This window comes from Bradyrhizobium jicamae (genome assembly GCF_018130215.1).
GTDB lineage: Bacteria > Pseudomonadota > Alphaproteobacteria > Rhizobiales > Xanthobacteraceae > Bradyrhizobium > Bradyrhizobium jicamae_A.
Window position 1 is genome coordinate 114,424 of record NZ_JAFCKQ010000006.1, and the last position, 57,671, is coordinate 172,094.

A 57,671-nucleotide genomic window follows, 5' to 3' on the forward strand; every position below is an offset into this window, starting at 1 on the left:
CGCGAAATCGTTCCAGCCCTACGCGCCGAAGGCGGCAAGCCTCGCCGACCTCGAGGCGATGGCGCGCTACCACACTCATCACCATCACCCCACCGGCGAGGTGCTCAAGCGCGAGCTGAAGGCCTATGCCGACGACCTCAAGACGGTCGCGGTGTTCAAGCAGAGTACCGATACAACGAAATTCGCGGAGCGGATCTATGTCGACGTATTCAGTGTCTGACTCGACGGCGGCCGCGCCACGCGCCGCGGTGGCGTTCGCAAATCCCTCGGGCAGCTATGGCGTCGGCCTCGCGGCAAGCCTCGCCTGGCTTGCCTTCGGGCTGTCATGCCTCGCTTGGCCCGATGTCGGTGATTGGTCGCGGACGGACTCGCTCGGTATCGGAGCCATCGTCATCGCCGCCTGCGTGCTGTTCGGCACCTTCGGCGCCGACTATCTCGGCGGCGCGGGCGAAGGTCTGCGCAAGCGTGCGCCCTGGCTCGTCGCGCTCGGAGCGCTCTTCACGTTGTGGGAAGTCGCGACCGCAAAGTTCGCCTGGCTGCCGCTGCCGTTCTTCCCGCCGCCGCAGGCGATCCTCGAGGTCTACACCGACGATTTGCCGAAGCTGCTCGACAGCGTGTTCGCATCGATCAAGCTACAGCTCGGCGGCTACCTGATCGGGGCCGCCGTCGGCTTCCTGACCGGCGTTTCGATCGGCTGGTCGCAGAAGGTAGGTTACTGGGTGCACCCGGTGCTGCGCTTCATCGGACCGCTGCCGGCGACCGCCTGGCTGCCGATCGCCTTCTTCACCTTCCCGTCGAGCTGGAGCGCATCGACTTTCCTGATCGCGCTCGCCACCGGCTTTCCGGTGACGGTTCTGACCTGGTCGGGCGTTGCAAGCGTGAGCAGCGCCTATTACGACGTCGCGCGCACGCTGGGGGCAAAACCCTCGTTCCTGGTTCTGAAGGTCGCGATTCCGGCGGCGTTGCCGCATGTGTTCGTCGGCCTGTTCATGGGGCTCGGCTCATCCTTTGCCGTGCTCGTCGTTGCAGAGATGATCGGCGTCAAGGCGGGGCTCGGCTGGTATCTGCAATGGGCGCAGGGCTGGGCGGCCTATGCCAACATGTATGCCGCGCTGATCGTGATGTCGCTGCTCTGCTCGGGCGCGATTACGCTGCTGTTCCGCACCCGCGACCGTCTCCTGGTCTGGCAGAAGGGCGTCGTCAAATGGTAACGCAGGCAACGACCGAGGCGATCGTCTATCCTGCCGTCGGCGCCGAGCTCGATATCGAGGGCGTCAGCCATGCCTTCGACATCGACGGCGCCACGCTTCCGGTGCTCGACAATGTGAATCTCGCGATCGCGCCGGGCGAGTTCGTCGCGCTGCTCGGTCCATCCGGCTGCGGCAAGTCGACCTTGCTGCGGCTTGTCGCCGGGCTGGAGAAGCCGCGCGGCGGTACGTTGCGCGAGGATGAGATCCGCATCACGGGTCCGCATCCGTCGCGCGTCGTCGTGTTCCAGGATCCGACGCTGTTTCCGTGGCGCACGGTATGGGACAATGTTGCGCTCGGGCTGGAGGCTCAGGGCATTCTCAAGACGCAGCGGCATCGGGTCGATGCGGTGATCGATCTGGTCGGGCTGACGTCGTTCCGCAACGCCTATCCGCATCAACTCTCCGGCGGCATGGCGCAACGCGTGGCGCTGGCGCGAGCGCTGGTGAACGATCCGAAGATCCTGGTGCTCGACGAGCCGCTCGGCAAACTCGACTCGCTGACCCGGATCGCGATGCAGTCGGAGCTGACAGCCCTATGGCAGCGCAAGGGCTTCAGCACGCTGCTCGTCACCCACGACGTCGAGGAGGCGCTGGTGCTCGCCAATCGCGTCATTGTGCTCTCCGACCGCCCGGCCAGGATCAAGGCCGACATTGCTGTCGCACGGCCCTATCCGCGGCACCGTGGCGATCCCTATCTTGCGGAGCTCCGCAAGCAGATCCTCGGCCTGCTCGGACTGGAGGCGACATGGTGACGACGGCAATCAAGGAGCGGCCGCAGGTGAGCGAGCCTGCTTATATCGCGCGCGCCTTGCAGCTCGCCGATGTGTTTGTCGCGCGTGCGCCCGCGCACGACCGCGACGCCAGCTTCCCGTTCGAGAATTTCGCCGACCTGTCGCGCGAAGGCCTGCTGGCGCTGACCGTGCCGGCGGCGCTCGGCGGGTTGGGGACGGGGGCGCGCGATGCCGCGCGGGTGCTCGGCATCATCGGCAAGGCCGACCCGTCGACCGCGCTGGTGCTGTCGATGCATTACATCCAGCATCTGGTGATGGCGCGAAGTGCGCGCTGGCCCGGGCGTCTGGCGCGCAAGCTCGCAAGGGAGACGGTCGAGGGCGTGGCGCTGGTCAACGCGCTCCGCGTCGAGCCCGAGCTCGGCTCGCCCGCGCGCGGCGGCCTGCCTGCCACGATCGCGCGGCGAACCGAAACCGGCTGGCGGCTCACCGGCCGCAAGATCTATTCGACCGGCGCGCCGATCCTGAAATGGTACGCGGTCTGGGCCAGGACGGATGAGGCCGAGACCCGCGTCGGGTTGTTTCTGGTCCCGGCCGGGCTGCCGGGCACTGCGATCATCGAGACCTGGGATCATCTCGGCCTGCGTGCCAGCGGCAGCCATACCGTGGTGTTTGAGGACGTGGTGTTTCCGCTGGACTACGAGATCGATGTTCGCAAGCCGGACGACTGGAAGGTTCCGGATTTCACCCAGGGAACCGTGCATGCGATCTTTGTCGCCGCGATCTATGACGGCATCGCCCGCGCGGCGCGCGACTGGCTGGTTACATTCCTGAAGCAGCGGGTACCAGCCAACCTCGGCGCGCCGCTGGCGACATTGCCGCGTGTCCAGGAGGTGGTCGGCCACATTGAGGCGCGGCTCGCCGTCAATGCCCGGCTGATCGACAGCTTCGCGTCCGATTTCGACGACGGCTTCCAGCTGACCGCGATCGAGTCTAACATCATCAAGCTGACGGTGACAAACAATGCCGTCAAAGCGGTGGAGGATGCCTTGTCGCTGGCCAGCAATCACGGTCTGTCGCGAACCAATCCGCTGGAACGGCACTATCGCGATGTGCTGTGCGGCCGGGTTCACACCCCCCAGGACGATGCCACCCGTATCTCCGCCGGACGTCTCGCGCTGGGCGTCTGAAAACAACAGCCAACGAAAATCGGAGTTCTCATCATGCCGGTCGAGTTCATCGGCTTCATCACCAACAACAATGCCTCCGAGACCATCGTCAGGTCAGGCCCGGTGCTCGATCCGCCTTACATCGAGACGGTTGCCAAGGCGCATGAGCTTGCTGGCTTTGACCGCGCGCTGCTGGCGTTCCACTCCACCACGCCCGATGCGCTGCAGGTCGCCCAGCATGTGCTGACCATCACCAAGACGCTGAAGGTGATGATCGCGCAGCGCCCGGGTTTCACCGCGCCGACGCTTCTGGCGCGCCAGCTTGCGACGCTCGACCAGTTCTATGGCGGGCGCGTCTCGCTCCACGTCATCACCGGCGGCAATGCCATCGAGCTGCGCCAGGACGGCAACACGCTCGACGACAAGGATGAGCGCTACGCCCGCACCAACGAATTCCTCGATGTGGTGAAGCTGGAATGGACCAGCGAGAAGCCGTTCAACTACAGCGGCAAGTACTACAATGTCGAGAACGGCTTCTCCCAGGTGAAGCCGCTGCAGAAGGGTGGGATCTACACATTCGTCGGCGGCGGCTCGGATGCCGCGATCGAGGTCGCGGGCAAGCACGCCGACACCTTCGCGCTGTGGGGCGAATCCTATGCGCAGGTGCGCGATGTCACCACGCGCGTGCGTGCGGCCGCCGCCAGATGCGGCCGGCCGACGCCGCGTTTCAGCCTCTCGGTTCGTCCGATCCTCGCCGAAACCGAGGAGAAGGCGTGGAAGAAGGCCGATGCGATCCTGGAGCGCGCCACCGCGCTGCAGGACCAGACCGGTTACCGCCGGCCCAATCACGCGACCGACGGTGCCAAGCGGCTGCTGGCCCTTGCCGACCAGGGCGCACGCATCGACAAGCGGCTGTGGACCGAGGTCGCCAAGCTCACCGGCGCAAACAGCAACACCACCGCGCTGGTCGGGACGCCCGAGCAGGTCGCCGAGGTGTTCGGCGACTATTACGATCTCGGTGTCAGCCACTTCCTGATCCGCGGCTTCGATCCGCTGGTCGACGCCATCGACTATGGCCGCGCGCTGATTCCGCTGACGCGCAACCTGATCGCTGCACGCGACGAGCAGCGGGGCATTGCCGCGGAGTGATCCGTCTCGTCGTCGCACCGGCGCTGGCGCTAGCCGGTATCGATATCGCAGCCGTGCAGACGGTCCTGCGCGTCGGGCTGTAAGCTGAGTAGGTCACCGCATAGGCGTTCGCTCCCTCTCCCGCTTGCGGGGGGGGGGGAAGCAGGCTCGCGGTTGGATTGTTCGAGGCAGCCGCTAACGAAACCGTGATCCCGAAGATATTCGTTCGTTGCGCGATCCCCACCCGGCAAGGATTTTCCCCAACTAGTGCCTGCGGGAACCACAACGTTGCTATTTTCGCCAAGCCCTTGCCGGCTCTTCCCGCGCCGCCAAGATCAAAACAACGAACAATCGAGTCCGGGAGATCACCGTGGGCCTTCAACAAACTCGTATCGAGTCGCTGCCGTTCGTTACCGCTGAACTCAACTATCTCGCGCCGACGCCGGGCAAGCCCCGGACCTATGCCTTCGATCCGCCGCCCGGCGAACCGAAATCAACCGCGCTGCCTGAGCCGCACAACGTTCCGATCTTCGACGGCCGCCTGATCGCGGACCACTTCTCGCTCGATCGCGAGGGCTTTGCGCTGGTCAGGCATCCGACCGTGATGAAGGACTTCTACGACGACAAGGAACTGCGCAGCGTGTACTACCCGGCCGTCGAAGCCTTCCTGAAAGCAACGCTGAAGGCCGACCGTGTCGTCATCTTCGATCACACCGTGCGCAAGCGCGTCGACGGTGCCGCCGATGTCAGAGGTGCCGGGCCGCGTCAGCCTGCCACTCGTGTCCATGTCGACCAGACCGACGTCTCCGGCCGCAACCGCGTGTTCGAGCATCTGCCCGACGAGGCCGAGGAGCTTGTGAAGGGCCGCGTCCAAGTGATCAATCTGTGGCGCCCGATCCGCGGTCCGCTGCGCGATTCACCGCTTGCGATGGCCGACGGAACCACAGTGGCATCAGAGGACCTGATTGCCTCCGACCTGATCTATCCGAACCGCAGCGGCGAGACCTATTCGGTGAAGTACAACCCGAACCACCGCTGGTTCTATATTCCGGAGATGACGCCGGACGAGGCGATCCTGCTGAAATGCTACGACTCAGCGACCGACGGCCGCACCCGCTTCGGGCCGCACACCGCCTTCGTCGATCCGACCACGCCCGCGGATGCTGCCCCGCGGGAAAGCATTGAGCTCCGCACGTTGGTGTTTCACAAACAGTAAAGTGGTCTCGCCCCGCTTGCGGGGGGAACTCGGATCACATCGCAAGATGCGATCCGGGTGAGGGGGGTAGGTCTCACCATGCCCGTAACTCGCGGAAGCTGCCCCTCGCCCGCCCCTTTCCCCTTGAAGAACGGGCAGTGGGCGTAACTGGTTGGCACTAACTCCCCAATAATGTTACGCCGTCCGAAAAGCGCTCGGGAAAGAGGCGATTCGTGGACGGCGTGGTGGCGACTGAAGAGGCAGGCATCGGTTTCCGCGCACTGGTTCTTGCGCTTCTGGCAATGGCCTGCGGCCATATGCTGTCGACCCTGCTGCGGACCATCCCGGCGATCAGCCTCGATCTGATGGCGCATGATTTCGGCACCTCGCCTCAGGCGCTCGCGAGCCTCACCTCGATCTACCACTTCTCCTTTGCCGCCTCACAGGTGCCGGTCGGCGCCGCGATGGACCGCTTCGGCGTGCGTCCGGTGTCGCTGAGCCTGCTCGCCGGAACCGTGATCGGAACGCTGGTCTCGGCGCTCGCGATCGGGCCTGCGACCTTCGTGCTCGGACAATTTCTGCTCGGAGTCGCCACCTCGGGCATGCTGATGTGCCCGATGACGCTCGCGGCCAAGCAGATGTCGGCGGCGAAGTTCGGCCTGTGGTCCGGCATGATCCTCTCGATCGGCAATATCGGCATGCTGCTGTCGTCGAGCCCGCTGGCCTTCGTGGTCGATCAGTTCGGCTGGCGTGCCGGCTTCTGGTTATCGGCCGGCTTCGGCATCGCGGTGCTGATCGCGGTGTTCTTGCTGGTGCCGCGGCAGCCGGCGGCACATGCCGACGATTCCTCGCCGCTGCACCAGATGGTCGAGGTGCTGCGGCTCGGCCTGTCGCGCGGGCTGCGCGGCCTGATCGCGCTGTCGCTGGTCTCGCTCGGCGCCTCGCTGGCGCTGCGTGGCCTCTGGGGCGGGCCATGGCTGATGGACGTGAAGGCGCTGAGCCGCATCGAGGCCGGCAATGTGCTCGGCCTGTTCACGCTGGCGATGATCGTGGGGCCGATCTGCATCGGCGCGTTCGACCGCAGGTTCGGGCATCGCCGCACCGTGGTCGCGGCCGCGCATGCGCTTGCCGCGCTCCTGCTTGCGCTGATGGCGGCGGGCGCGCCGCATTTTCCGGTCTCGAAACTCGTCGGTGTCGCGGTGATGCCGTCGCAATATGATCTGGTGCTGCTGATCCTGATCGGCTTCGTCACCTCGGCACAGCCGCTGCTCTTCGGCATGACCCGGCAGCTCGTCGACGCCCAGAACACCGGCAAGGCGCTGTCGGCGGTCAACCTTGCCTTCTTCCTCGGCGCAGCCCTTATGCAGTCGACCACCGCCGGCGTCGCGGCACTGTTCGGCTTGCCCGCAGTGTTGTTGTTCATGGCCGGCGCGCTGGTGATCGGGACGGCGCTGTTCCTAATCTATACGCGCGCCTAGAGCGTTTTCGAGCGAAGTGGATACCGGTTCGCGTGAAGAAAACGCGTCAAAACAAGAATCTAGGGCTTCGGTTCTGATTCAATCAGAACCGAAAATGCTCTAGATCGACCGCGCCTGCTTGCGGACCTCGTTGGCGAGCGGTCTCAGGGATTCCGCTGCGCCATGCCCGACGAGGCTGTAGCCCATGCCGCCGTCGGCCCAGGAGAAGCCGCCGACGTCGCCGCCCGCAAGCGGCGCCATCGGTGCGTTCTGGTCCGATGTCATCGGGCGCGTCAGCACAACGAGTCGCTCGCCATGGTCGTCGTCATACATGAACATGGCCGCCGGACCGTGCGCCGTCGGCACCACCCGTCCGCCCATGAGACGGTATCCTGACTTTGACAGGTCCGGAAGCTTGACCGGCTGACGCAACTGGCTGGAGACCCACTGCACGAGTTCGGTGCTGTCGCGCAACTCGACCGGCCGGATGTGATCGGAGGCGTACACCCGGTAGGATTCGCTTGCTTCCTGGGCAAGCGCGGTAAGCCCGCTCGTCGAGACCTGTGTCGCGCCACGGATCACCCATCCGCTGAGGCCGCCGATCGAGAGCAGCAGCATCGCCGCGATCGCCCAGCGAAATGCTGGCGGGCGAGGGCGGCGCTGGCTCTCAATGATCCTGGCAAGATTGAGCTGCGGTGGCAGCGGCTCCTCGGCGATTGGCAACAGCGCCGACCGCAACAGGTCGCGCTGGTCGGAAAACGCAGCGATACGTTTGGCCACGTCGGAATGTTTTTCCAGATAGGCGACGACCTCGGCTTCGCGTTCGGGCTCGAGCGCCCGGTCGACATAGGCGTGCAGATCGTCTTCAGTGATGGGGCGATTGCTCATGAATTCTTCCGCAACTGCACTACGTTTCCTGACGGTTTGGCCGAGGAGCTTTCGAGCTCCTGCTGCAGTCTCTCGCGCGCCCGGGACAGACGCGACATGACTGTGCCGATCGGGATGTTGAGCACTCGGGCGGCCTCTGCATAACTCAGGTCCTCGACGGCAATCAGCAGCAGCACGGCGCGTTGCTCATCCGGGAGCCTGGCGAGCTTCCCGATCACCTCCTGACACATCAGTTTCTGTTCCTGCGCCGCGTTCTGCCCGATCTCGTGGTCGGGCACCTCGTCGATCGTGACGTGCTGGCCGCGCGTGGCGGTACGGCGAAACTGGCTGACGGCGAGGTTGTGCAGGATCGCGAACAGCCATGGTCGTGGATTGCCGTCGTCGTGACGCTGCTCCCAGTGACGGACCGCGCGCTCCAGGCAGTCCTGCACCAGATCGTCGGCGGCCGCGTAGTTGCGGACCAGCGAGCGCGCATAACGGCGCAGCGCTGGAATCACCGGTTCGATCTGGTGCAGCATGTCGTTCATGGCGTCTGCACCTGCATGACCGCGCCAAGCTTCGACGGTTCGCCGGCAGTGACGACGAGATAGCGCCGCTCGGCCTTGCCTGAGCCTTGCACGATTTGCCGGATCGGGCCAGTCGCTTCGACGATGGCCGAACCGGCGGGGTTGGTCATGAAGGCTGCAAGCGGCTCGACCGCACCGTGGCCGTCGGCGTGGTCCGCCAGCGCAAGCACATATCGCTGCTTCGGCTCGAGACCGGTCACGGACGCCTGCAGGACCTGGATCAGCCCTTGATCGAACAGCGATACGCTGGTCGGCGGCTTCTCGCCCTTCGCCGGGTTTTTCGGTGCCAGCGCGAGATGGGCGACCTGACCGGCGACGCCGAGGCTTTGCAGGTTCGCCCGGTCGTCCGGGTTGGGAGCGGCACCCGGCACGTAGGCAATCGCTTGCGGTGCCTGGCCGATCGGGATGTTGGCGATCACCTTGTTGGTCGCGGTATCGATCGCGGCGAGCGCGTCGGCATTTTCCAGCCCGACATAGATCCGCGTGCCGTCGCCGGACGGCCAGACGCCATGCGGAAGGTTGCCGACCGGAATGGTGGCGACCTCCGAGAAGTCGTCGGTCCGGTACACCTTGACCTCGCTGGTACCGCCGATGGTGATGTAAGCGAAGGTCCCCTTGGCCGTGACGGCGAAATTGACGTGGTTGGTGATCGGGCCGGTGTCGATGGTCTTGATCAGGGTGAACGGCGGCTTGGCGTTGAACACCTGCGTCCTGCCGACATCCTTCAGCGTGAACCACACCTGCTCGCCATCGGGCGTCGCCGCGATGTTCGGGCAGAAGGGGCTTTCCTGCTTCACCTTCGCAACGATCCGATGGTCGGCGACGTCGACCACGTCGGTCTCCGGATTGAACGACGAGCAGATGTAGCCGTATTTTCCGTCGGGAGAGAAGATCTGCATGCCGGGCCCGGCAGGCACCTCGATACGCATCGTTTCCTTGAAGCTTTGCGCATCGATGACGGAGATATAGTTCTCGCCGCGAACGGTGACCCAGAGCTCCTTGCCATCGGGTGTGAAGAACGCCTCATGCGGCGAGCGGCCGACATAGGTGGTGTGCTTCACCGCGTTGGTCGCAGTATCGATGAAGGTCACTGAATTCGAACCGATCGAGACGATGGCGATCGTGCGGTGGTCGGGCGAATAGCCCATGCCGTGGACCAGCACCTGCCCCTTGTAGAGCGGGCTGAAATTGCCGGGTTGCGGATCGCCCAGCCGGATCACGCCGAGCAGCTTGTTGTCGACGGGATCGGTGACGGAGACCGTGTTGGAGAACTGCTCGGCGGCATAGACACGATCGTGATGGCTGATCGGAATATCAGGCGCGGACGCTGCACCGGGCGCCTGGCCGGCGAACGCGGAGCTCGACATCACAACCACTGATGTGGCCAGCAGAGTCTTCAGGAATTGGCGGTTCATTGCTTCGGATTCCTACTTCTTCATTTCATGGGACATGTTCATGTGGTCGCGAGCGGTCGTAGCTGCGGGAGCGGGCTGCGTCGGGGCGGGAGCAGATGCCGTGACCGGCTCGCCGATCGCGAGTTTCATGGCGTCGATCTCCTGCTGCTGGTCGACGATGATCTCCTGCGCGATGCGACGCAGCTGCTCGTTCTTGCCGTAGCGAAGCTCGATCACGGCCATGTCGATCGCGCCCTGGTGATGCGGCGTCATCATCGCGACGAAGTCACGATCGACATCGCCGCTCGGCCTTGCCGCCATGTCGTTCATCATCTTGGTCATCGCGGCGTCGTTTTCGGCGAGGAAGGCGCTCTCTTCGGCCGTCTGCGCCGGCTGATGCGCTTCTTGCGCAAGCACGGTCGAGGAGGCCGCAAAGGCGAGCAGCACGCGCATGCCGAGCAGGGCGGCACCGAGACCGGGTCTGAAGGATCGCAGTATCATGACATTCACCCTGTGTGGTGTCGGGGAGCCCGAACGGTCCGGCATGGGCCGGCTTGCATGGGGTGGGACGCGGTGGCGTGGGTTCTATTCCGTCGAGGAGTGAAAATTATCAGTGATCACGACTTGCTGATCGATGAAATTGCGGGCTCAGGCCTGGGCCTGCGTTTTGCGATCGGCAAACCTCTGGCTATAAGGAGTAATTCCGGTTCCGATCGGCCGGGTCCCTCTGTCCCCTTTGCGCGGTCCAGGCGCCAACAAGGCAAAAATGTCCGTCAAGATCGATCCGATCACCCGCTCCGTCGTCCAGCACCGCCTGTCATCGATCGTGAGGGAAATGGGCGAAGCCATGCTTCGCACCTCCTATTCGCAGATCCTCAATTCCAGCCGCGATTTCTCGCTCGGCATCTGCGACACAAGCGGGCGGCTGATCGCGCAGGCCGACCACATCCCGGTGCATGTCGGCGCGCTGCCCTGGGCGACGCTGGCGGTCGAGCAGCGCTTCAAGGATGTCGCGCCCGGCGACGTCATCCTGCTCAACGATCCCTATCAGGGCGGCAGCCATCTGCCCGATCTTACCGCCTTCGTGCCTGTTTTCGACGGGGACAAACGGCTGCTCTGGACCATCGTGCGCGCACATCAGAGCGACATCGGCGGCGCCACCCACGGCGCCTACAATCCCGCCGCCACGGAGATCTATCAGGAAGGCATCCGTATCCCGCCGATCAAGCTCTATGAAGCCGGCAAGCCGCGCGAGGATCTGCTCGACCTCCTGGCGCTGAACATCCGAAATCCCAGGGAATTTCGCGGCGACCTTGCAGCGATGCTCGGCGCCGCCCATCTCGGCGAGCGCCGCGTGGCAAAGCTGTTCAGCGAGTTCGGGACCGAGACCGTCGAGGCCGCGATCGAGGCCATTCTCGATGCCACCGAGCAGCAGACCCGTGTGGTGGTTTCGACCTGGAAGGACGGCGTGTTCCACGGCGAGGCCCTGCTCGATGACGACGGCCACGGCCGCACCGATATCAGGATATCGGCCAAGGTGACGAAGACGGGCAGCGACATCGAGGTCGATCTCACCGGCTCCGATCCGCAATCGACCAGTTTTGTGAACTCATCGCATGCCAACATGCAGGCCGCCGTCGCGATGGCCTTTGCGTATCTGATCGATGCGGACATCCCGAAGAACACCGGCGCGCTGCGGCCGCTGAAGGTCGTGGCGAAGCAGGGCACCATCGTCTGGGCCGATCCGGGGCGCCCGGTGACCCTCTGCACCAGCCACCCTTCCAACGAGATCGTCGAGGCGATCATCAAGGCGATGTCCGCGTCATGTCCGGACCGCGTGATGGGTGGATGGGGCCGCCGCTTCCGCATCGCGATCCAGGGCGAGGACCCGCGCAACAGCCGCAACTTCATCTGGCACATGTTTCAGGCACGGCCCGGCGGCGGCGCGTCGCCGGGCGGTGACGGCTACTCCTCGATCGGCGAATGGCACTCGGTCGGCGGGCTCAAGTTCGGCAGCATCGAGGTCGCCGAGGTGCGCTTTCCCCTGCATTTTCGCCAGCACGAATTCCGGCCGGATTCCGGCGGCGACGGCCAGCATCGCGGCGGCCTCGGCGTCGCGCTCGACATGGTGCTGGAGACGGCGAAGCCAGCGAAAGGCAACACCGCCGGCGACGGCGCGCGCCACGGCCCCTGCGGCATGCTCGGCGGCAGGGACGGCGCGCCACATCACTATCGGTTGCTGTCGGAAGGCCGCGAGCCCCGCGTGCTGAAGACGAAGGAGGTCGGCATCGAGCTTCGCCCCGGCGATTGCCTGGAGATCCGCTCCTCCGGCGGGGGTGGCTGGGGACCGCCCGAGCAGCGCTCGGTGGAAGCGCGGGCGCGCGACGCAGCACAAGGTCTGGTTTCGAAAGCGGTTTAGCCAAGCATGTTCACGATTGGAATAGATGTCGGCGGCACCTACACCGACCTGGTTGCCACTGACGAAACCGGACGCACCGTTTTCGCAAAATCACCGTCCACTCCGGCAGATCAGTCGATCGGCGTCATGGCCGGGCTTGAAGAGCTGGCGCGCCGCATCGGTGTTACGCGCGCGGCGATGCTGGCGGCGACCGATCGCCTCGTGCACGGCACGACGGTCGCGACCAATGCACTTCTGGAGCGCAAGGGCGCCAGGGTCGCACTGCTGACCACCGAAGGCCATCGCGACGTCGTCGAGATGCGCGAAGGGCTGAAGCCCGACCGCTATGATCTGCGGACGCCGCCGCCCGAGCCGCTGGTGCCGCGCGAGCGCCGTTTTGGCGTGCGCGAGCGACTGAAGGCGGACGGCAGCGCGTCCATTCCGCTCGATGCGACTGCGCTCGATGCTGCGATCGCCGACGTCAGGCGATCGGACGCAACCTCGGTCGCGGTCTGCTTCCTGCACGCCTATCTCAATCCAGTGCATGAGCTTGCCGCCGTCGAACGCCTCGCGAACGAACTGCCCGGCGTCAGTGTCTCGCGGTCCAGCGACGTGTTGCCGCAGATTAAGGAATATGAACGGGTCTCGACCACGATCGTGAACGCCTATGTCGCACCGACGGTGCAGCGCTATCTCGCCAATCTGGAGCGCAGCCTCATCGAGGCCGGGTTTGCGGGATCGCTGTTCGTCGTGCTGTCGCATGGCGGCATGGCACCGGTGGAGGAGGCCTCGCGGCTCGCTGCGGGCACGGTACTGTCGGGCCCCGCCGGCGGCATCTCCGGCAGCCGCCGCTGCGCCGACCTGCTCGGGATTCCCGACCTCGTGCCGTTCGACATGGGTGGCACCTCGACCGATATCTCGCTGATTTCGGATGGTGTGGCCTCGCTCTCGGCCGACGGCATGCTGGCGGGCCAGCGCATCGCGTTGCGCAGCCTCGATATTGCCAGCATCGCGGCCGGCGGCGGCTCGATCGCCAGCGTAGACGGCGGCCGCACGCTGCGCGTGGGCCCCGAGAGCGCCGGCTCCGTGCCGGGTCCTGCCTGCTACGGCAATGGCGGCCTGGCTGCCACCGTCACCGATGCCAATGTCGTGCTCGGCTATCTCGACGCCCGAGCCTTCATGGGCGGCGCGCGGCCGCTCGATCGCGCCGCCTCGGAAGCCGCGGTCGACCGCATCGCCGCGGCGCTCGATCTGTCACGGATCGAAGCGGCCGCCGGCATCTACAAGATGATCAATCTGAAGATGGCCGACGGCATCCGCCTGACGACCTTGCGCCGTGGCGTCGATCCCCGCAAATTCGCGCTGCTGAGCTTTGGCGGCGCCGCCGGCATGCATGCGGCGGAGGTGGCGCGCGAACTCGAGATCAGGCGCATCATCGTGCCGACGGTCGCTTCCGTGCTGTCGGCCTGGGGCATGCTGACCAGCGATCTGCGCTACGAGGTCAGCCGCACGCATTACGGCACGGGCCGGATTTCTGCCGACGAGGTGCGTGGGCTGTTCGCCGCCCTGGAGAAGCAGGCCGCCGGCCGTCTGCGCGGCTGGTTCAAGGGCGACATCGCGATCGAGCGCTCGGCGGAGATGCGCTATGGCGAGCAGGTGTTCGAAATCGACGTGCTGCTCGGCGATGTCGACCTTAACGCCCCCGATCTGGTCGCCGACATCGAGGAGCGCTTCCACCGCCGCCACGAGGAGCTCTACACCTATGCCTCGCGCGGCCAGGAGGTGGTCTTCGTCAACGCCCGCGTCGCCGCGGTCGGCAAGGTGGCGCGGCGTGCCGGCGATGCCGCCGCCGTGTCCTCCACCGCGCCCTGCGCACCGCGCGGCAGGCGGCAGGCCTGGTTCGGCGCATGGCGCGAGGTGCCGGTCTATGGGCTTGACGATCTCAGGCCCGGCCAATCGCTTGATGGCCCCGCGATCATCGAGGCCGAGACAACAACCGTGCTGGTCGACATCGGCGACCGGGTCACGGTGAATGGGCTCGGCTGGCTAGATATAACGTTGCGGTGACGCGGAACTCTGCCATCAACATTTCATTTTTCGAGCGTTGCCTTCGACGTTAAGGTCGGATCGCTTGGGAGGGGCGCTGGCGTGCCGGCGTTTGTGGCGATGTTGATGCAAACAAAAAGACAAGCCGTGCTTTCGATCGTCCTCGTCCTCGGAGCGCTGACGACCGTCGCAGCGTTGCGCGCGCAGCCGGCAACGGAAGCCGCCGTCGACGGCGACATCCGCATCGGCAATATCATGCCCTACACCGGCCCGCTGGCCGCGTTTGCCACCATCGGGCGGGCGGAGGCGGCCTATTTCGACATGATCAACGAGCAGGGCGGCGTCAACGGCCGCAAGATCAAATTCATCTCGGTGGATGACAGCTCCAGTCCGCAGACCGCGGTGGAGCAGACCCGCGACCTCGTCGAGAAGCAGAACGTGCTCATGATGTTCGGCTCGTTTGGCACGCCGGACAATCTGGCGACGCGGACCTATCTCAACGAGAGGAAGATCCCGCAACTGTTCGTTGCATCCGGTGACGAGGCGTGGGCGCATCCCACGGCATTTCCATGGAGCATGGGCTGGCAGCCGACCTTCCGTGCCGAGGGCCGGATCTACGCCAATTACATCCAGGCCGCCTATCCCGACCGCAAGATCGCCGTGCTCTGGCAGAACGACCAGTTCGGTCGCGACCTGTTCAAGGGTTTGCAGGAAGGGCTCGGCGACACGGCTGGCAGGATCGTCGCCGATCTCGCCTTTGATGCGTCGGAGACTGCGATCCAGAACCAGCTCGGGATCCTGAAGGACTCCGGCGCCGAGATCCTGGTGTTCGACGGCGCGCCGGCGATCGCCGCACGCGCGATCCGCAGCGCCGCCGAGCAGCTTGACTGGCATCCGGTCTTCATCCTCGACAACGCCTCGGCCTCGATCGCCAGCGCACTGCGCCCAGCGGGCCTGCAGAACTCGCTCGGCGTGATCTCGACCTCGTTCCTGAAGGATGCCGGCGACGCCTCCTGGAAGGACGATCCGCACATCAAGGCGTGGCTCACCTTCATGGACAAGTATTTCCCCGACGGCGACAAGGACGATCTTTACGCCGTGTTCGGTTACGCCGCGGCCGACACGCTGCTCCAGGTGCTGCGACAGTGCGGCAACGATGTCTCGCGCGAGAACGTGATGCGGCAGGCAGAGGCGCTGAAGGACTACCAGAGCCCGATCGCGCTGCCGGGGATCGCGATCAACACCGGGCCGAAGGATTTCCGCCCCATCAAGCAGATGCGCCTGGTGCAGTTCGACGGCAACGCCTGGCAGCCCATCGGCGACGTCGTGGACAGCGCGTTTACGACGGTCAGGGATGATAATTAGCTGATATCGTCCCGGCCAGCGCCGGGACGACGGTGGGGAGCGGGCTGGTTTGAAATCCCTACTTCTTCAGCCCGTAATTCAGCAGCCCGCCCTTGTTCTTCGGTGGATGCGCGCGAAGCCCTTCCTCGTTCGGCTCGGTGCCCCAGCCCGGGCGATCCGGGATCACGAGATGGCCATCGACGTAATCTGGTACGTGCGTGAACAGCTCGTGGTCCCAGGCGAGACGGTCGATGTCGGTCTCCATGATCCGCAAATTCGGCACCGCGGCGCAGAAATGCGCGTTCATCATGGTGCAGAGGTGGCCGTAGAAATTATGCGGCGCTACGTTGACCTCGAAATGCTCGGCGGCATTTGCGATCTTCATCGACTGCCAGACGCCGTTCCACGGCGTGTCGATGATCGCGACGTCCATCGCCTGCTCGGTGAAATAGGGCAGGAATTCGCGCAGGCCCAGCAGCGTCTCGCAGGACGAGATCGGATGCGGGCTCCGGCGGCGGATGTAACCGAGCGCCTGCGGGTTGAAGGTGTCGATCTCGACCCAGAACATGTCCATGTCGGCGATGGCGCGCAGGATCTTCAAATAGCCTTCGGTCTTGGCGTTGAAATTGAGGTCGAGCAGCAGGTCGACATCGGGACCCGCGCCGTCGCGGATTGCCTCCAGGTGCATGCAGAGATTGCGCAGCACGTTGCGGTCGACGTTGATCTCCGGCTCGAACGGCGAGCCGAAGCCCGGCCGCCAGCCTGTCGGCTTGCCGTCGGTGTAGACGAAGATGTTAGTCTTCATCGCCGAGAATTTCTTCTCGCGCACCTCGCGGCCGATTGCCTTGACGCCGTCGAGGTCCGTGATCGCAGGCTTGTACCAGTCGGGATGATTGATGCGCCAGGTCGCGCAATGCGACCAGTAGACCCGTACCCGGTCGCGAATCTTGCCGCCGAGCAACTCGTAGCAGGGCACGCCGAGCGCCTTGGCCTTGGCGTCGAGCAGCGCGTTCTCGATCGCCCCTAACGCCAGCGCAACCACGCCACCGGCCGCGGGGCGCGTCGCGGCGAACAGTTCGGCATAGATGCTCTCATGCTGGAACGTATTCTTGCCGACCACCCGCGCCGACAGCCGCTCGATCGCTGCGGTGACGCCGGGCGCGCCAAAGCCCTCGTCGAATTCGCTCCAGCCGACCAGCCCGTCCTCGGTCGTGACTTTGACGAAATGATAGTTCCGCCAGCCGGCATCGCAGGCGAGCGTTTCGACGGCTTTGATTGTGGTGGCTTTGCTCATGGTTTCCGCCCCGGGCTCTGTTGTTCTTACGAAACCCAACAACGGATCGGTGGACGCGTCAATTCACGCCGGGGCAATGCGACAATGCAGCCCCGTCAATGCGAGGAGCGAGGGGTCCGCACATGCGGGGCCGACCGATTGCTTCGCTTCGCTGGCAATGGCGGTCGGATCAAGGCCGGAACAGCGTCGGCCGCTGCCGCTCGAACACCTTGCGGCCGCGCTTGAAGCCCATCAGCACGTCGGGCAGCTCGGCGATCGCGCCCGGGCCGCTGTCGGTATCAAGCACGACGATATCGGCGGGATTGCCGACCGCGATGCCGTAATCCCCTAGGTTCATCAGCCGTGCCGGCAGGTCGGTGACGAGATCGAGGCAGGCCTCGAACTCGCTGATCCCGACCTGCGCGGCATTGGCGTAGAGGTTGGCCATGCGCAGCAGCGAGGCGTCGCCGAACGGTGTGAACGGGTTCTGCACATTATTGGTCGCGACCGAGCACAGCACGCCGCCGGCGGCCAGCCGGTGCGCGAGCGTGAGCCCGCGCGGGGTGTTGTGGGTGGCATCGCGGCCCATCAGATAGAGGTCGGTCGCCGGCAGCACGGTGACGGCGACGCCCGCCTTGGCAAGCCGCCCGGTCGCGGCCTTCAGGCTATCAGGCGGAAGCGCGGAGAGTTTCGTCGCATGCCCGATCGCGACTCGCCCGTGATAATTGCGCCGCTCGGTCTGCCGGCACACCTCCTCCATGTGCGACCAGGAAGGATCGAGATCGAAATCGAGATGCAGGTCGACATCGAGGTCGAACTCCTGCGCCAGATCGAAGATCCGAGTGATATGCGCGTTCGGGTCGGTGTCGGCATAGGGGCAGCCGCCGATCGCGTCCGCTCCGTCGCGGAGCGCTGCAACAAGCAATTCGTCGGCCCCGGGATCGTTGGTCAGGCCTTCCTGCGGGAAGACGCAGAGCGAGAGGTCGAGCGCCCAGGCATAATCGCGCTTCAGCGCCTTCACCGCCTGGTAGCCGCGCAGCCCGATGCGCGGGTCGATCTCGACATGGGTCCGCATCCGCGTGGTGCCCGCCGTGATCGCGCGCTCGATCACTTTCGCGCCGCGCGCATGGACGTCCTCGACCGTGAAATCACGCTTCATCGCCGCGACTGCGCGGATGGCGTCAGCGACGCTCGCATGGTCGTGGCCGCAGCGGCCAAGCAGGCAGGCCTTGTCGAGATGGATGTGGCTGTCGACGAAGCCGGGCAGCGTCAGCCGGCCGCCGAGGTCGATCTCGACCGCCTCGCAGGCGAGATGCGGCGCAATCGCGGCGATCGTGCCGTTGGCGATGCCGATATCGACCGCACCGGCCGGGGCGCGGGTCACGGCGTTGCGGAAGACCAGGTCGAAGGCAGGTTTGGCGGACATCGCATGTACTGGCTTCGAGATGCTGCAGTCTAACGGACCGGCAGGTGCCGGGCAGCACCCGATTGCGTGCAGGAGAGGGGTAATGTGAAGTCAGCGCAAGTCCAAATACCGTCTCGCGAATTCCGTCAAGCGGAAGAAAATTCCACTTGCATCGTCGCCGCCCGGCGGCTTCAAGTTCAGGCAACAAGAAACTCAATCAGTGATCATCGATCGCTGGTGCAATGCTCGCGAGGAAGCCTGATGGGCGCATTGTCGCATCTGCGGATAGTCGAGATCGGAAGTGCGGCTGCGACCGCCTATTGCGCACGGCTGTTCGCCGATTTCGGTGCCGACGTGCAGAAGATCGAGCCGAAGCAGGGCGACCCGCTGCGTCGCGCCGCTCCGCTGACACATGGCGGGCAGAGCGCGTGGTTTGCGTTTCTCAATTTCAACAAATCGAGCATCGTGCTCGATCGGAGCGACCCGAACGCGGCGTCGCGGCTGAGCGAACTGATCGAGGCTTGCGACATTCTGCTCGACGGCCGCGGCCTCGATGCGGCCGACTGTCCCGATGTTGATCTGGCCGCGATCAGGCGGCAACATCCCGGCCTGGTCCATCTTGATCTGTCGTGGTTCGGCGACCGCGGTCCCTACGCTGACTTCGCCGCGACCGACTCGACCATCCGCGCGCTGACCGGGCTGATCAAACTGGTCGGGCCGGAACAGGGGCCGCCGATGCACGCGCCGGATTTCCAGACCGGCATCTTGGGCGGGCTCTGGGGTTTCATCGCTGCGTCATCGTCGGTGCTGGGCCGGATGCAGGACGGATGCGGGCGCGCGAGCCATCTGAGCCTGTTCGAGGCCAGCATCGCCGTCACCGAATACATCATGTTCGAGGCGTTCTCGCGCGGCGACATCATGCGCCGGATCGGCGTCAACCGCTTCTGGCCGACCTTTCCGGTCGGCATCTACGAGACCAAACAAGGCTGGCTCGGCGTCACCACGGTGACACCGGCGCAGTGGCGCTCGTTCTGCGAGATGCTGGGGCTTCCCGACCTGCGCGACGATCCGACGCTGGTCATGGGCGTCGACAGGCTGCAGCGTGTCGCAGACATCGAAAGCAGGATCCTGCCGAAGCTGAGGCAGCGCACCGCGCAGGAATGGTTCGCCGAGGGCCTCAGGCGCAAGATCCCGATCGTGCCGATGCCCGAGATCTCCGATCTCGTGGCCGATGAGGAGAAGCGCGCCCGCGGCGCCATCGTGCCTGTTTCGGTCGGCGGCGAGACCGGCTTTTCCGCCGGCTCGATGCAGCGTTTGACGGGAACGCCGCCGCTCCGTGGCGGCAGGGTGCCTGATATCGGCGAACGGCAGACGAGGCGCGAGACCGTGGCGCGCGCGCCGGCGCCGAAGCCCGTCGCGGCCGCTCGGCTGCCGTTGGAAGGCATCCGGGTCATCGATTTCTCGATGGGCTGGGCCGGCCCGATCTGCACCCGCACGCTCGCCGATCTCGGTGCCGACGTCATCAAGATCGAGGCGATCCAGTATCCGGACTGGTGGCGCGGCGTCGACCGCCGCCCGGCCTATGTGCTGGAGCAGATGTACGAGAAGTCGGTTCGCTACTGCATCATGAACCGGAACAAGCGCGGCATCACGCTCGATCTGACCCGGCCGAAAGGGCTCGCACTCGCGAAGCGGCTGCTCGCCGATGCGGACCTCGTGGTCGACAATTATTCCGTCGAGGTGTTGCCGAAGCTAGGCCTCGGCTACGATGTGCTCAGCGAGCTCAATCCAGGGATCGTGATGATGTCGATGTCGGCGTTCGGCGCCGGCAGCGTGTATCGCGATTGCCGCGCCTATGGCTCGACCCTGGAACAGGGCTCCGGTTTGCCGAGCGTGGTCGGCGACGCGGGCGGGCCGCCGGTGATGAGCCACACGGCATTCGGCGACGCCGTCGGCGGCCTCAACGGCTGCGCCGCGGTGCTGACCGCGCTGATCCACGCCAAGGTCACGGGGCAGGGCCAGTTCATCGATCTCGCGCAGATCGAATGCATGATGCCGTTCGCCGCGCCCTGGATCGTGGCGCATTCGATCGACGGCCGGCCGCCGGCCAGATACGGCAACCGCCATCCGGATTTCGTGCCGCATGGCTGCTTCCGCTGCGCCGGCGAAGACAGCTGGATCGTGGTCGCAGTGTCTGATGATGCGATGTGGCCGCGGCTTGCGCGGCTGCTCGGCCGCGAGGACTGGGTTATCGACGCGACACTGAAGACGGCCGCGGGCCGCCGCGCGATCGAGGCCGAGATCGAGGCCGCGATCACGGCCTGGACCTACGCGCGCGATCCGGATGCGGCGATGACCGCGCTGCAAGCTGCCGGTGTCGCCTCCGGCGTCGCGCGGCTGCCGATCGATCTCCTGCACGATCCGCAGCTGCAGTCCCGCGGCTTCATCCAGCAGGTCGATCGCGCCTTCATCGGCAAACATCCGCAACCGTCGATGCCGTTCCGCGAGGCGGCCGAGCCGTTCGCAATCAGCTCCGTGCCGCCGACGCTCGGCGAGCACAATCGCGAGATTCTCGGCGGCTTGCTGGGCCTTTCCGATGCCGAGCTCGAGGAACTCACCCACGAGGGCATCATCGGCACCGAGATGCTGATGGAGGAGCAGCTGGTGAAAGAAAAGAAGCGGGCGGCGGGCTGATGCAGCGCAGCCGCCTTTTTGTCACCTTCCCCCGCAGGCGGGGCGAGGTAAGCAACTCACGGAACCATCCATGTCCTTCAAGAAATTGCTGATCGCCAATCGTGGCGAAATCGCCATCCGTATTGCGCGGGCTGCTGGTGAGAGCGGCATCGCCACGGTCGCGATCTATCCCGCCGATGACGTCGCATCGCTGCATGTCCGTGCCGCCGACGAAGCGCACGAGATCCCGGGCCATGGCGCGCGCGCCTATCTGGATATCGAGGCGATAGTGGCCGCCGCGAAGGCCGCAGGCTGCGACGCGCTGCATCCTGGCTATGGTTTCCTCAGCGAAAATGCGACGCTGGCGCGGCGCTGCGCCGAGGAGAGGATCACCTTCGTCGGCCCGTCGCCGAGGGCGCTCGACCTTTTCGGCGACAAGGCCGAGGCGAAGGCGCTTGCGAAAAAATGCGGTGTGCCGATCATTCCCGGCACCTCCGGCGCGACCACGCTCGAGGACGCAAGGGGCTTCTTCGCCTCGCTCGGCAGGAATGCGGCCGTGATGATCAAAGCGATCGCCGGCGGCGGCGGGCGCGGCATGCGCGTGGTCGACGATCCCGCGAAACTGGACGAGGCCTATGCGCGCTGCCAGTCCGAGGCGAAGGCCGCGTTTGGCATCGACAGTGTCTATGTCGAACGGCTGATCAGGAAGGCGCGGCATATCGAGGTGCAGATCATCGGCGACCGCCATGGTGCGATCAGCCATCTCTGGGAACGTGAATGCACCATCCAGCGTCGCAACCAGAAGCTTATCGAGGTCGCGCCAAGCCCGTCGCTGGGCGATCCGCTTCGCGCCGAGATCATCGAGGCGGCGAAGCAGCTCGCGTCAGCCGCGCGCTACGACAATCTCGGCACCTTCGAATTCCTTGTCGATGACGAAGCGAAGGACGGAGGCGGTGCGTTCGCCTTCATCGAGGCCAATCCGCGGCTGCAGGTCGAGCACACCGTGACGGAACAGGTTCTCGGCGTCGATCTGGTGCGCGCGCAACTCGCGGTGGCCGCCGGCGCGAGCCTGGCCTCGCTCGGCCTCGCGCAGGCGGCGATCCCGTCGCCACGTGGCTATGCGATGCAACTCCGCGTCAACATGGAGGTGATGGACGAAAAGGGCGGTACCAAGCCGACCGGCGGCACGCTCAGCGTGTTCGACCTGCCGTCCGGCCCGGGCGTCCGTGTCGACACGTTCGGCTATTCCGGCTACCGGACCAGCGCGGCCTTCGACTCGCTGCTGGCAAAGGTCATCGTGCATTCGCCGAGCCAAAAATGGTCCGACGTGGTGCACAAGGCTGCGCGGTCCTTGCGCGAATTCCGGATCGGCGGCGTCGCCACCAACATCCCGTTCCTCGCCGCCGTGCTGGCGCATCGGGAGTTCATCAGGAACCACATCAGCACCGGATTCATCGATAGCCATGTCGCGGCGCTGGTCGCCTCCGCCAAAAGCCATGCCGAGCCGCTGGTCGAGGTGAAGGAGACGGCCGTCGTCAAAACGGCGCCTGCCGAGGCTGCGCCCGAAGGATCGCTCCCGGTGCCGGCGCCGCTGCAAGGCACGGTCGTCGCGATCGAGGTTGCCGAGGGCGATCTTGTTCGTCCCGGCCAGCAGATCGCGGTGCTGGAATCGATGAAGATGGAGCATCTCGTCAACGCGCCGCATGGCGGGCGGGTGACCAGGATCGCGGGTGGTCCCGGCGTCACCTTGATGCATGGCGAGCCGATCCTGTTCATCGAGCCCGCCGAGGTCGATGGCCACACCGCGGAGCAGGAGGCCGCGATCGATCTCGATCACATCCGTCCTGACCTGGCCGAACTGATCGCGCGCAAGGCGATCACGCTGGACGAGAATCGCCCAGCCTCGGTCGAGCGGCGGCGCAAGACCAATCAGCGCACCGCACGCGAGAATGTCGCCCATCTCGTCGACGAAGGCTCCTTCGTCGAATACGGCTCGCTCGCGATCGCGGCACAGCGCCGCCGCCGCAAGGTCGAGGACCTCATCAGGAACACGCCGGCCGACGGCCTGATCGCAGGCGTCGCCACTGTCAACGCGAAAGACTTCGGCCCCGAAGGCGCGCGCTGCATGGTGATCTCTTACGACTACACGGTGCTTGCGGGCACGCAGGGCCACATGAATCACAAGAAGATCGACCGCATGCTCGGCCTCGCCGAGCAGTGGCGCATGCCGCTGGTGTTTTATGCCGAGGGCGGCGGCGGCCGTCCCGGCGATACCGACCGGCTCGGCATGACCGGGCTCGACGGCCCGTCGTTCGTGCAGTTCGCAAAGCTCTCCGGCCTCGTGCCCGTCATCGGCATCGTCTCCGGCTATTGCTTCGCCGGCAACGCCGCGATGCTCGGCGTCTGCGACGTCATCATCGCCACAAGGAATGCCTCGATCGGCATGGGCGGCCCCGCGATGATCGAGGGCGGCGGGCTCGGCGTCTATCATCCGGCCGAGGTCGGCCCCGTCACGTTCCAGGCGCCGAACGGCGTGATCGACATCCTGGTCGAGGACGAGGCCGAGGCGACGACGGCGGCGAAGAAATATCTGTCGTATTTCCAGGGCGCGGTGACGCACTGGGCCGCGCCGGACCAGCGGCTGCTGCGACGGGCCATTCCGGAAAATCGCCTCAGGGTCTATGATATCAGAAATGTCATCGATCTGATCGCCGACAAAGGCTCGGTGCTGGAGATCCGCCGCGATTTCGGCGTAGGCATGATCACCGCCTTCATCCGCATCGAGGGCAAGCCGTTCGGCCTGATCGCCAACAATCCGAAGCATCTCGGCGGTGCGATCGATGCTGCGGCCGGCGACAAGGCGGCGCGCTTCATGCAGCTCTGCGACGCCTTCGATATCCCGCTCGTCTCGCTGTGCGATACGCCGGGCTTCATGGTCGGCCCCGAGGCAGAGAAGACCGCGATCGTGCGCCACGTCGCGCGGATGTTCGTCACCGGTGCGAGCCTTACGGTGCCGCTGTTCGGGATCGTGCTGCGCAAGGGTTATGGGCTCGGTGCGCAATCGATGATCGGTGGCGGCTTCCACGCCTCGTTCTTCACCGTGGCGTGGCCGACCGGCGAGTTCGGCGGCATGGGGCTGGAGGGCTATGTCCGGCTCGGCTTCCGCAAGGAGATGGAAGCGATCGAGGACCCCTTCGAGCGCGAGAAATACTTCCAGACCAAGGTCGCCGAGCTCTACGCCAACGGCAAGGCGGTTTCGATCGCCTCCGTGCTCGAGATCGACGAGGTGATCGATCCCGCCGCAACGCGCGACTGGATCATGGCCGGCCTGCGCTCGGTGCCCAAGCCGGAGCCGCGGAAACACCGCAAGCGGCCTTGCATCGATGCGTGGTGAGGGCGATGAGGATGCAGCGAAGCGTTCCCCCATCGCATGTGAGGTGAGCGCCTCCTCGGGCTCCCTCTCGGGAGAGGGGTGGCCCGGGGCTCAGCTGTCTGACGAGCGCACCGCTCTTGCAATCTTCCATCGTTTATCGTCGCAGCGCATACGGAGAGCTCAGGCCGTGTGGCACGCCTCTCCCTAGCCCTCTCCCGCAAGGGGAGAGGGAACCCTTCCCCCGGTGCGTCCCTTACAGGGTGATCATTGATCTGGCCCATCGTATGATTCACGGGCCGCGAAACACGTTCACTGTCGTCCGAAAGCCGGGGCGACTACGGAGGGCGATGCACGCGGCCCGCGCGAATGGCGCAAACTACTCCATCCGCAACTCATCATATCCCCTCGCCGCCACTGCATCGCAGCGTTCGCGGTAGGCGGGGGCGCTGCCGCTGTAGCGGGCGACGATTCGCGTCTGCTTGCCCTCGACGTTGCGGTTGATGCCGGTCATCCAGGAATCGACCTCGTTGGAGAGCAGGCCGACGCCCAGCGCCTTTACATGATCGGTCCATCCCGCGGTGCCTTCGGGCGTCGCGTCGAGGAAGGTCAGCTCATTGTCGATCGCGAAGCGGATCAGGCCGGTGACCCAGTCGACGCTGTATTCGATGCTGCGCGGGATGTTGCCGAGCGCGGTGTGCGGGCCCATCAGCATCATCATGTTGGGGAAGCCGTCGACCATCAGCCCGAGATAGGTCTCGGGGCCATGTTGCCACTTGTCCCTTAGTCGCGCGCCATTCGCGCCACGGACATCGATCTTGTCGAAGCTGCCGGTGATGGCGTCGAAACCCGTCGCATAGATGATGATGTCGAAGGCGTAGTCCTTCTCGCTGGTCCTGATGCCATCACGCGTGATCCGCTCGATCGGCGTCGCCACGAGGTCAACCAACTCCACATTGTCGCGGTTGTAGACCTCGTAATAGAAGGTTTCGAGCGGCAACCGCCGCGTGCCGAAACCGTGGTTTTTCGGGATCAGCTTCTCGGCGACATCAGGATCCTTCACGCGCTCGCGGATCTTGCGTGCGACGAAATCGCTGATCGTCGCGTTTGCCTTGCGGTCGATCAGGATGTCTCTGAAATTGCCCTGCCAGATGCCGAAGCCGCGCTCGCCATAGAGCTTCTCATAGAACGCCTCGCGCTCCGCGTCCGAGACCTCGAACGCGCCGCGCGGATCGGGCGTATGGACGAAGCAGGCGAAGGTTTCCTTGCAGCGCGCGAAGATCTCGCCATAGCCGGCCTTGATCCGCCGTTGCGTCTCGGCATCGATCTTGCCGTTGTGCAGCGGCGCGGCCCAGTTGGCGGTACGCTGGAACACGGTGAGGTGTCCGACCTCGCAAGCGATGGTCTGGATGGTCTGGATGCCGGTCGCCCCGGTGCCGATCACGGCGACGCGCTTGCCGGCGAAATGGACCTTTTCTTTCGGCCAGCGCGCGGTGTGGAAGGACTGGCCCGCGAAATCGTCGCGTCCCTCGATGCGCGGCAGCGTCGGCGTCGACAGCGGACCGACCGCGGTGACCAGGAAGCGGCAGGTCGAGCGCGCGCCGCTCGCAAGCGTGATCTCCCAGCTTCGCGTATCGCCTTGATAGATTGCCGCCGTGACGCGGCTCTCGAACTGGATGTCGCGGCGCAGGTCGAACTTGTCGGCGACGTAGTTGCAGTAGCGCAAGGTTTCCGGCTGGCCGGCGAAATGCTCGGACCACTCCCATTCCTGCAGCAACTCCTTCGAGAACGAATAGCCGTAGGAATAGCTCTCCGAATCGAAGCGCGCGCCGGGATAGCGGTTCCAGTACCAGGTGCCGCCGACATCCGTGCCGGTCTCGAATATCCGCGCCTTGAGGCCAATCTCGCGCAGCCGGTGGAGCTGGTACATGCCGGACAGGCCGGCGCCGATGATAATGACGTCATAGTCGAGTGCGGCCGTCTCCGGCGAAGTGTGATGCTGGCGCGTCGCGGCCACCTGGTGTTGCTCCCGAACGTGTTGATTGACGCCAAGGCTAATCGGTCTCGCTGCTGTCTACAAACATCGGAAAGCGGAGCTGGTATCGCGATTTGCAGGGAGCGGGACGGATCGGTGGCATTCCAGGCAATGAAGCGCGCTACCGGCCGCCCCGCGCGCAAATGTCGCTTCCGCCGTTTGCTTGCCGCGCTTCCCGCCAAGGTGTATTGTATCGACATTATCAACTTGTGATATTTTTGCTTCGTTTTCCGCACCGGCGCATTGGAGAGGCGGCATCGTCGCCGGAGCCAGCAGGATGTCAGATTTCGCAGTGGGGGCAAATGGATTGGACGCGCTTCATGAAACGAAGCGCCGACGCGTGATGTTTGTGTGATTGCAACAGGAGCAAGCCATGATGCAGGCCGACGTCTCATCGCTCACGCGCCGCCGCCTGTTGGGCGCAGGCGCCGCACTCGCCGCAACCGCCATGCTGCCGTCCGGCGCGCGTGCGCAGGGCGCGCAGTTCCGGCGCTGGGAGATCACCGATCCGGCAATGCCGCCGCGGGTGCTCGCCAGCTACAAGACGGGCATCAGCAAGATGCTGGCTCTGCCGCCGACCGATCCGCGCAACTGGTATCGCAACGCGATGGTGCATCTGTTCGATTGCCCGCACGGCAATTGGTGGTTCTTGGTCTGGCACCGCGCCTATCTCGGCTGGCTCGAGACGACGTTGCGCGATCTCAGCGGCGATCCCGACTTTGCGCTGCCCTATTGGGACTGGACCAAGACGCCGAGCGTGCCGCAGGCGATGTTCGACGGCGTGCTCGATCCCAACAACAGCGGCTTCATCCCGACCTTCGACGAGTTCAGCGCCCAGTTCCGGCCCGTCGTCACGACGCTGTATGCGTCGTTCTCACAGGATCAGCTCGGCGTGCTCAACGATCGCGGGATTGCGACCGCTGATGATTTCATGAACCTGCTGCCGCAGGTATTCTTCGACCAGCCCAGCGCACGCGGGTTGACGGCGACCAATCCGGACCTCGACTCCGACACCAGGGTCGCGGTGTCGCTGCCGACCATTCGAAGCTCGCTGCGCACGACGCAGTTCGCGGGTGACGGCGGACCCAACGATCCCGCCGGCTTCGCCAGTGCCAAGGCGCCCAATCACAGCGCCGGCAGTACCAAGGGCATCCTGGAGAGCCAACCGCATGACAACGTCCACGGTGCGATGGGCGGTGGCGGCGGCGCGTTCATGGTGCAATTCTATTCGCCTGTTGATCCGATCTTCTTTCTGCACCACGGCAATCTCGACCGGCTCTGGGACGTCTGGACCCGCCGGCAGACCGCGCTCGGGCGTCCGACCCTGCCGCAAGGTCCGGATCTCGACGCCTGGTCGAACGAGCAGTTCCGCTTCTTCTCCAACGCGCAGAGCCAGCCGGTGACGCAGACCAATGCCGGCAGCTACGCCCTGCCGAGCGTGTTTGGTTACGACTACTCGCCGGGATCTGGCGAGGACCAGGTCCCTGCGGCGGGGCCGGTGATCGCGAGCAACCCGCAGGTGTTCAGCGGCGCCGTGCTGTCGGAACGGGTCGGGTCGTCCAGGGCCGCGGGCGGCACCGTACGCGTGCCGGCCTCCGCGTTGCAGGCTGCCCGCGCTGATGCCGGGCCGCGCGTCGCGGAGATCACCCTCAATCTGACCCACGAGGACCTGGGCCGCCGTTTCCGCGTGCTGGTGTCGCCGACCCCTGGCGTGGCTCCGCTCGCGGCGGGCGCGATCACGATTTTCGGCCATCCGCATCACGGGCCGGTGACCTTCACAGTGCCGTTGCCAAACAATCTTCCCGCCGCGGGGACGACGGGAGAGGTGTCGCTCGATATCCGCGTGGTGCCGATCGGCAATTCGGTGCGGCCGGCGCTGGCCGCAGGTGCGGCGCCGACCGCGCCTCTTGTCAGCGGCATCAAGGTGAGGACAGACTGAGCTGCGATGAAGCGTATTCTGTCCACCGCGTTGTTGCTTGCAGGCTTGAACGGGTGCTGGACCAGCATGTCTCTCGCACAGCAGGCAAAATCGTTCGATCTGTCGGCCTCGCGCCAGCCTTCCAATGGCGAGACGATCGAGCTTCAGATCGTGACGGGGCCGCTGCCGCCGGGCGCCAAGGTCGTCGCCATGACTGCGCAGGGCCAGGCGCTGGGTGCGATCGTGCCCTACGCGCTCCCGGGCCGGGACAAGGGCAGCACCGTGACCATCGCGGTTCCGCCGACGGCTTTGGTTGACCAGCACCTGCACCTGCAATTGCAACTGGTCGAGCCGGGCAAACCGCCGCGTGCGCCTGACAAGGACGAGGTCCGCGGCGTCAATCTCGTGCTGTCGCCCGGGCCATGAACCCGGTTCCGTGCCTTTACTCAGCCTCCGATTTCACCCTATCGTCGCCGCCACAACACGATCGCCCGGCAAGCGGCGACGGACCATGCGGGAGTGAGGCGATGGGAGAGGCGCAGCGCAAGGCAACGTCAACAGACGTCAGCGATCCCAGGCTGTACCAGGACGATATATGGCGTCCGCTTTTCGCAGAGCTGCGCCGCGACGATCCCGTGCATTATTGCGAGGCATCGTCTTACGGCCCGTACTGGTCGGTAACGCGCTACGACGACATCTTCGCGGTCGAGCTGGATCACCAGAACTTTTCCTCCGCGTCCGAACTGGGCGGTATCCAGGTGGCCGATCAGCCCAAGGGGCAGGAGCGGCCGAGCTTCATCCGCATGGATCCGCCGGGGCATACCGCGCAGCGCCGTACGGTGGCTCCGATCGTAGCGCCCTCGCACCTCGCCAATTTCGAGGCGCTGATCCGCAAGCGCACCGCTGATGTGCTCGACGCGTTGCCGCGCAACGAGACCTTCGACTGGGCCGAACGGGTCTCGGTCGATCTCACCAACATGATGCTGGCGACGCTGTTCGACTTTCCGTGGGAGGATCGCGCGAAGCTGACGTGGTGGTCGGATGTTGCGATCGCCAATGTCGAGTCGCCCGACGCGGTCGTGCATTCGGAGGCCGAGCGCACGGCCGAACTGATGAAGATGGGCGAAAGTTTCCGCAAGCTGTGGGATGCGAGGATCGATGCGCCGCCGACCTTTGACCTGATTTCGATGCTGGCGCATTCGCCGGCGACGCGAAATCTGGAGCCGCGCGAGTTCATCGGCACGATCGGCTTGCTGATCGTCGGCGGCAACGATACCACGCGCAACTCCATGTCGGCGGGGCTGCTGGCGCTGTGCGACAACCCCTCGCAGTTCGAGCTGGTGCGCGCGCGGCGCGAGCTGATCCCGAGCCTGGTCTGTGAGATCATCCGCTACCACACGCCGGTGCTGCACATGCGGCGCACCGCACGCAATGATGTCGAGCTCGCCGGCCGCCGGATCAGGAAGGGCGACAAGGTCGTGATGTGGTACATCTCCGGCAATCGCGACGAGGACAAGATCGAGCGTGCCGACGAATTCATCATCGACCGCGCCAAGCCGCGCCAGCATCTCGCCTTCGGCGCCGGCATCCATCGCTGCGTCGGCGATCGCCTCGCCGAGCAGCAATTGCGCATCCTTTGGGAAGAAGTCCTGAACCGCGACCTGCGCTTTGAGATCATGGGCCCACCACAAAGGCTCTATTCCAATTTCATCCGCGGTATACGAAGCTTGCCGGTGAGAATCGTGAATTGAGCCAGCCGTTGTCGTCATTCCGGACAGGCGCGAAGCGTCTGACCCGGAATCGCGAGATTCCGGGTTCGATGCTTCGCGTCGCTCCGGAATGACGGGACAATCAAGAAAAACAAGGAAACCGAATGAACGATCCCGTTGACGTCCTGATCATCGGTGCCGGTGCCTCCGGGGCCGCGGTGGCCTGGAGCCTCGCCGACACCAGGATGCATATCCTCTGCCTCGATCAGGGCGGCTGGATGAATCCGGCTGAATATCCGAGCACCGGCCGCGACTGGGAAGCCAAGTTCTTCGGCGAGTGGTCGTCGAGCCCGAACATCCGCGGCCGGCCCGAGGACTATCCGATCAACGACGACAACTCGCCGATCAAGGTGGTCAATTTCAACGCCGTCGGCGGTTCGACCGTGATGTACACCGCGCATTGGCCGCGGCTGCATCCCTCCGACTTCAAGGTGAAGACGCTCGACGGCGTCGCCGACGACTGGCCGATCGATTACGACGCGCTGACGCCGTTCTTCGAGGAGAACGACCGCATGATGGGTACGTCGGGCCTGTCGGGCGATCCGTTGTCGCCGCTGACGCATCCGCCGATGCCGCCGCAGCCGCTCGGGCTGTCCAGCCCGATCGTGGCGAAGGCGATGAACAAGCTCGGCTGGCACTGGTGGCCGTCGGACACCACGGTCGCGACGATGGACTACGAGGGCAGGGCGCGCTGCATCAATCTCGGGCATTGCACGCCGGCCTGCGCGCAGGGCGCGAAATCATCGACCGACATCACCTACTGGCCGCACGCGATCCGCGCCGGCGTCGAGCTCAAGACGCATTGCCGGGTGCGTGAGATCCTGACCAACGAGCACGGGATGGCCTCCGGCGTCGTCTATTACGACAAGGACGGCATCGAGCAGTTCCAGCCGGCCGAGGTCGTCATCATCGCCTGCAACGGCGTCGGCACGCCGCGGCTGCTGCTCAACTCGGTGTCGGGTAAATTCCCGAGCGGGCTCGCCAATTCATCCGGCCTGGTCGGCAAGAACCTGATGTTCCACCCCTACGCGCAGATCTACGGCTATGTGAAGGAGCCGACCGACTCCAACCGCGCGCCGCCGACCTGCCTGTGGAGCAAGGAGTGGTATGACACCGACCTCTCGCGCGGCTTTGTGCGCGGCTACGGCGTCCAGTTCGTGCGTGGCGCCGGGCCGGTGTTCGAAGCCGTCACGGCCGAGCAGAAGGGCATCCTGCCGTGGGGCGCGGATCATCACCGCGCGTTTCGCAAGCTCAACGGTCACCGGATCGGTTTCTCCGCGATCTGCGAGGATCTCCCCGAGGAGCACAACCGCGTGACCCTCGATCCCGTGCTGAAAGACAGCCACGGCATTCCCGCGCCGAAGATCGACTACAAGATCAGCGTCAACAGCCGGAAGATGATGGATCATGCGCTGGCGCGCGGCCGCGAGGTGCTCGAAGTTGCAGGGGCGACCGATATCTGCATCAACGCGCCGATCCCCTGGGGCGGTTGGCATCTGCTCGGCACCGCGCGGATGGGCACCGATCCACAGCGCTCGGTGGTCAACGAATGGGGCCGTTCGCACGACGTGAAGAACCTCTTCATCGTCGACGGCAGCATCTTCGTGACCTCGGGCGGCGTCAACCCGACCTCCACCATCCAGGCCCTCGCGCTCTACATCGCCGACCAGATGAAGCAGCGCCTCGCCAATTTGTTCGACTGAGACCGCCATGAATGAACTGACCGCTACCCAGCGCAACGATCTCCGCACCGTCGCCGCGATGATCATTCCCGAAAGCGACGAGTACAGGGTGCCCGGCGCTGACGATCCCGCGATCCAGGCCGACATGCTGAGGACGCTCGGTCGCGACACCGCTTTGGTCGCGAAGGCGCTCGATCATCTGGCTGATCTCGCTGGACGTCCGCTCGCCGAGCTCGACGACGCAAAACGCGATGCGGTGGCCAGGGAGTTTCGCGCCAATGGCGGCGCTGCGGCGACGACCCTCGTCCGCGTTGTGCTGCAATGCTACTACCGCGACGATCGCGTGCTGCGCTCGCTCGGGCTCGACCTCCGCGCGCCGTTCCCGAAGGGCCATGTATTGCCGGACGGCGACTGGTCGCTGCTCGATCCGGTCAGGGCGCGCGGCGGCACGCTGCGGCGGGCGCCGTAGCGGGCGGGCATAACCACTTGCGGCGGCGGGAGCCGGTCACCATCTGTGGAGACCAAAGGAATCTCGCCATGCTGGATTGTACCTCAAATACCGCCGGTGACGGGCCGTCATCGCGGACGGCTGTCGGTGCCCGCGTCGACGACCGGGTCTTGCTGGATGCCTATTCCAATGCCGTGATCGACGTCACCGAACGCGTCGGCCCGGCCGTCGTCCGCGTCGAAACCGGGCCGAAGGTGCGCAACCCGCGCGACCGCGGCGGGCTCGGCTCGGGCATTGTGATCTCTCCCGACGGGTTTGTGCTGACCAACAGCCACGTGGTCGGATCGTCGAAGGAGATCCGGCTGCGCGACACCGAAGGCTTCGTCACCGATGCGCATGTGCTCGGCGTCGATCCCGACACCGATCTCGCGCTGCTGCGCGCCGATGGCGCGCGCGATCTGCCTTATGCCTCGCTCGGCAATTCCAAGACCTTGCGGCGCGGCCAGCTCGTGGTCGCGATCGGCAATCCGCTCGGCTTCGAATCGACGGTCACGGCCGGCGTGGTGTCGGCGCTGGGCCGCTCAATTCGCTCGGTGAGCGGGCGGACCATCGAGGACGTCATCCAGACCGATGCGGCGCTTAATCCCGGCAATTCCGGCGGACCGCTGGTGTCGTCGACGTCTGAGGTGATCGGGATCAATACCGCGATCATCAACGGCGCGCAGGGCATCTGCTTTGCGGTCGCCAGCAACACTGCGCAGTTCGTGCTGTCGGAGATCATCCGCCACGGCTACGTCCGCCGCGCCTATATCGGCGTTGCCGGCCAGACCGCGCCTATCCCGCGGCGGCACGCGGTGCTCGCCGGGGTCGAGAACCGGATGGGCGCACTGCTTGCGCAGATCGAGCCGGACAGCCCGGCGGCGCGGGCAGGGCTGCTGCCCGGCGATGTCGTGATCAGGCTCGACGGCATCGAGGTCCACGGCGTCGACGATCTGATCCGCGCGCTCGATCGCGACCGGATCGACAAGTCCTTGTCGATGGACGTGCTGCGGATCGGCCGCCTGCGCGCGATCGACATCCACCCGATCGAACGGAAGCCCGCGAAGCAGTGATCACGGTGCGATCCGCGGACTCTCTTGACCCTTCACCCTTGTGAGAGTGATTGCCAGCTTCCGAGGGGGGGGGAGGTGTGGCGTGGAGTTTCTTTTTCGGGGTTCTCGTTTTCAAAGCGACTTCGTGAGCGGCATCGTCCGCCAACCTGCGCCTTCGCCGTCCGACGCGCGCCGCTAGTTTAGCAAGAGCAAGTACTCATAACGTGCAAGATGTCGGGTCTTGCAGGCGAAGCGGTAATCTTGTGCTGCCCTGAGCTTTACCGGTTGTGCCCCTCAGCCGACGAACCTGGACGGCCTTGATTTGAATCAACGCCGTCGGGAATTGCGACGGCACGGTACTGCATCGCGTGTTTTCTGGGAGCAGTATCTAATGACCGTTAATCGCCGTGACGTTTTCGCAGCCTTGTTAGGTGCCGGCTCAACTCTCGCCCTTGCCCGGTCCGCCCGCGCTGAATTTGAAGGACCCCTGTTGAGGGGAGTGGAGGCTGGCGAAGATTTTTGGCTCGCGACCGATGCCTATGTCTATGGGTACCCGCTGGTGACGATGGAGATGACGCGCCGCATCATCACTAACGTGGCTTCGCCCGTCGGTACACACGGCCCCATGGGCCAATTTATCAAACTACGTGAGTATCCAGATGCGAGCTTCCGCGATGTGACTGCGCCCAACGCGGACACTCTGTATACAACGGCCTTTATCGACGTCGGCGACGAGCCTTGGGTGATCAGTATCCCGGATATGAAGGATCGCTACTTCCTCTTTCCAATGCTGGACGGCTGGACCAACGTGTTTCAGGTGCCAGGGAAAAGGACCACCGGCGACAAGGCACAAACTTACGCGATTACAGGCCCGGGATGGAAAGGGACATTGCCCGCTGGCATCAAGGAATACAAATCGCCGACCAGCATCGTCTGGATTTTGGGGCGCATCTATTGCACGGGGACCCGCGAGGATTACGCGGCAGTCCACGCATTGCAGGACGAATGCAAGCTGGTGCCGCTGAGCTCCTACGGCAAGCCGTATACGCCCCCGCCGGGCAAAGTCGATGCGTCAATCGACATGAAGACAGCCGTTCGTGAACAGGTGAATGCGATGGATGCAGTCGCCTATTTCACGCTGCTAGCTCAACTCCTGAAGCGAAATCCGCCCGCTGCGGCGGATGCGCCCGAGCTGGCAAAGTTTGCCAAAATCGGTCTTGAGCCCGGCAAGGATTTCGATTCCAGCAAGCTCGATGCCGCTTTCACAAAGCGAATACCAGAGTTCGCCTTCAACCGGATCATGCTCCAGTTCAAGATCGGCAAAGCGATCCGCAACAAGAATGGCTGGGCTTTCGACAGCCAAACTGGGATATACGGCACCGACTACCCCAATCGAGCGCTGGTAACGGCAATCGGTCTTGGCGCAAACCGTACCCAAGACGCAGTCTATCCGACATCGTTGAAGGATGCTGATGGCCGGGACTACGAGGGCAAGAACAAGTACGTGATGCGCTTTGCCAAGGGGCAGCTTCCCCCGGTGGCTGGATTCTGGTCGCTCACGATGTACGATGCTGACTATTTCTTCGTACAGAATCCGATCAACAGGTACTCCATCAGCGCGCGCCAAAACCTGAAGGCAAACTCCGACGGATCGGTAGACCTCTATGTTCAGAAGGACTCGCCTGGTCCCGACAAGGAGAGTAACTGGCTACCAGCCCCCGCTGGCAAATTTGTGCTGATGTTGCGGATGTACTGGCCAAATGAGAAATCGCCGTCCATCCTCAACGACACCTGGACGGTCCCTCCCGTGCGAAAGGTCTCCTCCAGCTGATCGACGCGCGCCCTTGCAGCAGCCGGCGGAAACCTACCGGGGCTTCCTTGGTCCGACGCTTCTCGTCGCCGGACCAATAGCGCTTGCTGCTCGGCACGGCGCGCGACCTCGCATTCCCTAAATGTAGCACGCCGATCATCGTCGCCCGATATCGCCTGTTGGGCCATCGCGACCAATGACCCCGACCGCCCCTCTGTCCGCTCTGAGGTGTGGACCAGACATTTACTGAGACCGCACCAAACTGGGGCGATTGACCCGCAGCCCACATTGACCGGTCTAAAATCCCGCAATGCAGCGTGATTTTGGGCCGACAAAACTGCTAGTTAGAAACTTACTTGCTCGGGCGGTGTCACGCACTGCCGGGCCGTGCCACCAAGAGGGAGAGCAGTCATGAGAACGATACTGGCGAGTGTCGGTCTAGCGCTGTTGTTGGCCTTGGCAACTGAACCAAGCGTCAGCGCTCAGGAGGCCCCTGAATGGATGAAACAGACACTTCCTGATCAGGCACTGAAGCAGCATTGGGACGAACAGCGGGCCATAATGAATCCCACGGGAGCTTTGGACGGGAAAACCAAGCAGCTCATTGGCCTCGCTGTGGCAGCACAAATTCCTTGTGCATATTGCGTTTACGGTCACACCAAAGCGGCAAAAGCCGCTGGCGCGACCGATGCTCAAATAAAGGAGGCCATTGCAACCGCCGCGCTCGTCCGTTTCAACAGCACAATGCTGAATGGCTCAGACGGCGGCCGCGATGCCGACTCGGTCTTCACTTCAAAATGAGTCAGGCCATCGACTGAAGGCGGCCTCCTTTTTGCGCTCATTCAAAAGCTCCCGGTGTCGCATTGAATACGGCCTCATCGCCGCCGGGATCGTCGTTGCTATTTTGTCAGCGCTGTCGCCTGAACGGGGTCGCGCTAGCTGGTTCTTATTGTAGCCCATGAGGCCGTTGTTGGCCCGAAGCTGCTGATGGCCGAGGGGCAGAGCATGTCTGCTCTGCCCTGTAGGTCAGACATCGACTTGCTCGGCAATCGTGAGCGCATCGTCCACCTCGATGCCGAGATAGCGCACCGTGCTTTCGATCTTGGAGTGGCTGAGCAAAACCTGTACCGCTCGCAAATTCCCGGTGCGGCGGTAGATCAGCGTTGCCTTGGTCCGTCGCAGAGAGTTTAGGATGCCGAACAGATTGGAACGGTCGCATTATTGGAATCGAATGCCTATTGAAGGAAAGCCGCCCCGATCTACCTGACAACGTGGCGCTATTGGTGTCGCTAAAGCACCTGCACAAAGCGCCATCCCTAGTGGATGCTGACGTTTGTTGGGGACATCCTAGTGGTTATATCGAAGCCAGCTTTCTACCTGCCTGTGTCGAGTTCTCCCGCGACCATCTTGAAGACCTGGTCAAACGGTTGCCCGAACTTTTCACCATCCTCAAGCAGGCCATCCGACGCGGCAGACTACTCTCGCTGATGGATAAGTGAAGCCAAGATGTCTGCTGTTAGCCCCTACCGACCGATTCCATCACCTGCATGTCGCCTATCAGGGTAGACCCGGACTTGGTCGACGCGCCGCCATATCGGCGCAAATGACTCATGTTCGGTGTTCACAGATCGTCCCGTTCGGGCGGCGCGACGCGTTGTGCCGCCCGCAGATAGGCTTTCAGAGCTTGGCGTAGCGTAGGGACGATCCATGTTTCATGTTCCGGTCGGTAGAGACCGGCTTCCTGAAACCATGCAAGGAACTCGGCCTTGCGCCCAGCGAGTATCAGGGACGCTCCGCGCGCTTCCAGGCTCTCTCGCAAGTCGCGAAGCGCATACAGACCAGTTGTATCAATCTGGCTGACTGGAATTGCATCAATCACAAACCACCGAAGTTCGGGGCCTGCTGCCTCGGCTGCCGCCAAGGCCCTCGTTTTGAAGTAATCAGAATTGAAGAAAGTGAGCGGGCCATCGAAGCGATAGAGTACGAGACCCGGAAACGTCTTCGCGTCCGGATGTCGTTCGATCGAATGAAGGCCGGGAAGCCCAACGACTGTCCCCAAGACTTCGTCCCTGGGCCGTGCAGTCAATTTGACAAAGCGCATCAGGGCCAACGCAACCGCGATGAGGATTCCATTGATGGCACCCAGTGCGACGACTCCCAGAGTTGTGGCCGCGGCCAGGCCGACCTCCGTACGATCGATGCTCCAAATCTCTCGTAGCGTTTGAATGTCGAACAGCGAAATTGAAGCGAAAATCAGCATCGCTCCCAGAGTAGCAATCGGCAGGTATTGCAGGGGACCCGTCAAGAACAACAGCACTGCGGTGATCGTGACCGCCGCCACCAAGCCCGTCACTTGGGTGCGGCCGCCAGCAGTAACGGCTACCGCCGTGCGCGAGTCAGCGCCAGTCACCGCGAATCCTTGAGACAAGGCGGAGGCGAGGTTCGCAGCGCCAAAGGCTGCCAATTCACGATCTGCGTCGATGTCGTATCCACCCTTCGACGCAAAGCTTCGCGCCGTCAGCATACCACTCGAAAACAGAACAAGGGCCAACCCCGCCGCACTGCCAAGCAGAGATGGTACGTCCTCCAGAGGAAATCTGGGCAATTGCAGCGGCGGGACACCACCAGGGACCGGCCCTAGAATTGCAACTCCATACCGGTCCAATCCGAACAGCGCGACCGCCGCACCCGCAGCTATCAATATGAGCGGAGCAGCCGGAAGTCGCGGCGCCCAGCGCGCCAGCCCAAACAATATGAACAAGCTTGCCGCTCCCACGATCAGCGTCGGAACCTGCGTCTGCGGAAGCTTGGCGAAGATCTCGAGCAGTTGCGGGATGATCCTTTCGGATTCAATGGAGAAGCCAAAGAGCTTGCCGATCTGCCCGAGGCAGATCGAAATTGCCACCCCATTCAAAAGCCCGACCAGGATTGGCTTGGAGAGAAATTCCGCCAGTGCCCCGAGCCGGAAAAAACTCGCGGCAATGCACAATATGCCGGCTAGAAACGTAACTGCGACCGACATCGACCAGTACAGTTCGCCATTTCCACCCGCCAGCGGAGCTACTGCAGCAGCGACCATGGCGCACACCGCAGCATCGGGATTTACCATCATTTGCCGCGAAGTGCCGAAGATGGCGTATGCGACCAGTGGAAGAATGCTCGAATAGAGTCCTACGACAGGATTGAAGCCCGCCAGCTGCGCGTAGGCGATCGCGACCGGCAAGGCCACCGCGGCAACAGAGACCCCTGCCAACAGATCGTGCCGAAAGTCTTCGGCAAAACTGTAGGACAAGAGCTTTGCCAATCCGGGTGCGATAAGCGTCAAACGGTCAACCATGCCGGATCACGGATCAAGATGCGTGGGGCGCGAGTCATGCAAGTCTAGCTGCGGGGGCGAACCTCCGCCAGTGGCCGAAGCCGAGCAGCTTCGTCGCCCAGGGCTGGGTTGGGATTGAGGTCACTCCCAACCTCGCGTTAGCGATCCCCAACCGCGGCTTTTGACCTGAAGCGGACGTCGTGTCGCAAGCTCGTCCACCGTATAGTAGCTTGTGCCGGTCTGCTGGTTCCAACATTGTGGAGTCCCGCCATGACTTACAAGATTATCGGCATCCTGAAGCGTCCGGATGGAATGACGTTTGAGCAATTCAAGACATGGTGGGTTGAGGTTCACGTTCCACGCGTGATGAAGTGGCCCGGTATCGTCGCCTATGAAATCAATTTCCCGCTGAACGAAAACGAATCGTTCGACGGAGTGGCGGCGGTTTCTTTTGACACCAGGGAGGCTGCCGAAAAGGTTTTTCAGATCCCCGAAGGAAACAGCGCACGTTCAGCCGCTATTACCGAGACAAGCCGAAATGTCATCTTTGTCGCCGAAGAAGTTGTTATCGTGCCGCGTCCAGCAAGATAGGACGCCCGTTGGTGGCCCTTACCGGCCGACCCCAGCACCTGTCTGCATGTCGGGGGGTAGACCGGACATGGTCGACGCGCGGCCATATCGACGCAAATGACCCTGAGACATCGGCGCAGGGCATCTGACCCGCGCCTAGGACCACGGCGGCTCTTCGCTCGCCCCGGCTGACTCGTGGTGGATCGTGATGCCCGCCGAACGCAAGGCGGTCAGCAATACGGTTCTTACAGAGGCAGGATCGTATACAATGTCCTTGGCGTTTGGTGGATGTGCCTCGCTGCCCTTCAATCGGAGCACCACGTGCAATTGCTCGCAAAGGTGCCGAACGACGAGATTGACCTGATCGTCAGTCATGATCTGCTTTTCCTGCTGCCATTTGCCACCCGACTAGGTAGCACACATGAAATAGGGCGGCGCGGATACCGCCCAGAGGATCAACCCCATCCGACTACCCTTGGGCGGGGTCCAAGATCATCCGCCTTGAGGGCTGAAATATGTTGCTGAAAAATCGGGAAGGTTGAGGCGTCTGGGCGCAACCGGTATAGTTGTCCGACAGCATCGCAAATCGGCTGGCTTCGCACTGGGGGGCGTCGTGCGGACTTCTGGGCAGCGCCGGAATGCCGGCGGGAAGACCGTTCATCTGATTATCACGGTGCTCTTTTGCGCCGCAATTGACTTTGGCACATCCAACGCCGCATTTTGCAAAGACCCTTCCTCCAGTGACTCGGACGGTGATGAAGGATCGAAAGGTCCGACGACGCCGACGATCTATCTCGACATGCGTACGACATACGCAGCGGTACCCGAAGGCTCCTTGCCGGTCGGGTTTGGCAATTCGGCTCTTTTTACCGCACTGCAGGCGCATGCGCTCTCCAGCGACCGTGCTCTCGCCACCGCGCCGAACAGCATCCCTCTGCCGTCCCGTCAATCCATCGCAGTCGATCTGCCGCTGACGGTGGACGTGACCGACAAGGTGTCGTTGTATGCGGGCGTTTCCGGAACTACGACCTACGCCAGCATGCAGGGGTGGTCCCCCTTCGATGTCACCAGTTGGAATGTCGGTTTCCAGGCCGAGGTCTACAGTCAGAAGGGCGGCTCGATTCCAACGGTCACCTGGCAGTCCACCTTCACGCAGTCGGTCCCTAACGGTCCGACCGGGACGACGACGTTCAACAATATTCTCGAATTCAGCTATGCTCTCAACAAGGATGAGACACGAGGATTGTTGGCGGGCGTGGAGGACACGCGGGTCGAAGTGGCCGAAGCATTCGCAAGAATCCATCCGAACATTATCGGCTATGTCGGTGGTTACTACCAATGGCCGGACAACTGGAAATTCACCGGCCGCGTCGGCGTGCAGTCGTTCGGTGGTGCGCAGTTTTTGAATCTCGCACCCGTCCCGTCCTTCACCCAGCCGATCCTGCGGCTGGATCTCGACCGCATGGACGACAATGACAATCGTTTATTCGGCGTCACGGCCCAGATCATGTGGGTGCCGAAACCAGCTTTCCAACTGACGCTGAGAACGCCGCTGTATTTCGTGCGCAATTGAGGCTCTCCTCTCGCGCTCGAAGGGCTGGTGCATTAGCTTTGGATATCGTACTCGTGCGGGGGCGTGACCGAACATCAGTCGGCCAGCCGCTTAATGAGTACATGCCATGGAGCGATCGCTCCAGTCCATTTACGACCGACCGTGAACGGGCGCCGAAACCCTGTCGGCATCCGATGTGCTTTGCTCGTCGCTCGCTGTCTCACCGGCCGCGTCCAACACGGGATAGGCGACCGAGCAGATGTGCGAGTGGATACGCCGGAGGTCGCGTAGCACGTCGAGATGTAGCGACGTAGTCTCGATGGTTTCAGGGCGTCCCTCGCGAAGCCGCTCAAGATGGCGTTCAGTGGCGGCGAGCTCGGCCGTACGCAGTGCGGTCTTCTCGGCGAGCAGCTTGCGCGCCTCACCGGCATTACCCGACATAAATACCCCGAAGGCGAGCCGCAGTGAGTCGATTGTCCGCTTGTGGAAGGCGGACAATTCCTCGGCGCCTTCGGTTGAGAATTGCAGGCGACGCTTGATCTTCTTGGTCGCCAACTCGCTCAGATTCTTATCGATGATGTCGCCGATATGCTCGAGATTGATCGCGAAGGCGACGATTTCCATGGCGCGCTGGCCCTCGCGCTCGTCGAGGCTGCCGCGGGTCAGCTTGGTGACGTAGAGCTTGATCGCCTCGTTCAGGCTGTCGATGTTATTGTCCATTTGCGACACCTGTTCGACGAGGCTGCGATCGTTGTTCATCATCGCCGCCATCACCTTGCGCAGCATGATTTCGACCTGATCGCCCATGTGCAGCACTTCGCGTGCAGCGTCAGCTAGCGCGAGCGAAGGCGTCTCCAGGGCGCTTTCATCAAGGTGGCGCGGGCGTGACGGGTCAGCTGCCTGCACCTGCTTCGGCAGCAGCCGCTTGAGCAACCTTGCCATGCCGTCGAGCACGCCAATGAAAAGGATTGCGGTCGCCACATTGAAGGCGATGTGGAACAGTGCAGTTGCCTTGGCGAGATCGGGCTGCCAGGCGTGGAGGTGCTCGGTGATCGGGCGCAGCAGCGGCGCCACCAACAGGATGCCGACGAGACGGTTGACCAAATTGCCGACCGGCAGGCGATAGCTGGCGGGGTCGTCGCGTCGGGCGCCCTCCACCAGCGGATTGATCGCGCTACCGAGATTGGCGCCAAGCACCAGCGCGAACGCCGCATAGGGCGTGATGAACTGGGAATACGCCAGCGACATCACCAGCAGCACGCTGGCGACGCTGGAATGGACCAGCCAAGTGACGGCGGCGCCGATCAGGATGCAAAGCACTGGGTCACCAGTGATGGCACCGAGAAAGACGCGCACGCCAGGGGCATTCTCGGCCGGCGCCAGTGTATCGAGCAGGATATGCAGGGAAAGCAGCATCAAGCCGAGCCCGATCGAGACGCGGCCGAGGTCCTTGATCCGCGATCGTGGCCCGCTGCGGAATGCGACGAGCCCGAGGACGAACAGCACCGGGGCGATGGCCTGGACGTTGAACGACAACACCTGCACGATGAGGGTCGTGCCGACATTGGCGCCGAGCATGATGGCCAGCGCCGGAACAAGACTAACCAATCCCTCCGCCGCAAACGAACTCGTGATCAGGGCGGTCGCGGTCGAACTCTGGAGCAGGGCGGTCAAGCCGAGGCCGGCCGCAAAGGCGGCAGAGCGGTTGCCCAACGCCTTGCCTAACAACAGCCGCAGGTCAGGGCCGAATGCCCGCAGGACGCCGCTGTGCACCATGTGGAGGCCCCACAGAAGCAGCGCCACACCGCCCATCAGATCGAGTAAGACCATGCTTCCCATGTCTGCGCACGTCCCGGCAAATTCGAGTCCAATAGATCAAGCTACTGCCATACGACCGCGAATCAACCCCTTAGTCGAGGCAATTCGCGTCGCCGCCCCCGGCTTGAAAGAGCGGTCTGCGCCTCATCCAGCAAGATGTACTGATAGAGCGCGACGCCGTGGTCGGCGATCAGAGCAGTTTCGCTGAAACCGTGAACGCTTACCCTGAAAAGAAGCTAGTCTCGTAGTCCGCTGACGGCTTCTGCATCGGAAAAGGACCTGCAGCGGCGGCAATCGCTGCGAGGATTGAAACGACTTGCAAAGCGAACAGCACGCTCTCGTCCTCGCCGAGTCACCCCCCAATCCGGTGCCGGCCAAAAGTGTCGCGATCGAGAAGAAGATAAGGGTGCCAGTGAGCACCCACACGAACATTGTTTTCACATAAGAGCCGGTGCTGGATTAATCTCTGGCGCGTCGCTTTTGGGAACTGGAGGAAAGCAGCATGCGCTAGCAATCCGTTCTCGCCATAGCAGTCTTGGTCGTCTTGATCGCGCTCGGGGCACTTGTCATCTATGTTATGTACCTCATTAGAATAGACCTATGGCCAAGTTGATTAAGTCCCTTCGCAAGCAGGCCGACAAGGCAGAGCGCGCTGCAGAGTCCGCCCACGACGCCGATGTCGCTGATGAGTTGCATGCCATGGCCCGAGCCTACCGGGCACAGGCTGACGTAATCGGATCCAAGAAGGCGAAGGGTAAGAAAGACGTTTTGAAACGGCGCTCGAAGCAGTAGGGCTGCTGCCTAGTGGGCGGTCTCTTTCGGATGGTCAGCGATTGGCCCGTAGCTGAAGTTTGGTCTGCCTGTCAGCGCGTCGGCTAGTTGGCGTACAGCGGACGGGGCCTCGGTCGGCCCACAAGGATGGCTTTTGACCCGCAGGCGCGGATTGCGTCCGCGCCACCTTCTCTCACCAGGGGAGAACGGAAGAGAGACTACTGCAAAGCCGCCAGCAGTTCGTCGGGTTGCTCGACCATCATCATGTGGCCGGCGCCTGCGAGCACCACGGTGCGGGCGTTCGGAGTCGCAGCGGCGAGCGTCTTGCCGGCCTTCGCCGGGGTCATCATGTCGCGCTCGCCGAGGATGAAGGTCGCGGGCACCTTGACCGCGGCCGCGGCTGCCAGCCCGTTCTGGTAGGCGTTGCAGGCGTTGAGGTCGTTGTACAGCACGCCGCTCCGCGCCTCCTGCAGCACCCGCTGCGCGCCCTGGTGCATCCAGAGGCCCGGCGCGAGGCTGCCGCCGAGTTCGGCCTTGAAGCCGAGGCCCCAGATCGAGACCATGTCGATCGCGGCGGGGTCGTTGGCTTCGGCGGCCTTCAGGAGATCGGGGCCGACCGTCATGGTCGCGGCGGTGCCGATCAGCGCGAGGCCGGAGACCTTGTCGGGATGCCGCACGGAGGTCTCGAGCGCGATCAGCGAGCCCATCGAGTGGCCGATCAGCCGTGCCTTCGTGGCGCCGGCGGCGGCGATCAGCGCCGCGGTCCAGTCGGCCATCCCGGCAATGGTCGGCAGCGGCTTGCCGGAGGAGCGGCCGTGGCCGGGCAGGTCGGGCGCCAGCACGGAGAAGCCGTGATGGGCGAACCAGCGACTGTGCAGCGCCCAAGTCGAGGAATCGAACCCGGCGCCGTGGATCATCACCACGGCGGGGATCGATGCATCGAACGGTCTGCCGCCGGTGGCGATGAAGGTCTCGATGCCGTTGACGGAAAGCTGCATGGCTCAGGTCCTTTGCGAGGCGCGCAGCGCCTGGCCGAGATCGTCGATGATGTCCTGCACGGTCTCGATGCCGACCGAGAGCCGCACCAGTTCCTCGCCGATGCCGGCGGCCTTGAGCTGCCCGGCGTCCATCTGCTGATGCGTGGTGCTGGCGGGGTGGATCACCAGCGTCTTGGCGTCGCCGACATTGGCGAGATGGCTGATCAGCTTCAGAGACTCGATGAACTTCTTGCCGGCGGCGCGGCCGCCCTTGATGCCGAAGCTGACGATCGAGCCGGCGCCGCGCGGCAGGAGCTTCTTGGCGAGCGCATGATCGGTATGGCTCTCCAGCGACGGATGCAACACCCAGTCGACAGCCTTGCTGGTTGTCAGGAAGTCCAGCACCGCATGGGTGTTGCTGATGTGACGGTCCATGCGCACGCCGAGCGTTTCGATACCCTGCAGCAGCTGGAAGGCGTTGGTCGGCGACAGGCAGGCGCCGAAATCGCGTAATCCTTCCGTGCGCGCGCGCATGATGAAGGCGGCCTTGCCGAACTGCTCGTCGAAGACGATACCGTGATAGCCGGCATAAGGCTCGGTGAGCTGCGGGAACTTGCCGGAGGCGCGCCAGTCGAACCGGCCGCCGTCGACGATGACGCCGCCGATCGCAATCCCGTGGCCGCCCATCCATTTGGTCGCCGAGTTCATCACGATGTCGGCGCCAAGCTCGATCGGCTGGCTCAGATAGGGCGTCGCGAAGGTGTTGTCGATCAGGAGCGGCATCTTCGCGTCATGCGCGATCTGCGCGACCGCGGGGATGTCGAGGACCTCGAGCCCGGGGTTGCCGATGGTCTCGCCGATCACGAGCCGCGTGTTCGGCCTGATCGCGGCCCGGAACTCGTCGAGCGCGCGCGGCTTCACGAACGTGGTCGTGATGCCGAAACGCGGCAGCGTGTGCGCCAGCAGGTTGATGGTGCCGCCATAGAGCGAGGCGGAGGCGACGATATGGTCGCCGGCGTTGAGCAGCGTCGCGATCGCAAGATGCATCGCTGCCATGCCGCTTGCGGTGCAGATCGCGCCGACACCGCATTCGAGCGCGGCGATGCGCTCTTCCAGTACCGCGGTCGTCGGGTTGGAGATGCGGGTGTAGATGTGGCCGGCGCGTTCCAGATTGAACAGCGCCGCGGCGTGGTCGGCATCCTGGAAGACGTAGGACGTGGTCTGGTAGATCGGCACTGCACGCGATCCAGTGACCGGATCGGGGCGCTGGCCGGCATGCAGGCTCAGGGTTTCGAAGGCAGGCGGCTTGGGTGCGGGCATGCGAAGCTCGTCGTGTCAGTCGGTGAAAGTGATCGGTCTGTCGGATTGTTAGACGTGAACTGCGGTGCGAACACGGCCGACATTGCCGAACACGCGCAGATAGCGGTCGACTTCGGACGGGATGCCGGTCGCCTTCTCCGGATTGTCGGAGAGTTTCACGGCCGGCCGGCCGTCGACCGACGTCACCTTGCAGACGATCGAGATCGGGTCGAGCTCGGCGGAGCCGTCGGGCGCGCAGCCGACGAAATCATTGGTGAGGTTGGTGCCCCAGCCGAAGCTGACGCGGACGCGGCCCTTGAAGTGGTGGAAGGTCTCCTCGATCGAGCCGACATCCATGGCATCGGAGAACACCAGAAGCTTCTCCTTGGGATCGCGGCCCTTCTGCTTCCACCACTTGATGATCTCTTCTCCCGCGGTGATCGCCGGCGCGCTGTCGGGACGAAAGCCGGTCCAGTCCGCGACCCATTCCGGCGCATCGCGCAGAAACGGCTTGGTGCCGTACGCGTCGGGCAGGGCGATCAGGAGGTTGCCGCCATAGGTATGGCGCCACTGGTCGAGGATGCGATAGGGCGCCCAGCGCAACTCCTCGTCGGAATTGGCGAGCGCAGCGGCCACCATCGGCAATTCGTGTGCGTTGGTACCGATCGCCTCGAGATCGTTGTCCATCGCGAGGAGCACGTTCGACGTGCCGGTAAAGCATGGGCCGAGGCCTTCCTTCACGGCCTCGACGCACCAGCGCTGCCAAAGGAAGCCGTGGCGGCGGCGTGTGCCGAAATCGGACAAGCGCAAGCCCTCCAGCTTGCGCAGCCGCTCGACCTTGGTCCACAACTTGGCCTTGGCGCGGGCGTAGAGCACGTCGAGCGCGAAGCGGCCATATTCCTTGGTCGCCGCACGGGAGCGCAGCTCGTTGAGGATCGCGAGCGCCGGGATTTCCCACATCGTGGTGTGGGTCCACGGCCCGTGGAAATGCAGCTCATACTGGCCGTCGACCTTCTTCAGCTCATATTCGGGCAGCTGGAAGGTCGAGAGCCAGTTGATGAAGTCGGGCGAGAACATCTGGGTCTTGCCGTAGAACGTGTTACCGGCGAGCCAGATCAGCTCCTTCTTGGTAAAACGGATGGAGCGGGCATGGTCGAGCTGGGCGCGCAACTCGGCCTCGTCGATGATTTCGGCGAGCCGGATATGGGTCGAGCGGTTGATGACCGAAAAGGTCGTACGCGTCTCCGGGTAGCATTCCCGGATCATCCGCTGCATCAATAGCTTATAGAAATCGGTGTCGAGCAGGCTGCGCACGATCGGGTCGAGCCGCCAGCCGTGGTTGTAGGTCCGGGTTGCAATATCTGTGACCGTCATGCGGGAACTGTAGCGTGCCGGGCGCCGGCCGCCCAGTGGGTTTCGGGCGGAATATGGCAGGTCAGCGCGCTATGTTCTGGCGGATACGGCCCACCGTTGCGCCGACATCGGCCCATCCAGGCCTGCCGGGGGCGAATTGCCGCCTGAGATAGGAGACCAACTCGGCGACCTGGCTGTCGGTCATGCTGTCCTTGAAGGCCGGCATGTAGCCGAGATCGGTGACCGCCGGCCTTGTGATGCCGTGCAGGATCACCTGGATCAGGTTGTCAGGCAGGTCGCTGTGGAGGTTGCTGTTCAGCGCCAGCGACGGCCGGCTGCCGAACAAAGGCGGTCCGCCGACCTCGTGGCAGACCGCGCAGGCGCCTTGGTAGATCCGCGCGCCCGTGGAGGCGGCAATGGTCGCCGCGGTGTCGGTCTCGATCCGAGCCGCCAAAGCCTCCATGGCAGTCCGGTCGGCCGTGGCCTTGTTGAAAGAGGCGAGGTAGACGGCCATTGCGCGGATGTCATTGTCGGGCAGCGCGGCGAGCTCCTTCACGACCGGCGCCATGGGCCCGGCCGCAACGCCGTGGAAGCGGGATTCGCCGGTTCGCAGATAGGCGTAAAGCTCGTCCTCGCTCCAGGGGAGCGGCGCCTTTGACAGCGAGGTCAGCGCCGGCGCCTCCCAGCCTTCGGCGAGGCCGCCGGCGAGATAGGCGCTCTGCCGCTCGGCGCCCAGCACATTTCGGGGCGAGTGGCACGCGCTGCAATGGCCGAGACCCTCGATCAGGTAGGCGCCGCGATTCCATGTCTCCGACTTCGCTGGATCGGCCTGGAAGATCCGGGGTTCGTGGAACAGCGCATTCCATCCCGCAAGCAGCGGCCGCAGGTTGAACGGGAAGGCCAGCGCGTTCTTCGGCGTCTCGGCACGCACCGGCGCTTGCGCCATCAGGTGGGCGTAGAGCGCCTGCAAGTCGGCATCGTCAGCCTTCGCGAAATGCGTATAGGGAAATGCGGGATAGAGATGGCGCCCGTCGCGATGGATGCCCTCGCGCATCGCGCGCTCGAACGCAGGGTAAGACCAGGCGCCGATGCCGGTGTCGACGTCGGGCGTGATGTTGGTCGTGTAGATCGTGCCGAACGGTGTCTCGAGCGGTCGGCCGCCGGCATTCGGGACGCCATGATCGGAGGTGTGGCAGATTGCGCATGCACCGAGCGCCGCGAGTTCCTTGCCGCGGGCGATCGTCGCGACGGAATAGACCGATGCGTCGGGCCGGGCGATCGGCGCGATTGCGCGCCACGGCAGCACGGCCGCGCCGATGCCGATAGCCGCGGCGCACAGGGCCGCGACACCGGCGAGCATGCCGCCGCGTTTGATGAACGGATTTTGCCAACTGTCGAGCGGACCCGCCGGCGCGGGCGGGGGGAGAGGCGCCGGCACAACCGGTTGCTCGCCGCGCAGGCCCTTCAGGATGCGCTCCGGCGTGAACGGCAATTCGCGGAAGCGTACGCCCGTCGCGTCATAGATCGCATTCGCGATCGCAGCGGCGCTCGGCACCGATGCGGACTCGCCGACGCCGAGCGGCGGCTGATCCTGCCGCGGCAGCATCAGCACGTCGATCTTGGGCACGTCAGGAAATTTGATGATGGGATAGGCGCCCCATTCCCGCGCCGTCACCGCACCGCGCTCGAAGGAGACTTCCTCCATCAGCGCGCGGCTGGTCGACTGGATGACGTTACCCTCGATCTGGTGCCGCACGCCATCCGGATTGATCATCAATCCGGAATCCTGCCCGGCGACGACGCGGGTCACGCTGACGTCGCCGGTGGACTTGTTGACGGCGACGTCGGCGATCCAGGCCGACCACGCTGCGCCATAGCCGGGAAACTTGCTGTGCACGTAGAGTGCATAGGCAAAACCGCGGCCGTTGACGATATCGCCCTCCGCCTCGGGATCCTGCCGGACCATGCGAGGCGTCCAACCCGCGCGTTCGGCGACTGCATTGACCAGGTCGATCGCCCGCTTGTCTTTCAGATAGCGCAGCCGGTATTCGATCGGATCGACCCCGGCTTCGGCGGCAAGCTCATCGATATAGGATTCATGCGCAAAGGTGTTCGGCAGCGCCGAGACGCCGCGGAACCAGGATGCGCGCAGGATCGGCGGCGTGTCGTTGGCGACGACGCGCAAATTCTCGAAATCGTAGGGTGGGATCGCGGTGCGGTCGCCCATCTCGAACACGGCCGCTTCAGGCGCGATCCGTCCGGTGAGCAGCAGCGCCAGGGTCGGCGCGCCGTTCGACGGGTAGCGCGTGGCAAAGTCGTAACCGGCGACACTGCCATCGGCGTTGAGCCCACCATTGACGTCCATCAGCTGAGCAGTGCCCTTCGGCTCCCAGGCGTGCTCCTGCTCGCGCGTCAGCTGCACGCGCACGGGGCGGCCGACCGCGCGCGACAGCAGCAGCGCGTCGGCGGAGACGTCGTCGGCGCAGTTGCGGCCGTAGCAGCCGGCCGCCTCCATCCTGACGACCTCGATCTCGGTCTCGGGCCGATCGATCAGGAGCGCGAGATCACCGCGCAGGATGTGCGGGTTCTGCGTGCCGGACCACACGCGGATAGCGCCGTCGCCGTAATCGGCAACCGAGCAGGATGGGCCGATCGAGCCGTGCATCTGGTACGGCCAGATGTAAGTCCGCGGCATCGGCTTGGTGGCTGCCCTGATCGCTTCGTCGACATCGCCCTTGTCGATCAGTGTGCGCGGCGTCGACGGGTTTGCGCGAAGCGCTTTCTCGATGTCGGTAAGATCGGTCAGCGCCGGCGCCGGCTTCCAGCTGACCTTGAGCTGCGCCGCCGCCTTGATCGCATTCTCCTCGCGCTCGGCGACGACGCCGACGAAATCCGCGATCTGCACCACCGCGACGATGCCGGGAATATCGCGAACCGACGCCTCGTCGACCGCGATCAGGCTGGTGCCGACAAACGGGCCGGCATCGACGCCGGCATAGGGCGGGCGGACGACGCGGCCGTGCAGCATACCGGGCAGGCGGACGTCGTGGACATAGACGAGTTCGCCGGTGGCCTTTGCAGGCAGGTCGACGCGTGGAACGGATTTGCCGACCACGGAATAGGCACTGATGGCCTTGACCGGAACGTCGTCGGCCAGCTCGAGCCGGATAGTCTCGCCCGCGATCAACTCGCCATAGCTGAGGCTGCGGTTGTCGTGGCCGCGGATCAGTCCGTCTTCGACCGCAAGCTCGCCGGCCGGCAATTCGAGCCGCCCGGCCGCGCGCGCGATCAGGAAATGGCGCGCCTGTGCGGCGGCCATGCGCAAGGGAACGGCTGATATCTGGATCGTCTCGCTCGCGATCGTCGCGCCCTGGTTCGGCACCACGGCGGTGTCGCCAAGGATCACGACGACGCGGGCAAACGACACGTCGAGCTCTTCGGCAACGATCTGCCCGAGCGCGGTGCGGATGCCGGTTCCGAGATCGACGTGACCGTTGTAGGCGTTCACCGCGCCGTCCGAGGTGATGGTGATGAAGGTCTCGAGTGCGCCATCGGTGCTCGAACTCGTGCGACGGACGACCGACAACGAGCCGCGCTGACCTTGCTCCGCGCCGGTCATCAATCGCGTGCCTCGAGCGCGTGGCCGGCGGCGCGCATCGCCGCACGGACGATTTCGATATGTGCTCCGCAGCGGCAAAGATTGTAGCGCAGCGCTTCCAGCACCTCGTGCTCGGAGGGGGCCGGATTGCGCGTGAGCAGCGCCTTGGTGGTGATGATCATGCCGTTGAGGCAGTAACCGCACTGCGCGGCCTGCTCGGCGATGAAGGCTTCCTGCACCGGATCGGGATGCGCGCGCGTGCCGAGGCCTTCGAGTGTTACGATGCCGCGGCCCTCGCAGCCTTCGATCGGAATCACGCAGGAGCGCGCGGCGACGCCGTCGATCAGCACGGCGCAGGCGCCGCATTCGCCGAGCCCGCAACCATATTTCGGTCCGTTCAATGCGAGATCGTTGCGCAACACATGGAGCAATGCGGTGTCGGGAGCGGCGTCGACATCATGGATCCTGCCGTTCACGGTCAGGCGCATCGCCCTGGTTCTCCCCTCGTGTTTGCGCCGCAACGCCCAGTGTCAAAGCGCTGACGAGGATAACGTTTGTATACAAACGTGCAAGCGGCGGCATGCCGCGCTGCAGCGCGTGCACGCTTTATGAACAGGGCGCCTAGGCAACTCGGCGATTCTTCGTGCAGGGGCCGTTTTGGGCGCGAACGCCGCTTGACAGGCCATCGCCTCGCGCGCAGGATCATTCGTATACGAATGATATGGTCAGGGGGCCGAATGCGCAGTATGATCTTCGGCCGCCACAAGTCCAGGCTTGGTCACGATGGCTGACACAATGACCGTCGCCGCCGGCGACAAGATCCGCTGCGATGCCTGTCCGGTGATGTGCTACATCAAGCCGGGCGCGGCCGGAGCATGTGACCGCTATGCCAATCATGACGGCACGCTGGTGCGTGTCGATCCGCACGTCGTGCTGGAGCGCACGGTCTCGCATGGCGGCAAGCTGGTGCCGTTCCAGGTGAGCGGCGACTGGGACGGCAAGATCGTCCGGCAGCCCGATCTTTTCGTCACGGCGATCGGCGCGGGAACCACTTACCCCGACTACAAGCCGGCGCCCTTCATTGTGTCGTCGGAGGTCGACGGCGTCGACATGGTCACGGTCGTGACCGAGGGCATCTTCTCCTATTGCGGCGTCAAGGTGAAGATCGACACCGACCGCTATCTCGGTCCCGAGACGGCTGCGGTCCGTGCGGACGGCGAGGCGGTCGGCCACGTCACGACCAGCGAATATGGCTCGCAGATGCTCTCGCTCGGCGGCGTGCATCATCTGACCGGCGGCTCGAAGAAGGAAGGCCGCGTCACCTGCGACACGCTGATGGACCTCTCCAATTGCAAGGCGGTCGAACTGACCATCGATGGCGGCGCCACGGTCGTGGTTCAGGCCGGCGAGCCGCCGATCGTCAATGGCGTGGCGGAAGAGCGGATGCGGGTCGGCTGCGGATCGGCGACCATCGGCATGTTCGCAAAGCAGTGGCACGGCAAGGTCGATGAGGTCGTCGTGGTGGATGACCACATCACTGGCGTGCTGAGCGAGCATCAGGCCGGCAAGCTGCTCGACATCGCCGACACCGGCATCAAGATGAAGGGACGGCGCTCGACGCCCGGCCGTTATTTCCAGGTCGCGGATCCCGGCACGGGGTGGGGCGGCACCAACATTTCCAATCCGCTATCGATTCTCGGGCCGTTCAATCCGAAGGAGGCGCGGCCCGGGCTCACCATGCTGATGGTCTCGACCACGGGCGAGCATGCCTCCTACTACGTGCTCGACGAGGCGCTGAATCCGGTCGAGACCGAGATGCCGGCGGAGTTGAAGTTCTCAGTCGAGCGCATCCAGGAGAATTGCGAGCCGGCGCTGTGCACCGTGCTGTTCATGGGCGGCGCGGGCGGATCGCTGCGCGCCGGCGTCACCGATAATCCGGTGCGGCTGACGCGCTCGGTAAAGGACGCACTGACGCGGGTGACCAGTGGCGGCGCGCCTGTTTACGTCTGGCCGGGCGGCGGCATCACCTTCATGGTCGATGTCACGCAGATGCCGGCCGGCGCGTTCGGCTATGTCCCGACACCCGCGCTGGTGGCGCCGATCGAGTTCACGATGAGGCTGTCGGATTATGCGGCACTCGGCGGCCATATGGACTTTGTCCGGCCGCTGTCCTCGCTGCGCGACAGCGCCGAGCTTCGCCCGATTCCCCATGTTTCCGGGCGTCGCACATGACCAGGCTCCCGCAAATCGCGCTTCTTCCTGACGGCAAGCGGCTGCATTTGCAGGACGGTCCGATCGATCTGGTTATCGAGGCCAAGGGCGCGGAGACCGACATTCGTGCGGCCTATCACGCTGCGGCCGAGCGCTTCACCGGGTTGCTTGACGGGCTTTGCGCCGAACTCGGCGAATTGCGCAGTGCTGCCGATCCACGGCGCTGCGCGCTTAAGGGCGTGGTCGCGCGTCGCATGCATGCGGCGGTCGCGCCGTTTGCTGCCGATGGTTTCATCACGCCGATGGCGGCGGTGGCGGGCTCCGTCGCCGAGGAAATCCTTGGCGCGATGTTGCAGGCCGCGCAGCTTGATCGCGCTTACGTGAACAATGGCGGCGACATCGCGCTGCATCTGGCCGATGGTGAGCGGTTCGCGATCGGCTTGATGGACCGGCCGGATCGCCACGGCGTGATGCGGACGATGACCGTCGATGCCGACTCGCCGGTCCGCGGCATCGCGACCAGCGGCCGTCACGGCCGCAGCTTCTCGCTCGGCATTGCGGATGCCGTCACGGTGCTGGGGCACACCGCGGCGCAGGCGGATGCCGCGGCGACCGTGATCGCCAACGCGGTCGATTTGCCTGGTCATCCGGCGATCCGGCGCCTTCCCGCCAACGAATTGCAGCCGGATAGCGATCTCGGTGCGCGGTTCGTGACCCGCGACGTCGGAGAACTGTCGGAGGCCGAGATCGAACGGGCCCTGGAGGCCGGCGCCGCGCGGGCGCAAGACCTCCTGATGTCGGGATTGATCGAGGGTGCAGCATTGCGTCTACTGGGCGAAACGCGGCTGGTCGGTGCAACCGGGAGCGATGCGCCGGAATCGCATGCGGTTCAGGGACAAACGATAGACAACATGCTGCGGGCATGACCGGGAGCGAACCCAAGATGAGCGCTGTCATTCGCAAGATCGTCACCGTGGTCGAGGAGACCCATCTGGAGATGGGCAGGACCATCGCTCCGCCGACCCGGCGCGCCGCCGCGATCGCCGTGATCGAAAATCCCTTCGCTGGCCGCTATGTGGAGGACCTCTCGCCACTGATTGCGATTGGCGAGGAACTCGGCGAATTGCTGTCGAAGCGGGCAGTCGCCGCGCTCGGTATCGAGGGATCCACGGCGCAAAGCTACGGCAAGGCCGCCGCCGTCGGCGAAAACGGCGAACTGGAGCACGCCGCCGCCATCTTGCATCCGAAGATGGGCGCGCCGGTGCGGAAGGTGCTCTCCAAGGGCGCAGCGCTGATCCCGTCGTCGAAGAAGCGCTCGGGACCGGGCACGACGCTCGATATTCCGCTCGGGCACAAGGATGCAGCCTTCGTGCGCAGCCATTTCGACGGCATGGAGGTGCAGGTCAACGACGCGCCGCGGGCCAACGAGATCATGGTGGCGGTCGCGGTCACCGACAGCGGGCGGCCGCTGCCGCGGGTCGGCGGGCTGACGGTTGCCGAGATCAAGGGCGAAGACGGTTTGCGATGATCTGTTTGAGGAACAACTGGAGGTACGGGATGCGTGGTTATTTCGTGGGGGCAGGATTGGCGATCGCGGTCGCGACCATGGCCGGCAGTGCCATGGCGCAGAGCGAGATCAAGATCGGCGAGATCAACAGCTACTCGCTGCTGCCGGCGTTCACCGAGCCTTATCGCAAGGGCTGGCAACTCGCCGTGGAAGAGGTCAACGCTGCCGGTGGCATCAACGGCAAGAAGCTCGTCGTCATCTCCAAGGATGACGGCGGCAAGCCGGCGGATGCGCAGACCGCGGCGAACGAACTGGTCTCGAGCGAGAATGTCGCGATGCTCGCGGGCACCTTCCTCTCCAATATCGGCCTTGCCGTCAGTGATTTCGCCAACCAGAAGAAGGTGTTCTTCCTCGCCGCGGAGCCGCTGACCGACGCCATCACGTGGTCGAAGGGAAATCGCTACACGTTCCGCCTGCGCCCCTCCAATTACATGCAGGCCGCGATGCTGGTCGAGGAAGCCGCGAAGCTTCCCGCCAAACGCTGGGCGACGATCGCGCCGAACTATGAGTACGGCCAGTCGGCGGTCGCAGTGTTCAAGAAGCTGATGTCCGCGAAGCGGCCCGACATCCAGTGGGTCGACGAGCAGTGGCCGCCGCAGGGCAAGATCGACGCAGGGCCGGTCGTGCAGGCGGTTGCCGCCGCCAACCCGGAGGCGATCCTCAACGTCACGTTTGGCGCCGACCTCGTGAAGCTCGTGCGCGAGGGCAACACGCGCGGCCTGTTCAAGGACCGCAAGGTGGTGAGCTTCCTGACCGGCGAGCCGGAGTATCTCGATCCCCTGAAGGACGAGACGCCGGAAGGCTGGATCGTCACCGGCTATCCCTGGTACTCGATCAAGACGCCGGAGCACGAGGCGTTCCTGAAAGCCTATCAGGCCAAGTACAACGACTATCCGCGGCTCGGCTCGATCGTTGGCTACCAGACCATCAAGTCGGCGGCGGCGATCCTCGCCAAGGCCAATTCGACCGATCCGGAGAAGCTGATCGCTGCGGCCGAAGGCATTTCCGTGCCGTCGCCGTTCGGCGAGATCACCTTCCGCAAGATCGACCATCAGTCGACGCTCGGCGCGTTCGTCGGCAAGACCGCGCTGAAGGACGGCAAGGGCATCATGGTCGATGCGTCCTACCGCAAGGGATCGGATTATCTGCCCAGCGATGCCGAAGTCGAGAAGATGCGGCCGAAGGACTGAGAATCTTTCCCTCTCCCCGTTCTTACGGGGAGAGGGTTGGGGTGAGGGGCTTTCTCCGCGAATGAGCGTGTGGAGAGTCCCCCTCATCCGAAAGCTCACGCTTGAGTTCGACCTCTCCCCGCAGGCGGGGCGAGGTGAATGACACTCCAACGCGGACCGCCAATGGCTTTCTACGTCGTCCAGTTCCTGACCGGTCTTGCCAGCGCGGCGTCGCTGTTCCTGGTCGCGTCCGGCCTGTCGATCATCTTCGGCGTGACGCGGATCGTGAACTTCGCGCATGGCGCGTTCTACATGCTCGGCGCCTATGTCGCCTTTACCTTGACCGAGCGCTTCGACGGCGCATTCGGTTTCTGGGGCGGCGTCGTAGCCGCAGCGCTGGCGGTTGCAGCGGTCGGCGTGCTGGTCGAGATGGTGCTGTTGCGCCGGATCTATCATTCGCCGGAGCTGTTCCAGCTGCTCGCGACCTTCGGGTTGACCTTGATGGTCGAGGACCTCGTCGTGCTGATCTGGGGGCCGGATGATCTGCTCGGTCGCCGCGCGCCGGGGTTCAAGGGCGCGGTCGATTTCTTCGGCCAGAACATCCCGAGCTACGATCTGTTCCTGATCGTTCTCGGGCCCGTGGTGCTCGGCGTCCTCTGGCTGCTGTTCCAGCGGACGCGTTGGGGAATCCTGGTGCGCGCCGCGACACAGGACCGCGACATGGTCGCAGCGCTCGGCGTCAACCAGAAATGGCTGTTCACCAGCGTGTTTGCGCTCGGCGTCTTCCTGGCCGCGCTTGGCGGCGCACTGCAGATTCCGCGCGACGCCGTCAATCACGCGATGGATCTGCGGGTCATCGTCGAGGTCTTCGTGGTCGTCGTGATCGGCGGCCTCGGCAGCATCACCGGCGCCTTCGTCGCGGCCGTGCTGGTGTCGGAGCTCAATGCGTTCGGCATCCTGATCTTTCCGAAGATCTCCATCATCCTGGTGTTCCTGGTCATGGCGGTGGTGCTGATCGTGCGGCCCTGGGGACTGTTCGGCAAGCCCGAGGCGCCGGCGCGGCGCACGCCGGGTTTGACGGTCAATCCGTGGCGGCCGCTGACGACGAACGAGCGCTTCGCGGCGATCGCCGCGCTGCTCATCGCGGCGGCGCTGCCGCTGTTCGGCGGCAACTACGTCCTCACGGTCGGCTCCGAGATCGCGATCTTCGTGATCTTCGCGGTCAGCCTGCACTTCCTGATGTCGGTCGGCGGGCTTGCCTCGTTCGGTCATGCCGCCTATTTCGGGCTCGGTGCCTATGGCGTCGCGCTGCTTGCCAAGATGGCGGGGCTGCCGATGATCGGGTGCCTCGTGCTTGGCCCGCTGCTCGGACTGCTTGGCGCCGCCGTGTTCGGCTTCTTCGCGGTTCAGCTCTCCGGCGTCTATTTCGCGATGCTGACGCTTGCCTTTGCGCAGATCGTCTGGTCGATCGCGTTCCAGTGGGTGTCGGTCACCGGCGGCGATAACGGTATCCTCGGGGTCTGGCCTTCGAGCTGGGCGGCGAGCCCGTCGCATTTCTACTGGCTGTCGCTGGGTATCGCCGCGCTCGCGGTGGTTATTCTCCGCATCATCGTGTTCTCGCCGTTCGGTTTCGCGCTGCGCGCGACGCGAGACTCTCCTCTGCGCAGCGAAGCGATCGGCATCAACGGCAAGCGCATCCAGTGGACCGCCTTCGTGATTGCCGGCACCGTGGCCGGCCTGGCCGGCGCGCTGTTCGCTTACCTCAAGGGCAGCGTCTTCCCGGACAACATGGGCATCTCGCTCTCGGTCGACGCGCTCGTCATGGTGCTGCTCGGCGGCGTCGAGACGGTGTCGGGCGCGGTGATCGGTGCCATCGTCTACAAGGCGCTGAACATCTGGCTGGTCAGCCAGACCGACTTGTCGAAGCTCGTGCTCGGCGCCTTCGTCGTGCTGATCGTCGTGGCCTTCCCGAAGGGCATCGTCGGCACGTTCGAGACGCTGCTCAACCGCCGGCGCAACAGCTCGTCGTCGAACTCGCTTGTCGCCTCACCGATCGAGACCGCTGAATGAGCATGGCTCCCACATTGCTGTCGGTCGAGGGCCTGACCAAATCCTATGGCGGCGTGCATGCCGTGCGCAATGTCTCGTTCGAGCTGCGCGCCGGCGAGATATTGGCGCTGATCGGGCCGAACGGTGCGGGCAAGAGCACGTGCTTCAACGTGCTCAACGGCCAGATCATTCCGGACTCCGGGCGCGTGCGGGTCCTTAATCAGGAGACCACCGGAAAGAAGCCGCGCGTGATCTGGCGCATGGGCGTCGGACGGACCTTCCAGATCACCGCGACGTTCCCGACCATGACGGTGCGCGAGAACGTGCAGGTCGCGCTGGTGTCGCATGGCGAGCGGCTGTTCAATCTCTGGGCCTCGACCGCGG

At 64.3% G+C, this 57,671-nt stretch carries 45 protein-coding genes and 1 pseudogene (2 of these 46 only partly in view); 30 read left to right on the forward strand and 16 right to left on the reverse strand.

Annotated features, from left to right (window positions below; genetic code table 11):
• From JQ586_RS10450 to JQ586_RS10480, 7 genes are all read left to right on the forward strand, one after another.
• Positions 1-220 carry the 3' end of an ABC transporter substrate-binding protein gene (locus tag JQ586_RS10450; RefSeq protein WP_212394448.1) on the forward strand. It extends 875 nt beyond the left edge of the window, so the window shows 220 of its 1,095 coding nt (coding positions 876-1,095); its start codon lies off the left edge, out of view; its stop codon occupies positions 218-220.
• Positions 198-1,211 carry an ABC transporter permease gene (locus JQ586_RS10455; protein ID WP_212394449.1) on the forward strand — a complete coding sequence of 338 codons (1,014 nt, stop codon included), beginning with the start codon at positions 198-200 and terminating at the stop codon, positions 1,209-1,211. The genes JQ586_RS10450 and JQ586_RS10455 overlap by 23 nt, the downstream gene beginning before the upstream one ends.
• Positions 1,205-2,002: an ABC transporter ATP-binding protein gene (locus tag JQ586_RS10460; protein WP_212394450.1), complete on the forward strand. Its 798-nt coding sequence runs from the start codon at positions 1,205-1,207 to the stop codon at positions 2,000-2,002. The genes JQ586_RS10455 and JQ586_RS10460 overlap by 7 nt, the downstream gene beginning before the upstream one ends.
• Entirely contained in the window at positions 1,996-3,168 is a 1,173-nt protein-coding gene (locus JQ586_RS10465; RefSeq protein ID WP_212394451.1) for an acyl-CoA dehydrogenase family protein, read from the forward strand. The genes JQ586_RS10460 and JQ586_RS10465 overlap by 7 nt, the downstream gene beginning before the upstream one ends.
• 33 nt (positions 3,169-3,201) lie before the next feature.
• Entirely contained in the window at positions 3,202-4,296 is a 1,095-nt protein-coding gene (locus JQ586_RS10470; RefSeq protein WP_212394452.1) for an LLM class flavin-dependent oxidoreductase, read from the forward strand.
• A gap of 349 nt (positions 4,297-4,645) precedes the next feature.
• On the forward strand, positions 4,646-5,491 hold the full coding sequence (locus JQ586_RS10475; protein WP_212394453.1) for a CmcJ/NvfI family oxidoreductase: 846 nt from the start codon (positions 4,646-4,648) through the stop codon (positions 5,489-5,491).
• 281 nt (positions 5,492-5,772) lie between these two features.
• On the forward strand, positions 5,773-6,948 hold the full coding sequence (locus JQ586_RS10480) for an MFS transporter (RefSeq protein WP_212394559.1): 1,176 nt from the start codon (positions 5,773-5,775) through the stop codon (positions 6,946-6,948).
• Positions 6,949-7,047: 99 nt separating this feature from the next.
• Here the strand turns inward: JQ586_RS10480 and JQ586_RS10485 are convergent, their stop codons facing one another.
• From JQ586_RS10485 to JQ586_RS10500, 4 genes are read right to left on the reverse strand one after another with little or no spacing between them, the layout of a single operon-like run.
• Positions 7,048-7,815, reverse strand: coding sequence for an anti-sigma factor (locus JQ586_RS10485; protein WP_212394454.1), 768 nt, complete (start codon positions 7,813-7,815; stop codon positions 7,048-7,050).
• Positions 7,812-8,342, reverse strand: coding sequence for an RNA polymerase sigma factor (locus JQ586_RS10490; RefSeq protein ID WP_212394455.1), 531 nt, complete (start codon positions 8,340-8,342; stop codon positions 7,812-7,814). Before JQ586_RS10490 ends, JQ586_RS10485 begins: the two co-directional genes overlap by 4 nt.
• A complete protein-coding gene (locus tag JQ586_RS10495) occupies positions 8,339-9,796 on the reverse strand; it encodes a YncE family protein (protein ID WP_212394456.1) in 1,458 nt (485 codons plus the stop codon). Before JQ586_RS10495 ends, JQ586_RS10490 begins: the two co-directional genes overlap by 4 nt.
• Positions 9,797-9,808: 12 nt before the next feature.
• Positions 9,809-10,276, reverse strand: coding sequence for a DUF305 domain-containing protein (locus JQ586_RS10500; protein ID WP_212394457.1), 468 nt, complete (start codon positions 10,274-10,276; stop codon positions 9,809-9,811).
• Positions 10,277-10,541: 265 nt separating this feature from the next.
• Between JQ586_RS10500 and JQ586_RS10505 the strand changes: the two genes are divergently transcribed.
• The 3 genes from JQ586_RS10505 to JQ586_RS10515 all read left to right on the forward strand — a co-directional run bounded on the left by JQ586_RS10505 (position 10,542) and on the right by JQ586_RS10515 (position 15,584).
• Positions 10,542-12,194, forward strand: a complete 1,653-nt coding sequence (locus JQ586_RS10505) for a hydantoinase B/oxoprolinase family protein (RefSeq protein ID WP_212394458.1) — start codon at positions 10,542-10,544, stop codon at positions 12,192-12,194.
• Between the two features lie 6 nt (positions 12,195-12,200).
• Entirely contained in the window at positions 12,201-14,240 is a 2,040-nt protein-coding gene (locus JQ586_RS10510; protein ID WP_212394459.1) for a hydantoinase/oxoprolinase family protein, read from the forward strand.
• A gap of 126 nt (positions 14,241-14,366) precedes the next feature.
• Positions 14,367-15,584 carry an ABC transporter substrate-binding protein gene (locus tag JQ586_RS10515; RefSeq protein WP_409410974.1) on the forward strand — a complete coding sequence of 406 codons (1,218 nt, stop codon included), beginning with the start codon at positions 14,367-14,369 and terminating at the stop codon, positions 15,582-15,584.
• Positions 15,585-15,642: 58 nt separating this feature from the next.
• Here the strand turns inward: JQ586_RS10515 and JQ586_RS10520 are convergent, their stop codons facing one another.
• Together JQ586_RS10520 and JQ586_RS10525 are read right to left on the reverse strand one after the other, a co-directional pair.
• On the reverse strand, positions 15,643-16,857 hold the full coding sequence (locus JQ586_RS10520; protein WP_212394461.1) for a mandelate racemase/muconate lactonizing enzyme family protein: 1,215 nt from the start codon (positions 16,855-16,857) through the stop codon (positions 15,643-15,645).
• A 169-nt stretch (positions 16,858-17,026) separates the two neighbouring features.
• On the reverse strand, positions 17,027-18,262 hold the full coding sequence (locus JQ586_RS10525) for an amidohydrolase family protein (protein WP_212394462.1): 1,236 nt from the start codon (positions 18,260-18,262) through the stop codon (positions 17,027-17,029).
• A gap of 240 nt (positions 18,263-18,502) precedes the next feature.
• Between JQ586_RS10525 and JQ586_RS10530 the strand changes: the two genes are divergently transcribed.
• Positions 18,503-20,935, forward strand: coding sequence for a CaiB/BaiF CoA-transferase family protein (locus tag JQ586_RS10530; protein WP_212394463.1), 2,433 nt, complete (start codon positions 18,503-18,505; stop codon positions 20,933-20,935).
• 70 nt (positions 20,936-21,005) lie between these two features.
• On the forward strand, positions 21,006-24,308 hold the full coding sequence (locus JQ586_RS10535; RefSeq protein WP_212394464.1) for a carboxyl transferase domain-containing protein: 3,303 nt from the start codon (positions 21,006-21,008) through the stop codon (positions 24,306-24,308).
• A 355-nt stretch (positions 24,309-24,663) separates the two neighbouring features.
• Here the strand turns inward: JQ586_RS10535 and JQ586_RS10540 are convergent, their stop codons facing one another.
• The gene (locus tag JQ586_RS10540) at positions 24,664-26,301 is read right to left on the reverse strand and encodes an NAD(P)/FAD-dependent oxidoreductase (protein WP_212394465.1); all 1,638 of its coding nucleotides are present in this window, start codon (positions 26,299-26,301) and stop codon (positions 24,664-24,666) included.
• 391 nt (positions 26,302-26,692) lie between these two features.
• Between JQ586_RS10540 and JQ586_RS10545 the strand changes: the two genes are divergently transcribed.
• From JQ586_RS10545 to JQ586_RS10580, 8 genes are all read left to right on the forward strand, one after another.
• Complete coding sequence (locus JQ586_RS10545; RefSeq protein WP_212394466.1) at positions 26,693-28,258, forward strand: tyrosinase family protein; 1,566 nt, start codon at positions 26,693-26,695, stop codon at positions 28,256-28,258.
• A 6-nt stretch (positions 28,259-28,264) separates the two neighbouring features.
• The gene (locus JQ586_RS10550; protein ID WP_212394467.1) at positions 28,265-28,663 is read left to right on the forward strand and encodes a hypothetical protein; all 399 of its coding nucleotides are present in this window, start codon (positions 28,265-28,267) and stop codon (positions 28,661-28,663) included.
• A gap of 101 nt (positions 28,664-28,764) precedes the next feature.
• On the forward strand, positions 28,765-29,988 hold the full coding sequence (locus JQ586_RS10555; RefSeq protein ID WP_212394468.1) for a cytochrome P450: 1,224 nt from the start codon (positions 28,765-28,767) through the stop codon (positions 29,986-29,988).
• A 122-nt stretch (positions 29,989-30,110) separates the two neighbouring features.
• Positions 30,111-31,709, forward strand: a complete 1,599-nt coding sequence (locus JQ586_RS10560; protein ID WP_212394469.1) for a GMC family oxidoreductase — start codon at positions 30,111-30,113, stop codon at positions 31,707-31,709.
• Positions 31,710-31,716: 7 nt separating this feature from the next.
• Complete coding sequence (locus tag JQ586_RS10565) at positions 31,717-32,157, forward strand: hypothetical protein (protein WP_212394470.1); 441 nt, start codon at positions 31,717-31,719, stop codon at positions 32,155-32,157.
• Positions 32,158-32,225: 68 nt separating this feature from the next.
• The gene (locus JQ586_RS10570; protein WP_212394471.1) at positions 32,226-33,248 is read left to right on the forward strand and encodes a S1C family serine protease; all 1,023 of its coding nucleotides are present in this window, start codon (positions 32,226-32,228) and stop codon (positions 33,246-33,248) included.
• 370 nt (positions 33,249-33,618) lie between these two features.
• The gene (locus JQ586_RS10575) at positions 33,619-35,058 is read left to right on the forward strand and encodes a DUF1254 domain-containing protein (protein WP_212394472.1); all 1,440 of its coding nucleotides are present in this window, start codon (positions 33,619-33,621) and stop codon (positions 35,056-35,058) included.
• Positions 35,059-35,448: 390 nt separating this feature from the next.
• The gene (locus tag JQ586_RS10580; RefSeq protein ID WP_212394473.1) at positions 35,449-35,838 is read left to right on the forward strand and encodes a carboxymuconolactone decarboxylase family protein; all 390 of its coding nucleotides are present in this window, start codon (positions 35,449-35,451) and stop codon (positions 35,836-35,838) included.
• 225 nt (positions 35,839-36,063) lie between these two features.
• Here the strand turns inward: JQ586_RS10580 and JQ586_RS41300 are convergent.
• Positions 36,064-36,225: pseudogene (locus tag JQ586_RS41300) on the reverse strand (integrase); the annotation flags it as partial.
• Between the two features lie 50 nt (positions 36,226-36,275).
• Here JQ586_RS41300 and JQ586_RS10585 point away from each other — a divergent pair.
• Positions 36,276-36,536: a hypothetical protein gene (locus JQ586_RS10585; protein ID WP_212394474.1), complete on the forward strand. Its 261-nt coding sequence runs from the start codon at positions 36,276-36,278 to the stop codon at positions 36,534-36,536.
• Between the two features lie 122 nt (positions 36,537-36,658).
• Here the strand turns inward: JQ586_RS10585 and JQ586_RS10590 are convergent, their stop codons facing one another.
• Positions 36,659-38,374: a SulP family inorganic anion transporter gene (locus JQ586_RS10590; RefSeq protein WP_212394475.1), complete on the reverse strand. Its 1,716-nt coding sequence runs from the start codon at positions 38,372-38,374 to the stop codon at positions 36,659-36,661.
• Positions 38,375-38,623: 249 nt separating this feature from the next.
• On the opposite strand from JQ586_RS10590, the gene JQ586_RS10595 reads away from it, so the two are divergent.
• Entirely contained in the window at positions 38,624-38,944 is a 321-nt protein-coding gene (locus tag JQ586_RS10595; protein WP_212394476.1) for an EthD family reductase, read from the forward strand.
• Between the two features lie 135 nt (positions 38,945-39,079).
• Here the strand turns inward: JQ586_RS10595 and JQ586_RS10600 are convergent, their stop codons facing one another.
• A complete protein-coding gene (locus JQ586_RS10600) occupies positions 39,080-39,298 on the reverse strand; it encodes a hypothetical protein (RefSeq protein WP_212394477.1) in 219 nt (72 codons plus the stop codon).
• A gap of 238 nt (positions 39,299-39,536) precedes the next feature.
• On the opposite strand from JQ586_RS10600, the gene JQ586_RS10605 reads away from it, so the two are divergent.
• Positions 39,537-40,496: a hypothetical protein gene (locus JQ586_RS10605; RefSeq protein ID WP_312016948.1), complete on the forward strand. Its 960-nt coding sequence runs from the start codon at positions 39,537-39,539 to the stop codon at positions 40,494-40,496.
• Between the two features lie 129 nt (positions 40,497-40,625).
• Here the strand turns inward: JQ586_RS10605 and JQ586_RS10610 are convergent, their stop codons facing one another.
• Complete coding sequence (locus JQ586_RS10610) at positions 40,626-42,314, reverse strand: Na/Pi cotransporter family protein (protein WP_212394478.1); 1,689 nt, start codon at positions 42,312-42,314, stop codon at positions 40,626-40,628.
• 579 nt (positions 42,315-42,893) lie between these two features.
• On the opposite strand from JQ586_RS10610, the gene JQ586_RS10615 reads away from it, so the two are divergent.
• Positions 42,894-43,085, forward strand: coding sequence for a hypothetical protein (locus JQ586_RS10615; RefSeq protein WP_212394479.1), 192 nt, complete (start codon positions 42,894-42,896; stop codon positions 43,083-43,085).
• A 197-nt stretch (positions 43,086-43,282) separates the two neighbouring features.
• On the opposite strand, the gene JQ586_RS10620 is transcribed toward JQ586_RS10615, so the two are convergent.
• The 5 genes from JQ586_RS10620 to JQ586_RS10640 form a co-directional block, all read right to left on the reverse strand.
• Positions 43,283-44,062, reverse strand: a complete 780-nt coding sequence (locus JQ586_RS10620) for an alpha/beta fold hydrolase (RefSeq protein WP_212394480.1) — start codon at positions 44,060-44,062, stop codon at positions 43,283-43,285.
• A gap of 3 nt (positions 44,063-44,065) precedes the next feature.
• Positions 44,066-45,361 carry an O-acetylhomoserine aminocarboxypropyltransferase gene (locus JQ586_RS10625; protein ID WP_212394481.1) on the reverse strand — a complete coding sequence of 432 codons (1,296 nt, stop codon included), beginning with the start codon at positions 45,359-45,361 and terminating at the stop codon, positions 44,066-44,068.
• Positions 45,362-45,409: 48 nt separating this feature from the next.
• Positions 45,410-46,714 carry a nicotinate phosphoribosyltransferase gene (pncB, locus tag JQ586_RS10630; protein ID WP_212394482.1) on the reverse strand — a complete coding sequence of 435 codons (1,305 nt, stop codon included), beginning with the start codon at positions 46,712-46,714 and terminating at the stop codon, positions 45,410-45,412.
• 61 nt (positions 46,715-46,775) lie between these two features.
• On the reverse strand, positions 46,776-50,312 hold the full coding sequence (locus JQ586_RS10635; RefSeq protein ID WP_212394483.1) for a molybdopterin cofactor-binding domain-containing protein: 3,537 nt from the start codon (positions 50,310-50,312) through the stop codon (positions 46,776-46,778).
• A complete protein-coding gene (locus tag JQ586_RS10640; RefSeq protein WP_212394484.1) occupies positions 50,312-50,779 on the reverse strand; it encodes a (2Fe-2S)-binding protein in 468 nt (155 codons plus the stop codon). Before JQ586_RS10640 ends, JQ586_RS10635 begins: the two co-directional genes overlap by 1 nt.
• A gap of 295 nt (positions 50,780-51,074) precedes the next feature.
• On the opposite strand from JQ586_RS10640, the gene JQ586_RS10645 reads away from it, so the two are divergent.
• From JQ586_RS10645 to JQ586_RS10670, 6 genes are all read left to right on the forward strand, one after another.
• Positions 51,075-52,523, forward strand: a complete 1,449-nt coding sequence (locus JQ586_RS10645; protein WP_212394485.1) for a 6-hydroxynicotinate reductase — start codon at positions 51,075-51,077, stop codon at positions 52,521-52,523.
• The gene (locus JQ586_RS10650) at positions 52,520-53,428 is read left to right on the forward strand and encodes a UPF0280 family protein (protein ID WP_212394486.1); all 909 of its coding nucleotides are present in this window, start codon (positions 52,520-52,522) and stop codon (positions 53,426-53,428) included. Before JQ586_RS10645 ends, JQ586_RS10650 begins: the two co-directional genes overlap by 4 nt.
• Positions 53,429-53,445: 17 nt before the next feature.
• The gene (locus JQ586_RS10655; protein WP_212394487.1) at positions 53,446-54,030 is read left to right on the forward strand and encodes an amino acid synthesis family protein; all 585 of its coding nucleotides are present in this window, start codon (positions 53,446-53,448) and stop codon (positions 54,028-54,030) included.
• 29 nt (positions 54,031-54,059) lie between these two features.
• Entirely contained in the window at positions 54,060-55,259 is a 1,200-nt protein-coding gene (locus JQ586_RS10660) for an ABC transporter substrate-binding protein (protein WP_212394488.1), read from the forward strand.
• Between the two features lie 162 nt (positions 55,260-55,421).
• Positions 55,422-57,308 (forward strand): ABC transporter permease, encoded by a 1,887-nt coding sequence (locus JQ586_RS10665; protein WP_212394489.1) that lies wholly within the window; start codon positions 55,422-55,424, stop codon positions 57,306-57,308.
• On the forward strand, positions 57,305-57,671 hold the 5' end (the start) of the coding sequence (locus JQ586_RS10670; protein ID WP_212394490.1) for an ABC transporter ATP-binding protein. It continues 425 nt past the right edge of the window; the window shows 367 of its 792 coding nt (coding positions 1-367); it begins with the start codon at positions 57,305-57,307; the stop codon falls past the right edge of the window. The genes JQ586_RS10665 and JQ586_RS10670 overlap by 4 nt, the downstream gene beginning before the upstream one ends.

Bases quoted from the DNA above. Each gene is read 5' to 3' on its own strand.
- JQ586_RS10455 (WP_212394449.1), top strand. From the start codon at position 198: ATGTCGACGTATTCAGTGTCTGACTCGACGGCGGCCGCGCCACGCGCC.
- JQ586_RS10460 (WP_212394450.1), top strand. From the start codon at position 1,205: ATGGTAACGCAGGCAACGACCGAGGCGATCGTCTATCCTGCCGTCGGC.
- JQ586_RS10465 (WP_212394451.1), top strand. From the start codon at position 1,996: ATGGTGACGACGGCAATCAAGGAGCGGCCGCAGGTGAGCGAGCCTGCT.
- JQ586_RS10470 (WP_212394452.1), top strand. From the start codon at position 3,202: ATGCCGGTCGAGTTCATCGGCTTCATCACCAACAACAATGCCTCCGAG.
- JQ586_RS10480 (WP_212394559.1), top strand. From the start codon at position 5,773: ATGGCCTGCGGCCATATGCTGTCGACCCTGCTGCGGACCATCCCGGCG.
- JQ586_RS10485 (WP_212394454.1), bottom strand. From the start codon at position 7,815: ATGAGCAATCGCCCCATCACTGAAGACGATCTGCACGCCTATGTCGAC.
- JQ586_RS10490 (WP_212394455.1), bottom strand. From the start codon at position 8,342: ATGAACGACATGCTGCACCAGATCGAACCGGTGATTCCAGCGCTGCGC.
- JQ586_RS10495 (WP_212394456.1), bottom strand. From the start codon at position 9,796: ATGAACCGCCAATTCCTGAAGACTCTGCTGGCCACATCAGTGGTTGTG.
- JQ586_RS10500 (WP_212394457.1), bottom strand. From the start codon at position 10,276: ATGATACTGCGATCCTTCAGACCCGGTCTCGGTGCCGCCCTGCTCGGC.
- JQ586_RS10505 (WP_212394458.1), top strand. From the start codon at position 10,542: ATGTCCGTCAAGATCGATCCGATCACCCGCTCCGTCGTCCAGCACCGC.
- JQ586_RS10510 (WP_212394459.1), top strand. From the start codon at position 12,201: ATGTTCACGATTGGAATAGATGTCGGCGGCACCTACACCGACCTGGTT.
- JQ586_RS10520 (WP_212394461.1), bottom strand. From the start codon at position 16,857: ATGAGCAAAGCCACCACAATCAAAGCCGTCGAAACGCTCGCCTGCGAT.
- JQ586_RS10525 (WP_212394462.1), bottom strand. From the start codon at position 18,262: ATGTCCGCCAAACCTGCCTTCGACCTGGTCTTCCGCAACGCCGTGACC.
- JQ586_RS10530 (WP_212394463.1), top strand. From the start codon at position 18,503: ATGGGCGCATTGTCGCATCTGCGGATAGTCGAGATCGGAAGTGCGGCT.
- JQ586_RS10535 (WP_212394464.1), top strand. From the start codon at position 21,006: ATGTCCTTCAAGAAATTGCTGATCGCCAATCGTGGCGAAATCGCCATC.
- JQ586_RS10545 (WP_212394466.1), top strand. From the start codon at position 26,693: ATGATGCAGGCCGACGTCTCATCGCTCACGCGCCGCCGCCTGTTGGGC.
- JQ586_RS10550 (WP_212394467.1), top strand. From the start codon at position 28,265: ATGAAGCGTATTCTGTCCACCGCGTTGTTGCTTGCAGGCTTGAACGGG.
- JQ586_RS10555 (WP_212394468.1), top strand. From the start codon at position 28,765: ATGGGAGAGGCGCAGCGCAAGGCAACGTCAACAGACGTCAGCGATCCC.
- JQ586_RS10560 (WP_212394469.1), top strand. From the start codon at position 30,111: ATGAACGATCCCGTTGACGTCCTGATCATCGGTGCCGGTGCCTCCGGG.
- JQ586_RS10565 (WP_212394470.1), top strand. From the start codon at position 31,717: ATGAATGAACTGACCGCTACCCAGCGCAACGATCTCCGCACCGTCGCC.
- JQ586_RS10570 (WP_212394471.1), top strand. From the start codon at position 32,226: ATGCTGGATTGTACCTCAAATACCGCCGGTGACGGGCCGTCATCGCGG.
- JQ586_RS10575 (WP_212394472.1), top strand. From the start codon at position 33,619: ATGACCGTTAATCGCCGTGACGTTTTCGCAGCCTTGTTAGGTGCCGGC.
- JQ586_RS10580 (WP_212394473.1), top strand. From the start codon at position 35,449: ATGAGAACGATACTGGCGAGTGTCGGTCTAGCGCTGTTGTTGGCCTTG.
- JQ586_RS10590 (WP_212394475.1), bottom strand. From the start codon at position 38,374: ATGGTTGACCGTTTGACGCTTATCGCACCCGGATTGGCAAAGCTCTTG.
- JQ586_RS10595 (WP_212394476.1), top strand. From the start codon at position 38,624: ATGACTTACAAGATTATCGGCATCCTGAAGCGTCCGGATGGAATGACG.
- JQ586_RS10600 (WP_212394477.1), bottom strand. From the start codon at position 39,298: ATGACTGACGATCAGGTCAATCTCGTCGTTCGGCACCTTTGCGAGCAA.
- JQ586_RS10610 (WP_212394478.1), bottom strand. From the start codon at position 42,314: ATGGGAAGCATGGTCTTACTCGATCTGATGGGCGGTGTGGCGCTGCTT.
- JQ586_RS10615 (WP_212394479.1), top strand. From the start codon at position 42,894: ATGGCCAAGTTGATTAAGTCCCTTCGCAAGCAGGCCGACAAGGCAGAG.
- JQ586_RS10620 (WP_212394480.1), bottom strand. From the start codon at position 44,062: ATGCAGCTTTCCGTCAACGGCATCGAGACCTTCATCGCCACCGGCGGC.
- JQ586_RS10625 (WP_212394481.1), bottom strand. From the start codon at position 45,361: ATGCCCGCACCCAAGCCGCCTGCCTTCGAAACCCTGAGCCTGCATGCC.
- pncB (WP_212394482.1), bottom strand. From the start codon at position 46,714: ATGACGGTCACAGATATTGCAACCCGGACCTACAACCACGGCTGGCGG.
- JQ586_RS10635 (WP_212394483.1), bottom strand. From the start codon at position 50,312: ATGACCGGCGCGGAGCAAGGTCAGCGCGGCTCGTTGTCGGTCGTCCGT.
- JQ586_RS10640 (WP_212394484.1), bottom strand. From the start codon at position 50,779: ATGCGCCTGACCGTGAACGGCAGGATCCATGATGTCGACGCCGCTCCC.
- JQ586_RS10645 (WP_212394485.1), top strand. From the start codon at position 51,075: ATGGCTGACACAATGACCGTCGCCGCCGGCGACAAGATCCGCTGCGAT.
- JQ586_RS10650 (WP_212394486.1), top strand. From the start codon at position 52,520: ATGACCAGGCTCCCGCAAATCGCGCTTCTTCCTGACGGCAAGCGGCTG.
- JQ586_RS10655 (WP_212394487.1), top strand. From the start codon at position 53,446: ATGAGCGCTGTCATTCGCAAGATCGTCACCGTGGTCGAGGAGACCCAT.
- JQ586_RS10660 (WP_212394488.1), top strand. From the start codon at position 54,060: ATGCGTGGTTATTTCGTGGGGGCAGGATTGGCGATCGCGGTCGCGACC.
- JQ586_RS10665 (WP_212394489.1), top strand. From the start codon at position 55,422: ATGGCTTTCTACGTCGTCCAGTTCCTGACCGGTCTTGCCAGCGCGGCG.